Annotated in this window: 50 protein-coding genes (2 of these 50 only partly in view); 32 read left to right on the top strand and 18 right to left on the bottom strand. The window is 64.2% G+C overall.

Translation table 11 applies throughout. The annotated features are described in order from the left end of the window. The 5 genes from pyrG to ispD form a co-directional block, all read left to right on the top strand. Positions 1–1,428: the 3' portion of a CTP synthase gene (pyrG, locus tag LU688_RS21955; RefSeq protein WP_023630712.1), read on the top strand. Its footprint begins 201 nt before the window's first position; only the last 1,428 of its 1,629 coding nucleotides appear in the window; its start codon lies beyond the left edge, outside the window; the stop codon is at positions 1,426–1,428. A 3-nt stretch (positions 1,429–1,431) separates the two neighbouring features. Then, positions 1,432–2,277: a 3-deoxy-8-phosphooctulonate synthase gene (gene kdsA, locus LU688_RS21950; protein WP_094012421.1), complete on the top strand. Its 846-nt coding sequence runs from the start codon at positions 1,432–1,434 to the stop codon at positions 2,275–2,277. Between the two features lie 152 nt (positions 2,278–2,429). After that, a complete protein-coding gene (gene eno / locus LU688_RS21945; protein ID WP_023630710.1) occupies positions 2,430–3,719 on the top strand; it encodes a phosphopyruvate hydratase in 1,290 nt (429 codons plus the stop codon). A 157-nt stretch (positions 3,720–3,876) separates the two neighbouring features. Beyond that, positions 3,877–4,158, top strand: coding sequence for a cell division protein FtsB (ftsB, locus tag LU688_RS21940; RefSeq protein WP_232888000.1), 282 nt, complete (start codon positions 3,877–3,879; stop codon positions 4,156–4,158). Continuing rightward, positions 4,155–4,862, top strand: a complete 708-nt coding sequence (ispD, locus tag LU688_RS21935; RefSeq protein ID WP_094012419.1) for a 2-C-methyl-D-erythritol 4-phosphate cytidylyltransferase — start codon at positions 4,155–4,157, stop codon at positions 4,860–4,862. The genes ftsB and ispD overlap by 4 nt, the downstream gene beginning before the upstream one ends. A 20-nt stretch (positions 4,863–4,882) precedes the next feature. On the opposite strand, the gene LU688_RS21930 is transcribed toward ispD, so the two are convergent. Continuing rightward, positions 4,883–5,779 (bottom strand): LysR substrate-binding domain-containing protein, encoded by an 897-nt coding sequence (locus LU688_RS21930; RefSeq protein ID WP_038706683.1) that lies wholly within the window; start codon positions 5,777–5,779, stop codon positions 4,883–4,885. Between the two features lie 108 nt (positions 5,780–5,887). On the opposite strand from LU688_RS21930, the gene LU688_RS21925 reads away from it, so the two are divergent. The 8 genes from LU688_RS21925 to rpoS all read left to right on the top strand — a co-directional run bounded on the left by LU688_RS21925 (position 5,888) and on the right by rpoS (position 13,029). After that, complete coding sequence (locus tag LU688_RS21925; protein ID WP_031315222.1) at positions 5,888–7,000, top strand: S-(hydroxymethyl)glutathione dehydrogenase/class III alcohol dehydrogenase; 1,113 nt, start codon at positions 5,888–5,890, stop codon at positions 6,998–7,000. A gap of 10 nt (positions 7,001–7,010) precedes the next feature. Continuing rightward, positions 7,011–7,859: an S-formylglutathione hydrolase gene (fghA, locus tag LU688_RS21920; RefSeq protein ID WP_094012418.1), complete on the top strand. Its 849-nt coding sequence runs from the start codon at positions 7,011–7,013 to the stop codon at positions 7,857–7,859. Between the two features lie 76 nt (positions 7,860–7,935). Continuing rightward, a complete protein-coding gene (gene ispF, locus LU688_RS21915; RefSeq protein WP_023630834.1) occupies positions 7,936–8,409 on the top strand; it encodes a 2-C-methyl-D-erythritol 2,4-cyclodiphosphate synthase in 474 nt (157 codons plus the stop codon). Next, a complete protein-coding gene (gene truD, locus LU688_RS21910; RefSeq protein WP_094012417.1) occupies positions 8,406–9,464 on the top strand; it encodes a tRNA pseudouridine(13) synthase TruD in 1,059 nt (352 codons plus the stop codon). Before ispF ends, truD begins: the two co-directional genes overlap by 4 nt. Continuing rightward, complete coding sequence (surE, locus tag LU688_RS21905) at positions 9,452–10,201, top strand: 5'/3'-nucleotidase SurE (protein ID WP_038706681.1); 750 nt, start codon at positions 9,452–9,454, stop codon at positions 10,199–10,201. Before truD ends, surE begins: the two co-directional genes overlap by 13 nt. 38 nt (positions 10,202–10,239) lie before the next feature. Continuing rightward, positions 10,240–10,878, top strand: coding sequence for a protein-L-isoaspartate(D-aspartate) O-methyltransferase (locus LU688_RS21900; protein WP_177182947.1), 639 nt, complete (start codon positions 10,240–10,242; stop codon positions 10,876–10,878). A gap of 183 nt (positions 10,879–11,061) precedes the next feature. Beyond that, entirely contained in the window at positions 11,062–11,916 is an 855-nt protein-coding gene (locus tag LU688_RS21895) for a peptidoglycan DD-metalloendopeptidase family protein (RefSeq protein WP_038706680.1), read from the top strand. 105 nt (positions 11,917–12,021) lie between these two features. Continuing rightward, positions 12,022–13,029, top strand: coding sequence for an RNA polymerase sigma factor RpoS (gene rpoS / locus LU688_RS21890; protein WP_011535249.1), 1,008 nt, complete (start codon positions 12,022–12,024; stop codon positions 13,027–13,029). A 128-nt stretch (positions 13,030–13,157) separates the two neighbouring features. Here rpoS and lptF read toward each other — a convergent pair whose 3' ends face one another. The 3 genes from lptF to LU688_RS21875 all read right to left on the bottom strand — a co-directional run bounded on the left by lptF (position 13,158) and on the right by LU688_RS21875 (position 15,008). After that, positions 13,158–13,946: a lipotoxin F family OmpA-related lipoprotein LptF gene (lptF, locus tag LU688_RS21885; protein ID WP_023630102.1), complete on the bottom strand. Its 789-nt coding sequence runs from the start codon at positions 13,944–13,946 to the stop codon at positions 13,158–13,160. A 48-nt stretch (positions 13,947–13,994) separates the two neighbouring features. After that, positions 13,995–14,408, bottom strand: coding sequence for a DUF4398 domain-containing protein (locus LU688_RS21880; RefSeq protein ID WP_023630101.1), 414 nt, complete (start codon positions 14,406–14,408; stop codon positions 13,995–13,997). Between the two features lie 255 nt (positions 14,409–14,663). Further along, complete coding sequence (locus LU688_RS21875) at positions 14,664–15,008, bottom strand: hypothetical protein (protein WP_023630100.1); 345 nt, start codon at positions 15,006–15,008, stop codon at positions 14,664–14,666. Between the two features lie 143 nt (positions 15,009–15,151). Here LU688_RS21875 and ppc point away from each other — a divergent pair, with 143 nt between their 5' ends. The 7 genes from ppc (at position 15,152) to LU688_RS21840 (ending at position 22,297) form a co-directional block, all read left to right on the top strand. Continuing rightward, on the top strand, positions 15,152–17,779 hold the full coding sequence (ppc, locus tag LU688_RS21870; RefSeq protein WP_094012415.1) for a phosphoenolpyruvate carboxylase: 2,628 nt from the start codon (positions 15,152–15,154) through the stop codon (positions 17,777–17,779). A gap of 258 nt (positions 17,780–18,037) precedes the next feature. Further along, complete coding sequence (gene adk / locus LU688_RS21865) at positions 18,038–18,688, top strand: adenylate kinase (protein WP_023632584.1); 651 nt, start codon at positions 18,038–18,040, stop codon at positions 18,686–18,688. Between the two features lie 88 nt (positions 18,689–18,776). After that, on the top strand, positions 18,777–19,451 hold the full coding sequence (gene tsaB / locus LU688_RS21860; protein ID WP_094012414.1) for a tRNA (adenosine(37)-N6)-threonylcarbamoyltransferase complex dimerization subunit type 1 TsaB: 675 nt from the start codon (positions 18,777–18,779) through the stop codon (positions 19,449–19,451). 132 nt (positions 19,452–19,583) lie between these two features. Further along, positions 19,584–19,874, top strand: coding sequence for a hypothetical protein (locus LU688_RS21855; protein WP_038707592.1), 291 nt, complete (start codon positions 19,584–19,586; stop codon positions 19,872–19,874). Between the two features lie 3 nt (positions 19,875–19,877). Beyond that, the gene (locus LU688_RS21850) at positions 19,878–20,747 is read left to right on the top strand and encodes a DUF72 domain-containing protein (RefSeq protein ID WP_094012413.1); all 870 of its coding nucleotides are present in this window, start codon (positions 19,878–19,880) and stop codon (positions 20,745–20,747) included. A gap of 23 nt (positions 20,748–20,770) precedes the next feature. Beyond that, positions 20,771–21,601: an isocitrate lyase/PEP mutase family protein gene (locus LU688_RS21845; RefSeq protein ID WP_094012412.1), complete on the top strand. Its 831-nt coding sequence runs from the start codon at positions 20,771–20,773 to the stop codon at positions 21,599–21,601. A gap of 6 nt (positions 21,602–21,607) precedes the next feature. Continuing rightward, entirely contained in the window at positions 21,608–22,297 is a 690-nt protein-coding gene (locus LU688_RS21840) for an extensin-like domain-containing protein (RefSeq protein WP_094012411.1), read from the top strand. 3 nt (positions 22,298–22,300) lie between these two features. Here the strand turns inward: LU688_RS21840 and LU688_RS21835 are convergent, their stop codons facing one another. After that, positions 22,301–22,921 (bottom strand): energy transducer TonB, encoded by a 621-nt coding sequence (locus tag LU688_RS21835; protein WP_094012410.1) that lies wholly within the window; start codon positions 22,919–22,921, stop codon positions 22,301–22,303. A gap of 96 nt (positions 22,922–23,017) precedes the next feature. Here LU688_RS21835 and LU688_RS21830 point away from each other — a divergent pair, with 96 nt between their 5' ends. The 8 genes from LU688_RS21830 to LU688_RS21795 all read left to right on the top strand — a co-directional run bounded on the left by LU688_RS21830 (position 23,018) and on the right by LU688_RS21795 (position 30,618). Then, positions 23,018–23,800: a class I SAM-dependent methyltransferase gene (locus LU688_RS21830; protein WP_094012409.1), complete on the top strand. Its 783-nt coding sequence runs from the start codon at positions 23,018–23,020 to the stop codon at positions 23,798–23,800. Positions 23,801–23,937: 137 nt separating this feature from the next. Then, positions 23,938–25,033 (top strand): peptide chain release factor 2 gene (gene prfB, locus LU688_RS21825; RefSeq protein ID WP_104444985.1). Its coding sequence is split into 2 segments (ribosomal slippage): positions 23,938–24,009 and positions 24,011–25,033, totalling 1,095 coding nucleotides; the frame shifts between segments, so codons are not numbered across the junction. Positions 25,034–25,125: 92 nt separating this feature from the next. Then, positions 25,126–26,628, top strand: a complete 1,503-nt coding sequence (gene lysS / locus LU688_RS21820) for a lysine--tRNA ligase (protein WP_023630948.1) — start codon at positions 25,126–25,128, stop codon at positions 26,626–26,628. Between the two features lie 130 nt (positions 26,629–26,758). Beyond that, positions 26,759–27,463 carry a TetR/AcrR family transcriptional regulator gene (locus LU688_RS21815; RefSeq protein WP_046854423.1) on the top strand — a complete coding sequence of 235 codons (705 nt, stop codon included), beginning with the start codon at positions 26,759–26,761 and terminating at the stop codon, positions 27,461–27,463. Positions 27,464–27,492: 29 nt separating this feature from the next. After that, positions 27,493–28,041 carry a LolA-like protein gene (locus LU688_RS21810; protein ID WP_094012408.1) on the top strand — a complete coding sequence of 183 codons (549 nt, stop codon included), beginning with the start codon at positions 27,493–27,495 and terminating at the stop codon, positions 28,039–28,041. Between the two features lie 78 nt (positions 28,042–28,119). Continuing rightward, positions 28,120–29,397: a flavohemoglobin expression-modulating QEGLA motif protein gene (locus tag LU688_RS21805; protein WP_023632436.1), complete on the top strand. Its 1,278-nt coding sequence runs from the start codon at positions 28,120–28,122 to the stop codon at positions 29,395–29,397. After that, entirely contained in the window at positions 29,369–30,292 is a 924-nt protein-coding gene (locus LU688_RS21800; protein ID WP_023632435.1) for an alpha/beta hydrolase, read from the top strand. The genes LU688_RS21805 and LU688_RS21800 overlap by 29 nt, the downstream gene beginning before the upstream one ends. After that, entirely contained in the window at positions 30,289–30,618 is a 330-nt protein-coding gene (locus LU688_RS21795) for a PA3694 family proteiin (protein ID WP_094012407.1), read from the top strand. The genes LU688_RS21800 and LU688_RS21795 overlap by 4 nt, the downstream gene beginning before the upstream one ends. Before the next feature lie 49 nt (positions 30,619–30,667). Here LU688_RS21795 and LU688_RS21790 read toward each other — a convergent pair whose 3' ends face one another. The 3 genes from LU688_RS21790 to LU688_RS21780 form a co-directional block, all read right to left on the bottom strand. Then, positions 30,668–31,429, bottom strand: a complete 762-nt coding sequence (locus LU688_RS21790; RefSeq protein WP_094012406.1) for a siderophore-interacting protein — start codon at positions 31,427–31,429, stop codon at positions 30,668–30,670. Further along, positions 31,426–31,959: a PadR family transcriptional regulator gene (locus LU688_RS21785; protein ID WP_038706671.1), complete on the bottom strand. Its 534-nt coding sequence runs from the start codon at positions 31,957–31,959 to the stop codon at positions 31,426–31,428. Before LU688_RS21785 ends, LU688_RS21790 begins: the two co-directional genes overlap by 4 nt. Before the next feature lie 103 nt (positions 31,960–32,062). Beyond that, on the bottom strand, positions 32,063–35,182 hold the full coding sequence (locus LU688_RS21780; protein WP_110605200.1) for a biosynthetic peptidoglycan transglycosylase: 3,120 nt from the start codon (positions 35,180–35,182) through the stop codon (positions 32,063–32,065). A 425-nt stretch (positions 35,183–35,607) separates the two neighbouring features. Here LU688_RS21780 and LU688_RS21775 point away from each other — a divergent pair, with 425 nt between their 5' ends. Then, complete coding sequence (locus LU688_RS21775) at positions 35,608–37,026, top strand: amino acid permease (protein ID WP_046854430.1); 1,419 nt, start codon at positions 35,608–35,610, stop codon at positions 37,024–37,026. Between the two features lie 94 nt (positions 37,027–37,120). Here LU688_RS21775 and LU688_RS21770 read toward each other — a convergent pair whose 3' ends face one another. Next, positions 37,121–38,740 carry an FMN-binding glutamate synthase family protein gene (locus tag LU688_RS21770; protein ID WP_094012404.1) on the bottom strand — a complete coding sequence of 540 codons (1,620 nt, stop codon included), beginning with the start codon at positions 38,738–38,740 and terminating at the stop codon, positions 37,121–37,123. A gap of 181 nt (positions 38,741–38,921) precedes the next feature. Here LU688_RS21770 and LU688_RS21765 point away from each other — a divergent pair, with 181 nt between their 5' ends. Continuing rightward, positions 38,922–39,179 (top strand): type B 50S ribosomal protein L31, encoded by a 258-nt coding sequence (locus tag LU688_RS21765; protein ID WP_046854432.1) that lies wholly within the window; start codon positions 38,922–38,924, stop codon positions 39,177–39,179. Between the two features lie 31 nt (positions 39,180–39,210). Here LU688_RS21765 and LU688_RS21760 read toward each other — a convergent pair whose 3' ends face one another. Further along, positions 39,211–43,494: a DEAD/DEAH box helicase gene (locus tag LU688_RS21760; protein ID WP_094012403.1), complete on the bottom strand. Its 4,284-nt coding sequence runs from the start codon at positions 43,492–43,494 to the stop codon at positions 39,211–39,213. Positions 43,495–43,675: 181 nt separating this feature from the next. On the opposite strand from LU688_RS21760, the gene LU688_RS21755 reads away from it, so the two are divergent. After that, positions 43,676–44,089 (top strand): NUDIX hydrolase, encoded by a 414-nt coding sequence (locus LU688_RS21755; protein WP_094012426.1) that lies wholly within the window; start codon positions 43,676–43,678, stop codon positions 44,087–44,089. On the opposite strand, the gene metR is transcribed toward LU688_RS21755, so the two are convergent. Further along, positions 44,073–44,990: a transcriptional regulator MetR gene (gene metR / locus LU688_RS21750; protein ID WP_094012402.1), complete on the bottom strand. Its 918-nt coding sequence runs from the start codon at positions 44,988–44,990 to the stop codon at positions 44,073–44,075. The genes LU688_RS21755 and metR overlap by 17 nt on opposite strands. 116 nt (positions 44,991–45,106) lie before the next feature. After that, on the bottom strand, positions 45,107–50,506 hold the full coding sequence (locus LU688_RS21745; RefSeq protein WP_232888001.1) for a coiled-coil domain-containing protein: 5,400 nt from the start codon (positions 50,504–50,506) through the stop codon (positions 45,107–45,109). Positions 50,507–50,703: 197 nt separating this feature from the next. Between LU688_RS21745 and LU688_RS21740 the strand changes: the two genes are divergently transcribed. Next, entirely contained in the window at positions 50,704–51,693 is a 990-nt protein-coding gene (locus LU688_RS21740) for an alpha/beta fold hydrolase (protein ID WP_023629615.1), read from the top strand. A 75-nt stretch (positions 51,694–51,768) separates the two neighbouring features. Here LU688_RS21740 and LU688_RS21735 read toward each other — a convergent pair whose 3' ends face one another. The 6 genes from LU688_RS21735 to LU688_RS21710 form a co-directional block, all read right to left on the bottom strand. Then, positions 51,769–52,104: a GlpM family protein gene (locus LU688_RS21735; RefSeq protein WP_023629616.1), complete on the bottom strand. Its 336-nt coding sequence runs from the start codon at positions 52,102–52,104 to the stop codon at positions 51,769–51,771. A 27-nt stretch (positions 52,105–52,131) separates the two neighbouring features. Further along, positions 52,132–53,460: a two-component response regulator AauR gene (gene aauR / locus LU688_RS21730; protein WP_023629617.1), complete on the bottom strand. Its 1,329-nt coding sequence runs from the start codon at positions 53,458–53,460 to the stop codon at positions 52,132–52,134. Next, the gene (gene aauS, locus LU688_RS21725; RefSeq protein ID WP_094012400.1) at positions 53,457–55,361 is read right to left on the bottom strand and encodes a two-component sensor histidine kinase AauS; all 1,905 of its coding nucleotides are present in this window, start codon (positions 55,359–55,361) and stop codon (positions 53,457–53,459) included. The genes aauR and aauS overlap by 4 nt, the downstream gene beginning before the upstream one ends. Positions 55,362–55,429: 68 nt before the next feature. Beyond that, a complete protein-coding gene (locus LU688_RS21720; RefSeq protein ID WP_038706667.1) occupies positions 55,430–56,164 on the bottom strand; it encodes an amino acid ABC transporter ATP-binding protein in 735 nt (244 codons plus the stop codon). Beyond that, entirely contained in the window at positions 56,161–56,832 is a 672-nt protein-coding gene (locus tag LU688_RS21715; protein WP_023629013.1) for an amino acid ABC transporter permease, read from the bottom strand. Before LU688_RS21715 ends, LU688_RS21720 begins: the two co-directional genes overlap by 4 nt. Continuing rightward, positions 56,833–56,875 carry the end of an amino acid ABC transporter permease gene (locus tag LU688_RS21710; RefSeq protein WP_023629014.1) on the bottom strand. Its footprint extends 704 nt past the window's final position, so only the last 43 of its 747 coding nucleotides appear in the window; its start codon lies off the right edge, out of view; it ends in the stop codon at positions 56,833–56,835.

Here is a 56,875-nt window from a genome sequence, read left to right as displayed (position 1 = left end):
ACCGACCTCGACCTGGGCCACTACGAGCGGTTCATCCGCACCACGATGACCCAGAACAACAACTTCACCACCGGCCGTATCTACGAGCACGTGCTGCGCAAGGAGCGTCGTGGTGATTACCTGGGCGCGACCATCCAGGTCATCCCGCACATCACCGACGAAATCAAGCGCCGCATCATCAAGGGCGCCGGCGATGCCGACGTCGCGCTGGTCGAGATCGGCGGCACCGTGGGTGACATCGAGTCGCAGCCATTCCTCGAGGCCATCCGCCAGCTGCGCGTCGAAGTGGGCTCCAAGCGCGCCATGCTGATGCACCTGACCCTGGTGCCGTACATCGCCACCGCCGGGGAAACCAAGACCAAGCCGACCCAGCACTCGGTCAAGGAACTGCGCTCCATCGGCCTGCAGCCTGACGTGCTGATCTGCCGCTCCGACCACCCGGTCGACGCCTCGTCGCGCCGCAAGATCGCGCTGTTCACCAACGTCGAAGAGCGTGCGGTGATTTCGCTGGAAGACGTCGACACCATCTACAAGATCCCAGGCGTTCTGCATGCCCAGGGCCTGGACGACTTCGTCGTCGAGCGCTTCGGCCTGCAGTGCAACAGCGCCGACCTGTCCGAGTGGGACAAGGTCGTCGACGCCAAGCTCAACCCTGAGCAGGAAGTGACCATCGCCATGGTCGGCAAGTACATGGAGCTGCTGGACGCGTACAAGTCGCTGATCGAAGCGATGAGCCACGCCGGCATCACCAACCGCACCAAGGTCAACCTGCGCTACATCGACTCCGAAGACATCGAGAACCAGGGCACCAGCCTGCTCGAAGGCGCCGATGCCATCCTGGTCCCGGGCGGTTTCGGCCTGCGCGGCGTCGAAGGCAAGATCACCGCGGTGCAGTACGCCCGTGAGAACAAGGTCCCGTACCTGGGCATCTGCCTCGGCATGCAGGTCGCCGTGATCGAATTCGCCCGTAACGTGATGGGCTGGAAAGACGCCAACTCCACCGAGTTCGACCGCAACAGCGGCCACCCGGTTGTTGGCCTGATCACCGAGTGGGCCGATGCCACCGGCGCGGTCGAGACCCGTACCGAAGCGTCCGACCTGGGCGGCACCATGCGCCTGGGCGCTCAGGACTGCCAGCTGGCAGCCGGCTCCAAGGTGCACGACTGCTACGGTAAGGACATCATTACCGAGCGCCATCGTCACCGCTACGAAGTCAACAACGTGCTGCTGCCGCAGTTGGTTGAAGCTGGCCTGCAGGTATCCGGCCGCTCCGAAGATGGCGCGCTGGTCGAGGTGGTCGAGTCGAAGGATCACCCATGGTTTGTCGCCTGCCAGTTCCACCCGGAGTTCACCTCCACCCCGCGTGACGGTCACCCGCTGTTCAGCGGCTTCGTCAAGGCGGCCCTGGCACAGAAGAACAAGGCCTGATCCATGACTCAGAAGATCATTCGCGTCGGTAACATCGAGATCGCCAACGACAAGCCGTTCGTCCTGTTCGGCGGCATGAACGTCCTGGAGTCCCGTGACCTGGCCATGAAGGTCTGCGAGGAGTATGTACGAGTTACCGAGAAGCTCGGCATCCCGTACGTGTTCAAGGCCAGCTTCGACAAGGCCAACCGTTCGTCGGTCAGCTCGTACCGGGGCCCGGGCATGGAAGAGGGCCTGAAGATCTTCGAGGAGATCAAGCAGACCTTCAACGTGCCGGTGATCACCGACGTGCACGAACCTTACCAGTGCGAACCGGTGGCCAAGGTGTGCGACATCATCCAGCTGCCGGCCTTCCTGTCGCGCCAGACCGACCTGGTCGTGGCGATGGCCAAGACCGGCGCTGTGATCAACATCAAGAAGGCGCAGTTCCTGGCGCCCCACGAGATGAAGCACATCCTCGCCAAGTGCGTCGAGGCCGGCAACGACCAGCTGATCCTCTGCGAGCGTGGTTCGAGCTTCGGCTACAACAACCTCGTTGTGGACATGCTCGGCTTCGGCATCATGAAGCAGTTCGAGTACCCGGTGTTCTTCGACGTGACCCACTCGTTGCAGACCCCGGGCGGTCGCGCCGATTCCGCCGGTGGCCGCCGCGCCCAGGTTACTGACCTGGCCAAGGCCGGCATGAGCCAGGGCCTGGCCGGCCTGTTCCTCGAGGCACATCCGGACCCGGACAACGCCAAGTGCGATGGCCCGTGCGCCCTGCGCCTGGACAAGCTGGAACCGTTCCTCAGCCAGCTCAAGCAGCTGGATGACCTGGTGAAAAGTTTTCCGACGGTAGAAACCGCGTAAAGCTCATTTCTCGGGTAAAGTACCGCCCGTTCCACCCCTGACCTTTCGGTCAGGGGCTCCCTTCGCCAGGCCTGCCCGTGCCATGTCGCCTGGTGAACGGCAAGAATTCCCAAAGCTGCGTTGTTTTCGTCAATTCTGGAGTGCTTACAACAATGGCAAAGATCGTCGACATCAAAGGTCGTGAAGTTCTCGATTCCCGTGGCAACCCCACCGTGGAAGCCGATGTACTGCTCGACAACGGCATCATCGGCAGCGCCTGCGCGCCGTCGGGTGCTTCCACTGGCTCGCGCGAAGCGCTGGAGCTGCGTGATGGCGACAAGAGCCGTTACCTGGGCAAAGGCGTGCTGAAGGCTGTCGCCAACATCAACGGCCCGATCCGCGACCTGCTGCTGGGCAAGGACCCATCGGACCAGAAAGCCCTGGACCGCGCGATGATCGAGCTGGACGGCACCGAGAACAAGGCCAAGCTGGGCGCCAACGCCATCCTCGCCGTGTCCCTGGCTGCCGCCAAGGCCGCCGCCCAGGACCAGGACCTGCCGCTGTACGCGCACATCGCCAACCTCAACGGCACCCCGGGCCAGTACTCCATGCCGGTACCGATGATGAACATCATCAACGGCGGCGAGCACGCCGACAACAACGTCGATATCCAGGAGTTCATGGTCCAGCCGGTTGGCGCCAAGACCTTCTCCGACGGCCTGCGCATGGGCACCGAGATCTTCCACCACCTCAAGGCCGTACTGAAGGCCCGTGGCCTGAACACCGCCGTCGGTGACGAAGGTGGCTTCGCGCCGAACCTGGCTTCCAACGAAGACGCCCTGGCCGCCATCGCCGAAGCTGTCGAGAAAGCCGGCTACAAGCTGGGCACCGACGTGACCCTAGCCCTGGACTGCGCCGCTTCCGAGTTCTATGAAGACGGCAAGTACAGCCTGTCCGGCGAAGGCAAGTCGTTCGACGCCGAAGGTTTCGCCGAGTACCTGAAGGGCCTGACCGAGCGTTTCCCGATCATCTCGATCGAAGACGGCCTGGACGAGTCCGACTGGGCTGGCTGGAAGATCCTGACCGACAAGATTGGCGAGAAGGTTCAGCTGGTTGGTGACGACCTGTTCGTGACCAACACCAAGATCCTGAAAGAGGGTATCGAGAAGGGCATCGGTAACTCGATCCTGATCAAGTTCAACCAGATCGGCTCGCTGACCGAAACCCTCGAAGCCATCCAGATGGCCAAGGCCGCTGGCTACACCGCGGTGATCTCGCACCGTTCCGGTGAAACCGAGGATTCGACCATCGCCGACCTGGCCGTGGGTACTGCCGCTGGCCAGATCAAGACCGGCTCGCTGTGCCGCTCCGACCGCGTCAGCAAGTACAACCAACTGCTGCGTATCGAAGAGCAACTGGGCGCCAAAGCCGTGTATCGCGGTCGTGCCGAGTTTCGCGGCTAAGCAAGAGATGGTAAAAAGGCAGCAGCCGGGGCCCGCTGAACGTTCGTACTGATCGTTTGGCTGTCTCAACGGGTTTCTGTCGACGAAGCCTGGCCTCGGCCAGGCTTCGTGCTATCGGAAGCTCGCTGCGGCGGCCTTTTTTACCCTGGATATCTTCATGCGCAGTCCCTATTGGTTGTTCCTCGTCCTGTTCCTGCTGCTCGGCGGCCTGCAATATCGCCTTTGGGTAGGTAATGGCAGCCTCGCGCAAGTGACCGAACTCAAGCAACAGATCGCCGACCAGCATGCGGAAAACGAGCGCCTGCTGGAGCGCAATCGTGTGCTCGATGCCGAGGTCCTGGAGTTGAAGAAAGGTATGGAGACCGTGGAAGAACGGGCTCGTCATGAACTGGGGATGGTCAAGGAGGGTGAAACCCTCTACCAGCTGCCACAGAAATGACAAACGAACTGCCGGCCTTCTGGGCCGTGATTCCCGCCGCGGGCATTGGTGCCCGCATGGCTGCCGACCGGCCCAAGCAATACCTGCAACTGGGCGGGCAGACCATTCTCGAGCATAGCCTCGACTGTTTCCTCGACCATCCCATGCTCAAGGGGGTGGTGGTCAGTATTGCCGAACACGACCCTTACTGGCCCGGCCTGCGCTGTGCCAGCGATCCGCGTATCCAGCGTGCCCCAGGTGGTGACGAGCGCGCTGACTCGGTGCTCAATGCGCTATTGCTGCTGCACGCCCAGGGCGCGTCGGATGACGACTGGGTGCTGGTGCACGATGCCGCGCGGCCGAATCTGGCGCGCAGCGATCTGGACAAGTTGCTGTCAGCCCTGGCTGAAGATCCCGTCGGTGGATTGCTCGCCGTACCCGCTCGGGACACGCTCAAGCGTGCCGACGGCGAGGGCAGGGTGGCGGCGACGGTCGACCGCAGCACCGTCTGGCAAGCCTACACACCGCAGATGTTCCGCCTCGGCATGTTGCATCGGGCGCTGGCCGAGTGCCTGGTGTCCGATGTAGCAGTCACCGATGAGTCGTCCGCCATCGAGTGGGCCGGGTATGCGCCGCGCCTGGTCGAAGGGCGCAGCGACAATATAAAGGTGACCCGGCCAGAGGACCTGGAGTGGCTGCGCCAGCGATGGGCTGGGCGTTGCTGAAATAGGCGCTCCCACGCTGTTTAGAGAGTCCTATACTCCGGCAACTGCGCCAATCCTTCCTTGAGATAGTCCACCAACCGCCGCACCTTTGGTGACAGATGCCGCTGCTGCGGATACAACGCCCACACCGCTGTATTCGGCGGTTGGTGCCCCTCCAGCAGTGATACCAGCGCCCCGCTGTGCAAGTGTTCGAGCACGTAGTAGTCCGGCAACTGGCACAAGCCCATCCCCTGCAGCGCCGCATCCAGCACCGCCTGGCCGCTGTTGCAGCGCCAGTTGCCCTGCACCCGCTGGCTGATCTCGCGACCCTCCTGTTGCAGCGCCCACAGGTCGGAGCTGCCGACCAGGCAATTGTGCCGCGCCAACTCCGACACGCTGTGCGGCCGCCCATAGCGCTCCAGGTACGCCGGTGATGCGCACAGGAACATGCGCCGCGGCGCCAGGCGCGTGGCCACCAGCCGGGAATCCTGCAGGCGGCCCAGGCGGATTGCCAGGTCCATGCCTTCGTGCAACAGGTCTAAGGTGCGGTTGCTCAGTTCCACTTCCACCCGTAGCTGCGGATACAGCGCCATGAACCGCGTCACCAACGGCACGATGAAACGCTCGCCATAGGCCACCGCGCAGGTCATGCGTAGCAGGCCCTTGGGTTCGCTGGCCAGGTCGCCCATGGCGCGCAGCGCTTCCTCGCGGCCATCCTGCAGGCGCTGGCAGTGCTGGAGGAATGTCTGGCCGGCTTCGCTGAGGGTCACTCGCCGCGTGCTGCGGTACAACAGGCGAGTCTGTAGGCGCTCCTCCAGGCGGGCGATCTGCCGGCTGATGTGCGAAGACGACACTCCGAGGCGTTCGGCGGCGGCGGTGAACTGGCCCATTTCTGCCACCGCGACGAATTCGTCGATGCCTTCCCAGCGACTGCTCATGGATTATCCCTGCATGGCAATAATGTTTTGTGAATGCCTGGATTATTCACAAAAAGTCAGTGAATTACACTGACAGCCTGCAATCGACATCTTCTCTGGAGACCCTTGATGATCAAGTCCCGTGCCGCCGTCGCCTTCGAGGCCAAGAAACCCCTGGAAATCGTCGAAGTCGACGTAGCCATGCCCAAGGCCGGTGAAGTGCTGCTGCGCGTCGTCGCCTCCGGTGTCTGCCACACTGACGCCTACACCCTGTCCGGCGCCGACCCGGAAGGCATCTTCCCTTCGATCCTTGGCCATGAGGGCGGGGCGATCGTCGAGGCGATTGGCGAGGGCGTGACCTCGGTGGCGGTGGGCGACCATGTCATCCCGCTGTATACCCCGGAATGTGGCCAGTGCAAGTTCTGCCGCTCGGGCAAGACCAACCTGTGCCAGGCCATCCGCGCCACCCAGGGCAAGGGCCTGATGCCCGACGGCACCACCCGTTTCAGCTACAAGGGCCAGCAGCTGTTCCACTACATGGGCACCTCGACCTTTTCCGAGTACACCGTGCTGCCGGAAATTTCCGTGGCCAAGATCCAGAAAGAGGCTCCGCTGGAGAAGGTCTGCCTGCTCGGCTGCGGCGTGACTACCGGTATTGGCGCGGTGCTCAATACCGCCAAGGTCAAGCCGGGTGACACCGTTGCCATCTTCGGCCTCGGCGGCATCGGTCTGTCGGCAGTGATCGGCGCGGTCAAGGCCAAGGCTTCGCGCATCATCGCCATCGACATCAACCCGGCCAAGTTCGAGATCGCCCGCCAGCTGGGCGCCACCGACTGCATCAACCCGAAAGACTACGATCGCCCGATCCAGGAAGTGATCGTCGACCTCACCGACGGTGGCGTGGACTTCTCCTTCGAGTGCATCGGCAATGTGCAACTGATGCGCGCGGCGCTGGAATGCTGCCACAAGGGCTGGGGCGAGTCGGTGATCATCGGCGTGGCCGGTGCCGGCCAGGAAATCGCCACCCGTCCGTTCCAGCTGGTCACCGGTCGCGTCTGGCGCGGTTCGGCCTTCGGCGGTGTGCGTGGCCGCAGCGAGCTGCCGAGCTACGTGGAAATGTCCGAGAAAGGCGAGATCCCGCTGGACACCTTCATTACCCATACCATGGGCCTGGAGGACATCAACAAAGCTTTCGACCTGATGCACGAAGGCAAGAGCATCCGCAGCGTGATCCACTTCTGAGGCCCTCGCCATGACGCTGGAAAACATCTCTTGCCAGAAAAGCTACGGCGGCTGGCACAAGCGTTACCGGCACAGTTCCAAGGTGCTTGGCTGCGACATGGTGTTCGCGGTGTACCTGCCGCCCCAGGCCGAGCAGGGCGAAAAGCTGCCTGTTCTGTACTGGCTCAGCGGCCTGACCTGCACCGACGAGAACTTCATGCAGAAGGCCGGCGCCCAGCGCCTGGCCGCGGAGCTTGGGCTGATCATCGTTGCTCCGGACACCAGCCCGCGTGGCGAGCAGGTGCCGGGCGATCCGGATGGTGCCTGGGACTTCGGCCTCGGCGCGGGGTTCTACCTCAATGCCATCCAGCAGCCCTGGGCCCGCAACTACCAGATGCACGACTATGTGGTGCACGAGTTGCCGGCATTGATCGAGGAACATTTCCCGGCGTCCGACCTGCGCAGTATCAGTGGCCACTCGATGGGCGGGCATGGCGCGCTGGTCTGCGCCTTGCGCAACCCGGGGCGCTACCGCTCGGTGTCGGCGTTCTCACCGATCAGCAATCCAATGGATTGCCCGTGGGGCGAGAAGGCCTTCAGCCGCTACCTGGGCGAAGACCGGGCACAGTGGCGCGAGTGGGATGCCAGTGTGCTGCTGGCCGAGGCGGACGAGTGCCCGCCGTTGCTGGTGGACCAGGGGGATCGCGATGACTTCCTTGAAAAGCAGCTCAAGCCAGAGGCGCTGGAGCAGGCGGCGCGCAAGGGCGGCCATGGGCTGACCCTGCGCCTGCAGCCAGGCTACGACCATAGCTACTACTTCATCGCCAGCTTCATCGATGAACACCTGCGCCATCATGCGGTGGCACTGGGCAGGGTCTGAGCCGCAGGGCCGTGAAGCAGCCCCATTACCGCAAAAGCAGGTAGAATCACGCCCTGACTCAATCAGGGCGTTTTCTATGCGTATTGGCCACGGCTACGATGTCCATCGTTTCTGCGACGGTGATTTCATTACCTTGGGCGGGGTGCGTATCCCCCACAAGTTCGGCCTGCTGGCCCACTCCGACGGCGACGTGCTGTTGCACGCCCTGAGCGATGCCTTGCTGGGCGCCGCGGCGCTGGGCGACATCGGCAAGCATTTCCCCGACACCGACCCGCAGTTCAAGGGCGCCGACAGCCGGGTGCTGCTGCGCCACGTGGTCGCTGTCGTGCGCGACAAGGGCTGGAAGGTCGGCAACATCGACGCCACCATCGTCGCCCAGGCACCGAAGATGGCCCCGCACATCGAGACCATGCGCCAGCAGATCGCCGCAGACCTGCAGGTCGAGCTCGACCAGGTCAACGTCAAGGCCACTACTGAAGAAAAGCTGGGCTTCACCGGTCGCGAGGAGGGCATCGCCGTGCATGCGGTCGCCCTGCTGCTATCAGCATGACCGAACTGGAACTGCTGGGCCCTCGGGCCTCGGGCGATGTCTTGGGCACCGCGGTGCTCAAGGCGGTGGCTGAAGACTTCCAGGTTGATGAAGTCCTGGATATCCCGCTGTCCGGCCACGGCGAACACCTGTGGCTGTGGGTCGAGAAGCGCGACCTCAACACCGAGGAGGCGGCTCGCCGCCTGGCCCGCGCCGCCGGCGTGCCGGTGCGCGCCATCAGCTATGCCGGCCTCAAGGACCGCCAGGCCCTGACCCGCCAGTGGTTCAGCCTGCATCTGCCGGGCAAGGCCGACCCAGACCTGTCCCGTGCCGAGGACGACACCCTGCGCGTGCTCAAGCAGGTGCGCCACCAGCGCAAGCTGCAGCGTGGTGCGCATTCGGCCAATGGCTTCACCTTGCGCCTGACCGCGCTGCAGGCCGACCACCAGGCCCTCGATGCCCGCCTGGAGCAGCTCAAGCAGCAGGGCGTGCCCAACTACTTCGGTAGCCAGCGCTTCGGCCATGGCGGTGGCAATGTACACGACGCCCAGGACTGGGCCGCTCGCCAGGCGCTGCCCGAGCAGCGCAACTTGCGTTCGCGGCTGCTGTCGGCCGGGCGCAGCTACCTGTTCAACCAGGTGCTTGCCGCCCGTGTCGCCGACGGCAGCTGGCAGCGCGCCCAGGTCGGCGACCTGCTGGCCTTCACCGACAAGCGCAGCTTCTTCGTGGCCGGCGAGGCCGAGTGCAACGACCCGCGCCTGGCCATTCTCGACCTGCACCCGACCGGCCCGCTGTGGGGCGCCGGTGCGGCACCGAGCCAGGGCGCGACCCTGGATCTTGAGTCCACGGTGGCCGGACGACATCCGGCGCTGTGCGATTGGCTGGCGCGAGCGGGCATGGATCACGAACGGCGCATCCTGCGGCTCCCTATTGGGCGGCTGACGTGGCATTATCCCGAGCCTGATATCCTGCAACTGGAATTCGTCCTTCCGGCCGGATGCTTCGCCACCGTGGTGGTGCGCGAACTCGTCGATCTGGTGCCGGCAGGGCAGACGGACAGCCCATGCGTATTCTGATTTCGAATGACGACGGTGTTACCGCACCCGGCCTCGCCGCGCTGCATGAAGCGTTGGTGGACCATGCCGAGTGCGTGGTGATTGCCCCGGATCAAGACAAGAGCGGTGCCGGCAGTTCGCTGACACTGGACCGGCCGCTGCACCCGCAGACCTTGGCCAACGGCTTCATCAGCCTCAACGGCACGCCCACCGACTGCGTGCACCTGGGGCTCAACGGCCTGCTGCCGGAAACCCCCGACATGGTGGTGTCCGGCATCAACCTGGGCGCCAACCTGGGGGATGACGTGCTCTATTCGGGCACGGTGGCTGCGGCGTTGGAGGGGCGCTTCCTCGGCGGCACCTCGCTGGCCTTCTCGCTGCTGTCGCGCCTGCCCGACAACCTGCCGACCGCCGCCTACATTGCCCGGCGCCTGGTCGAGGCGCAGTCGCGCCTGGCGTTGCCGCCGCGCACCGTGCTCAACGTCAACATCCCCAACCTGCCGCTGGAGCATATCCGTGGCATCCAGCTCACCCGCCTGGGGCACCGCGCGCGGGCCGCAGCGCCGACCAAGGTGGTCAATCCGCGGGGCAAGGAAGGCTACTGGATCGCCGTGGCCGGCGATGCCGAAGACGGCGGCCCGGGCACCGACTTCCATGCCGTGATGCAGGGCTACGTATCGATAACGCCACTGCAGCTGGACCGCACCTTCAACGATGCCTTCGAGCGCCTCGACGGTTGGCTGGAGGGCCTGCTCTGATGCGCGAACAGGACGATCTGCAGCGCCGCGGCATCGGCATGACCTCCCAGCGTACTCGGGAGCGGCTGATCCAGCGGCTCTATGAGGAAGGCGTGTCGAACGCCAAGGTGCTCGAAGCCATTCGTCGTACCCCGCGCCACCTGTTCGTCGATGAAGCCCTAGCCCATCGCGCCTATGAAGACACGGCGCTGCCGATCGGCCACAACCAGACGATTTCCCAGCCGTTCATGGTCGCGCACATGAGCGAGCTGTTGCTCGAGGCGGGCCCCTTGGACAAGGTGCTGGAGATCGGCACCGGTTCAGGCTACCAGACCGCGATCCTCGCCCAACTGGTCGAGCGGGTGTTCTCGGTGGAGCGCATCAAGGTGCTGCAGGACCGGGCCAAGGAGCGTCTGGTCGAACTCAACCTGCGCAATGTGGTGTTCCGCTGGGGCGACGGCTGCGAAGGGTGGCCGGCGCTGGCGCCGTACAACGGCATCATCGTCACCGCAGTCGCGCCTGAAGTGCCGCAGGCACTGCTCGATCAGTTGGCGCCGGGTGGGCGCATGGTGATCCCGGTCGGGGCGGCGGGGGAGACCCAGCAACTGATGCTGATCGTGCGCGAAGAGCATGGCTTCTCGCGCCGGGTACTTGGGGCCGTGCGCTTCGTGCCGTTGCTCAATGGCCCACTGGCCTGAACGGGGCCACGGAATATTTGCGCCGACGACGAATTCTTGCGTCTGGGCCCTGTCTATCTGGCGTGGCGCTTTTCGGACACCGAGCAGGCCAACAGCGAGTCACCCCAAGCAGGATGGCTCGGTTATAATTGAAACAATATTGCATTTTGTATCGTCATTTTTGACAGCATGAGGGGAGCGCGGGTGGGTCACACAGGCATGCGGCAGCGCAAGGATCGGTCGGTATTGAAGCTTCTGGTGATCGCGCTGGCCATGGGGACCCTGCTGGCTGGCTGTTCCAGCACCAGCTCGAACGGCGCCCGCGTGGTCGACCGCAACAACGCCGCGCCCAAGCGCCCGACCGTTACCTCTGGCCAGTACATCGTCAAACCCGGCGACACGCTGTTCTCCATCGCCTTCCGCTACGGTTGGGACTACAAGGAGCTGGCGGCGCGCAACAATATTCCCGCCCCCTACACCATCCGCCCGGGCCAGCCGATCCGTTTCAGCAGCGGCGCGGGGGGCAGCACGACGGTCGTCGGCAGCACTTCGTCGTCGAGCCGGACCACCGTGATCCGCCGGCCGGTCGCCACCACGGCACCGGCGACCAGCAATGGCAAAAGTGCCACAACTGCCCCTTCCACCACCTCGCAAACGGTTGCCCAGGTGCCCGCCGCAGAGCGCGCCGTCGGCGGTTGGACGTGGCCGGCGAACGGCGTGCTGATTGGAAAATTCGCTTCAAACGGTAGTTTGAATAAAGGCATTGATATCGCCGGTGATTTGGGACAGCCTGTTTTTGCTGCGTCTGATGGAGCGGTGGTCTACGCCGGCAGTGGCTTGAGGGGCTATGGCGAGCTCATCATCATCAAACACAGCGATACCTACGTCAGTGCCTACGGTCATAACCGCAGGCTTTTGGTTCGGGAGGGGCAGCAGGTCAAGGCAGGGCAGACGATCGCAGAAATGGGGTCCACGGGCACTGATCGGGTGAAGCTGCATTTCGAGATTCGCCGCCAGGGCAAACCCGTCGATCCACTCCAGTTCCTGCCACGCCGTTGATCATTGTCCCAGCCTGTTCCTTGGATGTAGAGGGGACAGGCTCCAGCGCTGCCATGGAAGGGTGACGCTCGAGTCTGAGTTCGAACTCAGCAAAGGACTATAACAATGGCTCTCAGTAAAGAAGTGCCGGAGTTTGACATCGACGATGACCTGCTTCTGATGGAGACGGGCATCGTTTTGGAAACGGATGTGGTGTCAGACGAACCTGCTGTACCTTCGGTTCGGACCAAGTCGAAACAGGGCGCATCGCTCAAGCAGCACAAGTACATCGACTACAGTCGGGCACTTGATGCGACCCAACTGTATCTCAACGAAATCGGCTTCTCGCCCCTGCTTTCGCCAGAGGAAGAAGTGCATTTCGCGCGTCTGTCGCAAAAAGGCGACCCGGCCGGCCGCAAGCGCATGATCGAAAGCAACCTGCGCCTGGTGGTCAAGATCGCCCGCCGTTACGTCAATCGCGGCCTGTCGTTGCTCGACCTGATCGAGGAAGGCAACCTGGGGCTGATTCGTGCGGTAGAGAAGTTCGACCCCGAGCGCGGCTTCCGCTTCTCGACCTACGCGACCTGGTGGATCCGCCAGACCATCGAGCGGGCGATCATGAACCAGACCCGCACCATTCGCCTGCCCATCCACGTGGTAAAGGAGCTCAACGTCTACCTGCGCGCTGCCCGCGAGTTGACGCAGAAACTCGACCACGAGCCGTCGCCGGAAGAAATCGCCAGCCTGCTCGAGAAACCGGTGGCCGAGGTCAAGCGCATGCTTGGCCTGAACGAGCGGGTGTCTTCGGTGGATGTCTCGTTGGGGCCGGACTCCGACAAGACACTGCTCGACACACTGACCGATGATCGTCCAACCGACCCATGCGAACTGCTGCAGGATGATGATCTGTCGCAGAGCATAGACCAGTGGCTGGGTGAGTTGACCGACAAGCAACGTGAGGTGGTGGTACGACGCTTCGGCCTGCGTGGGCATGAAAGCAGTACCTTGGAGGATGTCGGGTTGGAGATCGGCCTGACCCGCGAGCGGGTACGGCAGATTCAAGTCGAAGGCCTGAAGCGCCTGCGTGAGATCCTTGAGAAGAATGGCCTGTCTAGCGAGTCGCTGTTCCAGTAGCCGGTGACAGGTGCCAGGTAAACGCCCCGACCCGTTCGGGGCGTTTTCGTTAGCGGCTTGCAAGAGTGGTTGCAACGAAAAGCCCCGCCATCAAGGCGGGGCTTTTCATTCAACGCAACGTGCAACCGTTACTGGATCTGGCTGACCGAGCGTGGTGCCACCGGCTGGTTGTCGTTGGAGATGGTTACTTCCACACGACGGTTTTGCGCGCGGCCGGAGTTGCTGCTGTTGTCAGCAACCGGATACTCCTTGCCGTAACCCTGGGCAACGATGCGCGCAGGATCCACACCGGCACGCACCAGGGCCATGCGCACTGCGGAGGCGCGACGTTCGGACAGGGTCTGGTTGTAGTTGGCAGAACCAACGCTGTCGGTGTAGCCCTCGACGATCACCTTGCGTTCAGGGTTCTCCTGAAGGAACTGCGCCAGCTTGGTGACGTTCGGGTAGGCGCTGCTCTTGAGCTCCGCCTTGTTGAAGTCGAACAGCACGTCGCCGAAGGTCACCAGGGTGCCACGGTCGGTCTGCTTGGCGTTGAGGCTGTCCTGCAGTTTCTTGATCTGCGCATCGCGGGCGTCGAGCTTGGCCTGGGCGCGTTGTGCCGCGGCGTTTTTCAGTTCACCCTCTGCGGTGCGCAGGGCAATGGTCTGCTTGGCCACTTCAACGCGTTGATTGGTGAGGTAGGCGAGCTGGTCGACCTTCTTCTCATCCTCGCGATCCATGTAGGCCTTGTCGGCCTTGTTCAGCCAGTCCTGAGCGTCCTTGGTCTCGAGCGCGGCCACTTTGCTCGACTGCGGATCGCTCTGCAGGGCGGAGAAATTGGTGCGGGCCGACTCGAGGTTGGCGTTCGGGTCGTGGGAGCAGGCGGCGAGGCCGACGCTGAGGGCCAGCAGGGCGGGAATCATGACGTAATTGCGCATAGTGTTCATCCTTTGATCTTTAACGAAGGCAGTGGAAGCTGAGCAGGCTTATTCAGCGCTGCGCAGGCCTTCCTCACGTACGTCCTGGACACCCTGGCGAGCATCCTGCACGGCCTTCTGGGCCTTGGCTGCCTGGGCTTTGCGCTCGGCAAGGCGAGCGTCCCATTCGGCTTGCTCGGCCAGCAGCTTGGCCTCGTCATACTTCTTGTCGTGCATGGCGATTTCGGCTTTCTTGAACTTGTCCTGGGCAGCCTTCATCTCCACTGCTGCGAACTCGGTGCCACCGGCACTGACCGCCGAGTTGACCGCCGATTGGGTCACGGCGTATTGCTCGGTAGGCGGCTTGCCCGCGCAGCCGGCCAGCACCAGGCTGCTGCCCAGGGCCAGCGCGGCCAGCTTGAGCCCGCGCAGATGAGTGGAGGAAGGTTGTGCGATGCGGGTCTTCATGGTGGTCAACTCCATTGGGTCACTCCTGTTAAACGACGATGCCACGCCGTGACAATCGCTGTTCCCCTGTTGCCAGTGTCGGGCGCAAAGGCCCGTTTTTACAGGGTTTTGCCGTGATGGCTATTGGCTGTGACCGGAGTGTTTTTTGAATAGTTCAGAAAAATTTGCACGCTAAAGGTATTTTTTTCTGACTAATCAGTCAGCGGTTTTCGCCTGGAACTTCCGCTGTAAATGACGGTATGCCGGGCAGTGCCCGGCACCCGAAGTGGCTCAGTGCGAGGGGTCTTTATGCACACGGCCAAGGGCTTGCAGATGGCGCCTGGAGAGAGCCAGAAAGCGCGGAGTAGGGCCGATGTCCTCGTACAGCGGGTCACCTTCCTCGTCGGTGGCAATCACTTGCTGGCCCTTGACGTAGGGGAAGCTGGCCTCCAGCTCTTCCAGTGCCGCCGCCACCAACTCGCCCAAGAGCTCCTCGGGGCTACGCTTGGGATACATGTCGATCAGCGCGGCCAGACGCGCTTCTGCTTCCATGTCCAGGTGCAGGACATGGCCGGTGGGGCTCAGGCGGCCGGCGGCGTTTTGTTCCCAGTGCTGGGCGAGTTGGCGAATTTTCATGATGACCTCTGTCAAAGCCTGGAGTGGCATTGCTTCGAATGATCTGTGTTCACTTTAGTTGCTTTGGCAGCATGCGCCTTGCCAGGAATGGTCGCGAGTGGGCACTCTTGGGCGCATGCGGTTTCCTGGAGTGGAGAAGGCTGATGAGTGATATCGATCTGCGCTTGCGCGAGGATGTGCACCTTTTAGGAGAACTGCTTGGCGAGACTATCCGCCAGCAGCATGGCGAGGCATTCCTGCAGAAGATCGAGGATATCCGCCACAGCGCCAAGGCCGACCGCCGTGGAGCGGGCGAGCAACTGAGCTCGACCCTGGGCGACCTGGCCGAGCAAGACCTGCTGCCGGTGGCGCGGGCGTTCAACCAGTTCCTCAACCTGGCCAACATCGCCGAGCAGTACCAGCTGATCCGCCGCCGTGACGCTGGCCAACCCGAACCGTTCGAGGCGCGGGTGCTCCCCGAGTTGCTGGCGCGCCTGAAGGCCGCTGGCCATGGCAACGATGAGCTGGCCAGGCAACTGGGCAAGTTGAACATCGAACTGGTGCTCACCGCGCACCCCACCGAGGTGGCGCGCCGCACCTTGATCCAGAAGTACGACGCCATTGCCGCGCAGCTGGCCGCGCAGGATCACCGCGATCTGATCCCGGCCGAGCGCCAGCAGGTGCGCGAACGCCTGCGCCGGCTGATCGCCGAATCCTGGCACACCGAGGAAATCCGCAGGACCCGGCCCACACCGGTGGACGAGGCCAAGTGGGGCTTCGCCGTGATCGAGCACTCATTGTGGCAGGCTGTGCCCAGCCACCTGCGCAAGGTCGATGCGGCTCTGTTCGAGGCGACTGGCCTGCACCTGCCGCTGGAGGCGGCGCCGATTCGCTTCGCCTCGTGGATGGGCGGTGATCGTGACGGCAATCCCAATGTCACGGCGGCGGTAACCCGCGAAGTGCTCTTGCTGGCGCGCTGGATGGCCGCCGACCTGTTCCTGCGCGATATCGACTACCTGGCCGCCGAGCTGTCCATGCAGCAGGCCAGCGCCGCGCTCAAGGAAAAGGTCGGGGACAGCGCCGAACCATACCGGGCGCTGCTCAAGCAGTTGCGCGACCGCCTGCGTGCCACCCGCGCCTGGGCCCACGCCTCGTTGGCCGCGACGCAGCCGGCCAGCGCGGCGGTGCTGGTGGACAATCGCGACCTCATCGCGCCGCTGGAGCTGTGCTACCAGTCGCTGCATGAGTGTGGCATGGGCGTGATCGCCGACGGCCCGTTGCTCGACTGCCTGCGCCGGGCGGTGACTTTCGGTCTGTTCCTGGTGCGCCTGGACGTACGTCAGGACGCTGCCCGCCATCGCGACGCGCTGTCGGAAATCACCGACTACCTCGGCCTGGGCCGCTACGCCGAGTGGGACGAAGAGCGACGCATCACCTTCCTCCAGACCGAACTGAAGAACCGCCGCCCCCTGCTGCCGGCGCATTTCCAGCCCCAGACCGATACCGCCGAAGTACTCGCCACCTGCCGCGAAATCGCTGCGGCCCCGGCGGCGTCGCTGGGGTCGTACGTGATTTCCATGGCCGGCGCGGCGTCCGATGTACTGGCGGTGCAGCTGTTGCTCAAGGAGGCCGGGCTGACCCGGCCGATGCGCGTGGTACCCCTGTTCGAGACCCTGGCCGACCTTGACAACGCAGGCCCGGTCATGGAGCGCCTGCTCGGGCTCCCCGGCTATCGTGCCGGCCTGCACGGCCCGCAGGAGGTGATGATCGGCTATTCCGACTCGGCCAAGGATGCCGGCACCACGGCGGCGGCATGGGCCCAGTACCGCGCCCAGGAAAACCTGGTACGTATCTGCCGTGAGCACCAGGTAGAGTTGCTGCTGTTCCATGGTCGCGGTGGCACGGTCGGGCGTGGCGGCGGCCCAGCCCACGCGGCGATCCTGTCGCAGCCGCCGGGGTCGGTGGGTGGCCGTTTCCGCACCACCGAACAGGGCGAGATGATCCGCTTCAAGTTCGGTCTGCCGGGCATCGCCGAACAGAACCTCAATCTCTACCTGGCCGCGGTGCTGGAGGCGACCCTGTTGCCACCGCCGCCGCCTGAGCCGGCCTGGCGCGTACTGATGGACCAGCTGGCCGCCGACGGGGTCAAGGCCTACCGGGCCGTGGTGCGCGAAAATCCGGACTTCGTCGAGTACTTCCGTCAGTCCACCCCCGAGCAGGAGCTTGGCCGCCTGCCGCTGGGCAGTCGCCCGGCCAAGCGCCGCGCCGGCGGCATCGAAAGCCTGAGGGCGATCCCTTGGATCTTCGGCTGGACCCAGACACGGCTGATGCTGCCGGCCTGGCTCGGCTGGGAGACCGCGCTGAGCAATGCCCTGGCACGCGGGCAGGGGGCGCTGCTGGCGCAGATGCGCGAACAATGGCCGTTCTTCCGTACCCGCATCGACATGCTGGAGATGGTCCTGGCCAAGGCCGATGCGCAGATCGCCGAGGCCTACGACGAACGTCTGGTGCAACCCGAACTGCTGCCGTTGGGCGCGCACCTGCGCGACCTATTGTCGCAGTCGTGCCAGGTGGTACTGGGTCTGACCGGGCAGTCGGTGCTACTGGCGCACAGCCCGGAAACCTTGGAATTCATCCGCCTGCGCAACACCTACCTGGACCCGCTGCACCGCCTGCAGGCCGAGTTGCTGGCACGCTCGCGCAGCCGCGAAGCCGCTCTGGACAGCCCGTTGGAGCAGGCCTTGCTGGTGACCGTGGCCGGGATCGCGGCTGGGTTGCGCAACACCGGTTGAGTTCAGCCCAGTCCGGGCGTGGTGAGGGCCGCGCTGGATCGTGATCGGTCCTCGCGCGGCCGGTTGCGCCTGGCGCAACCTGTCCTCTGGCAGGCTACAAGTGGCGCGTTCCTGCCACTTTGGGACGCTTGTCGGGGGGGCGGGTGCTGTGTATCTTGAGCAGCCTTTTGACCGATTTTGCGGTCTCGACCGATTTTTCCGGAATTGGCCTTGTGCGCCGAATCCGTTGATTTGCATAAAAAATATGAGGAGCACAAGATGCGCGTAATTCTGCTGGGAGCTCCCGGGGCCGGTAAAGGTACTCAGGCAAAGTTCATCACCGAGAAGTTCGGTATTCCCCAGATCTCCACCGGTGACATGCTGCGTGCCGCCGTCAAGGCCGGTACCCCACTGGGCCTGGAGCTGAAAAAGGTCATGGATGCCGGCCAGCTGGTCTCCGACGAGCTGATCATCAGCCTGGTCAAGGAGCGCATCGCGCAGGCTGACTGCGCCAACGGCTGCCTGTTCGACGGCTTCCCGCGCACCATCCCGCAGGCTGAAGCCATGGTCGCCGCTGGCGTCGACATCGACGCAGTGGTCGAAATCGCCGTGGACGACGAAGAAATCGTCGGCCGCATGGCTGGCCGCCGCGTGCACCTGGCATCCGGCCGCACCTACCACATCCAGTACAATCCGCCGAAGGTGGAAGGCAAGGACGACGTCACCGGCGAAGACCTGATCCAGCGCGATGACGACAAGGAAGAAACCGTGCGTCACCGCCTGTCGGTCTACCACAGCCAGACCAAGCCGCTGGTGGACTTCTACCAGAAGCTGTCGGCCGCCAACGCCGGCAAACCGAAGTACAGCCACATCGAGGGCGTCGGTTCGGTCGAATCGATCACTGCCAAGGTGCTGGCAGCCCTGAGCTGATCCATCACCGTGTGTCACGACGGCCCGCTTGCGGGCCGTTGTCGTTTATACTGCCGCTCTTTTCCCTGTTGCCTGGATACCTTGCTCGATGACCACCTTGCTGGCCCTGGATACCGCTACCGAAGCCTGTTCCGTCGCCCTGCTGCATGACGGCAAGGTGACCAGCCATTACGAGGTGATCCCGCGCATGCACGCGCAGAAGCTGCTTCCGATGATCAAGCAGTTGCTGGCCGAATCGGGCGTGGCGCTGAGCGCGCTGGATGCCATCGCCTTCGGCCGTGGCCCGGGCGCCTTCACCGGCGTGCGTATCGCCATCGGCGTGGTCCAGGGCCTGGCTTTCGCCTTGGAGCGCCCAGTGCTGCCGACATCCAACCTGGCGGCCTTGGCTCAGGGCGCCTTGCGTGAGCGTGGCGTGCAGCAGGTGGCCGCGGCCATCGATGCGCGCATGGACGAGGTGTACTGGGGTTGCTACCGCGCCGAACAGGGCGAGATGCGTCTGGTCGGCCACGAGGCGGTACTGCCACCGGAGGGTGTGGCCCTGCCACAAGGCGCGGGCGAGGCATGGTTCGGTGCCGGTACCGGCTGGGGCTACGCCGAGCGCCTGGCCGTGCAGGTATCTGCCATCGATGCGGGTGCGTTGCCCAGCGCCCTGGATATCCTCTCCCTGGCCGGCTTCGCCTGGGCACGGGGCGAGGCGGTGGTCGCCGAGCAGGCGCAACCGGTCTACTTGCGCGATAATGTGGCTACGCCCAAGGCGCGTTGAAGGCATTTCGTCGGCTATCGCCGTTCACGATAAAACCTTTTGCGCGAACTGTGGTCCAGTTATCAGTTCGGGCATTAGCGAAGGATTCCTGATGCTGCTAAATTGCCATCATTGATCCTGAGTGCCTTTGTCATGCGTATCGACGGCTTCTCCTCACAGAGCTACCCCATCAAGCGTGCGCCACGCAAGGCGCCGGCGCGTGACGAAGCCATCGATGAAGCCGATGCCGAGATCATCGAGGACATCGACGCGCAGATCAGCCGCGCCAGCCGTCGCGGCGAGAACCTGCCGGCCCGCCAGCAGGACCTGATCTTCCCCCGCGCCCGCAACCGCCGTACCTCCACCGCCCTGGCCAGCTACCTGACCACCGCCGGCTTCACCGACTGGGAGATGGAAGTGCTGGGGCTGGACCTGTACATTTGATGGATGACGCCATCATCTCTGCCTTATTTCCTCGGTTGCCCGTCCTGGGCTGAAAACGCCTGGCGCGATTACCTCTATCCCGCCGACGCCCGTAGCGGCGAGTTCCTCGGGCTCTACAGCCAGGTATTCAACGCCGTTGAAGGCAATACCACCTTCTATGCCCGTCCCGCGCCGGCGACCGTCGAGCGTTGGGCGCAGATCATGCCGTCGGGGTTTCGCTTCACCGCCAAGTTTCCCGGCGATGTGAGCCATGCCGGCGACCTGCGTGAACAACTCGATGCGGCCGTCGACTTCACTCGGCTGATGGCTCCCCTGGGTGAGCGCGTGGCGCCGTATTGGCTGCAGTTGCCGGCAATGTTCGGCCCGTCGCGGCTGGGCGAGCTGGCGCATTTCCTTGATGAGATCGGTGTGGCGGTAGCGGTTGAGGTGCGCAACGACGCCTTCTTCGCCCGGGGCGAGGAGGAGCGTCAGCTCAATCGCCTGCTGCATGAACGTGGAGTCGAGCGTATCTGCCTGGATCCGCGTGCGTTGTTCAGTTGCACCTCGCGCGAGCCCGCGGTGCTCCATGCCCAGGCTAAGAAGCCCAAGGTGCCGCCGCGGCCAGCGGCCTTCAGCCAGTCTCCGCAGGTGCGCTTCATCGGCCATCCGCAGCTCGAGGCCAACGAGACCTTCCTCACCCCATGGATCGACAAGGTCGCTGCATGGATTGAAGAGGGCCGCAGCCCCTACGTGTTCCTGCATACCTCCGACAATCGCCTGGCGGCGGCGCTGGCCCAGCGTTTTCACCAGCGGCTGATGGCTCGCCTGCCGGGCCTTGCAGCGCTGCCTGAATTGCCCCGCGCCCCTGAGGTCGAACAACTGGGGTTACTTTGATCTGACTGCCGGGAGGTTGAACCATGGATGTGCAAACCCTGCGAGCCGAAGCTTTCAAGGCGCTCCACGAGCGAGATGGCGCGTTCGTCATCCCCAACCCGTGGGACGCCGGCTCCGCCAGGCTGTTGGCCAGCCTGGGATACGAAGCGCTGGCCACGACCAGCGCGGGGCTGGCGTTCAGCCTGGGGCGGCCGGATGCCGAGGGCGCGCTGACGCTCGAGGAAACCCTGGGCAACGCCCAGGCGATCGTCGATGCCACGCCATTGCCGGTGGCGGCGGACCTGGAAAACGGCTTCGGCGAATTGCCCGAAGACTGCGCACAGAGCATTCTGCGCGCCGCCGAGGTGGGGTTGGTGGGCGGTTCGATCGAAGATGCCAGCGGTCGCGCCGAAGTGCCGATCTACGACTTCGACCTGTCCGTGGCGCGTGTACGCGCCGCCGTGCAGGCTGCCCGCGGCCTGCCGTTCCCCTTCACCCTTTGCGCGCGCGCCGAGAACCTGCTGCACGGGCGTCTCGACCTGGATGACACCATTCGCAGGCTGCAAGCCTATGCCGAGGCCGGCGCCGATGTGCTGTATGCCCCGGGGCTGCGCAGCGTCGATGAGATCCGTGCGGTGGTGCAGGCCGTGGCGCCAAGGCCGGTGAACGTGCTGATGGGCATGGCGGGCGTACCCTTGAGCGTGAACCAGTTGCAAGACCTGGGCGTCAAGCGCATCAGTGTCGGCTCATCGCTGGCGCGTGCCGCCCTGGGCGCTTTGCAGCGGGCCGCGCTGGAGATCCATGAGCAGGGCACTTTCAGTTATGGCGAGCAGGCTTTGCCATTCGCTCAGCTCAATGACCTTTTCCGTCGCTGAGGCTGCATGGGCAAAACGTTGACCGTACTGGCCAGCCTGCTGCTGGCCGTGCTTGTTGCCTGGTGGCTCGGTTTGCGCCCGGCGGATGCCTGGAACCCATGGGCGGTGCTGGATGTGCGGCAGCCGCCGAACCTGCTGACACCCTACAAGCTGTCGCGCCTGCGCGCCGACCCCGAGCTGTGCCGCCAGGCCTTGCAGACTTCATCATTGCGCTATCGGCCGCAAAGCGACAGCCCGGCGGCGGCCAACTGCCCGTTGCGCAACGTCTGGCGCATCGAAGGCGGGCAGGCGCGGCTCAGCAGCAGCTTCCTCGCCAGCTGCCCGCTGGCCGTGGCCTATGCGCTGTTCGAAGTGCATGGGTTGCAACCGGCTGCGCAGCGGGTGTTCGGCCAGCCAGTGACCCAGGTCGATCACCTGGGCAGCTTTGCCTGCCGCAACGTCTACCACCGCAAGCAAGGTCGGCTCAGCCAGCATGCCAGCGCCAATGCCCTGGATATCAGTGGTTTTCGCCTGCAGGACGGCCAGCGCATCGTGCTGGCGCGGGACTGGCAGGGAGATGGGCGCAAGGCGGACTTCCTGCGCCAGGTGCAGGAGGCGGCGTGCGCAAGTTTCAGCACGGTGCTGGGGCCGGAGTACAACGCCGCCCATCACAATCACTTCCATGCGGACATGGGTTTCTGGCAGATCTGCCGCTGAGGTTCAGGCGTGCAGGCGCACGTTGTTCAGCACAACCGGGCGCGCCCAGTGGATATCGAATTCCAGGTCGTTCTGCTGTTTGGCCAGCGTGCTGTCGTCGAAGGGCTCGGGCGCAGGGTCGAGCAGGCCGGTCTCGAACTCGGCGATGGGCAGGAACAGCGGGCGTGGCGTTGGGCCAGGGCCGGGCTCGGCGATGGGGTGGCCCTGGCTCATGACCACTGGACGCACCCAGCTGTTGTCGATGTCGAGCTGGCGTTGCTGCTCGATCAACTCGACGGTGTCGAAGGGCTCGGGGGCAGGTGGCAGCAGTTTGGCCTCGAGTTCCGCCTTGGGCAGGAACAGCGGCTCGGGTGGTGCCACCTCGGTGTCGTGAACCGGCAGGGCGCGCTGGGCATCGATCAGGGCCAGGGCGCGGGCGCCGCCGATCGGTTCGCCGCTCTCCTGGTCGCACTGCATCAGCGCCTGGCTGAAACCGTCGACTTCGCCTTTTTGTTGCTCTGCCATGGCGCGGGCAAAGAAATCCTGCCACAGGTGGCTGACGCCACCCAGTGCCTGGGTATTCTGTCGACCGTAGTTGCCGACGGGCGACAAGTAGGTCAAGCCAATGGGAAGAGTGTCTGTCATGGCAGTCGCGGGCGTTGTGCTCTGGCAGAATAGCGGGATATTGCCTGTATCGGCTCTGGCCGGGGTTACATTAATTTTTTTCGAGTGCGCGAATCGATGTTAGAGCAACAACAGGCGGCGGGTATCAGGGTCGAGGCGTTGGCCGCGCAATTCCAGGCGCAGGCCGAAGCATGGGCGCAGCGACTGGGCTTGCCGCTGGTTGACGAGGCGGCGGAGTTTGCCGTGCAGTTGGGCGCCGAGGGCCTGCAGATCCAGCAACTGGGGCCGCAGGCGCCCGGGCCTGTGCGGGTGGATTTCGTCGAGGGGCAGGCGGCGCATCGACGGCTGTACGGCGGTGGCAACGGGCAGATGATCGCCAAGGCGGTCGGTATCGCCCAAGGCGTGCGGCCGCGGGTGCTCGATGCCACGGCGGGGCTGGGCAAGGACGCGTTCGTGCTGGCCAGCCTGGGCTGCGAGATGACCCTGATCGAGCGCCAGCCATTGATTGCCGCGCTGCTGGAGGACGGTTTGGCGCGGGCGCGGGGGGATGCCGAAATCGGCCCGATCGTCGCGCGCATGCAACTGCTGACAGGCAATGCCATCGAGCGCATGCGTGCGTGGGAGAGGGAGGCGCCGCAGGTGATCTACCTCGATCCGATGTTCCCGCATCGCGACAAGAGCGCGCTGGTGAAGAAGGAGATGCGGGTGTTCAGGCCGCTGGTCGGCGATGACCTCGATGCACCTGCCCTGCTCGAGGCCGCCCTGGCGCTGGCCACCCACCGGGTGGTGGTCAAGCGGCCGCGCAAGGCGCCGATCATCGAGGGAGGCAAGCCGAGTCACAGTCTCGAGGGGAAATCGAGCCGGTACGATATCTATCCCAAGAAGGCGCTGAAGGGGTGAATGTCGGTCGTTGACTCAATCTGTGGGTTGTGGCGACCCCTGCGCCCGGCGATACCGCCCGGCGGGTCTGCCGCGGTGGCGCAGACTCGGTTATACTCGCGGGCTTTTCACCGAATTCGCACGAGAGCTGCCCGCCCATGGAAATCCAACCGATCCTGAACACCATCAAGGACCTCACCGAGCGTTCCCAGTCTATTCGGGGGTATCTTTGACTACGATCACAAACATGATCGTCTGGTCGAAGTAAACCGCGAGCTGGAAGACGCCGCAGTCTGGAACAAGCCCGAGTATGCCCAGGCCTTGGGCCGTGAGCGCGCGATGCTGGCACAGGTGGTCGAGACCCTCGATAAACTGGCCAACGGTCTGTCCGACTGCAAGGACCTGCTCGACATGGCTGTCGAAGAGGGCGATGAAGGCGCTGTCGGCGATGTCGAGACCGAGCTGCAAGGGCTCGAGGAATCCCTCGCCCAGCTCGAGTTCCGTCGCATGTTCAGCGGCGAGATGGACATGAACAACGCCTATCTGGATATCCAGGCCGGCTCCGGCGGCACCGAGGCCCAGGACTGGGCCAACATTCTGCTGCGCATGTACCTGCGCTGGGCCGACAAGCGCGGCTTCGACGCCACCATCATCGAACTGTCCGAAGGTGAAGTCGCCGGCATCAAGGGCGCCACCGTGCACATCAAGGGCGAGTACGCCTTCGGCTGGCTGCGCACCGAGATCGGCGTGCACCGCCTGGTGCGCAAGAGCCCGTTCGACTCCGGCGCCCGTCGCCACACCTCGTTCTCGGCGGTGTTCGTCTCGCCCGAGATCGACGACAAGGTCGAGATCGAGATCAACCCGTCCGACCTGCGCATCGACACCTACCGCTCCTCCGGCGCCGGTGGCCAGCACGTCAACACCACCGACTCGGCGGTGCGTATCACCCACGTGCCGACCAACACCGTGGTGGCTTGCCAGAACGAACGTTCCCAGCACGCCAACAAGGACACCGCCATGAAAATGCTGCGGGCCAAGTTGTACGAGCTGGAGATGCAGAAGCGCAATGCCGCCTCGCAGGCGCTGGAAGACAGCAAGTCGGACATCGGCTGGGGTCACCAGATCCGTTCCTACGTGCTCGACGACTCGCGCATCAAGGACCTGCGTACCGGCGTCGAGCGCAGCGACTGCCAGAAGGTCCTGGACGGCGACCTCGACCAGTACCTGGAAGCGAGCCTCAAGCAGGGGCTGTAAGCATCACCGCCGTGGCGGGCCCGTGGGAGCGGGCTTGCCCCGCGATCCCTCACCCGCGAGGGCAACGAACACCTGATGGAAAGAATGACGACATGAGCGACCTCAAGACCGAAGCGCAAGACCTGCAACAGGAAGAAAACACCCTGATCGCGCTGCGCAAGGAAAAACTTGCCGCCGAGCGCGCCAAGGGCAACGCCTTCCCCAACGACTTCCGTCGCGACAGCTACTGCAACGACCTGCAGAAACAGTACGCGGACAAGACCAAGGAAGAGCTGGAAGCCGCCGCCATTCCGGTCAAGGTTGCTGGTCGCATCATGCTCAACCGTGGCTCGTTCATGGTCATCCAGGACATGACCGGCCGCATCCAGGTCTACGTCAACCGCAAGACCCTGCCGGAAGAGACCCTGGCCGCGGTCAAGACCTGGGACCTGGGCGACATCATCAGCGCCGAAGGTACCCTGGCCCGTTCCGGCAAGGGCGACCTGTACGTCGAAATGACCAACGTGCGCCTGCTGACCAAGTCGCTGCGCCCGCTGCCGGACAAGCACCACGGCCTGACCGACACCGAGCAGCGCTACCGCCAGCGCTACGTCGATCTGATGGTCAACGAGGAAACCCGCCACACCTTCCGTGTGCGTTCGCAGGTGATCTCGCACATCCGCAAGTTCCTCATCGAGCGCGACTTCCTCGAAGTGGAAACCCCGATGCTGCAGACCATCCCCGGCGGCGCCGCGGCCAAGCCGTTCGAAACCCACCACAACGCGCTGGACATGGCCATGTTCCTGCGCATCGCCCCGGAGCTGTACCTCAAGCGCCTGGTGGTCGGTGGTTTCGAGAAAGTGTTCGAGATCAACCGCAACTTCCGTAACGAAGGCGTTTCGACTCGTCACAACCCAGAATTCACCATGCTCGAGTTCTACCAGGCCTACGCCGACTACCGCGACAACATGGACCTCACCGAGGAACTGTTCCGCGAGCTGGCGCAGCTGGTGCTGGGCAGCACCGACGTGCCGTACGGCGACAAGGTGTTCCACTTCGGCGAGCCGTTCGTGCGCCTGTCGGTGTTCGACTCGATCCTCAAGTACAACCCGGAACTCACCGCCGCCGACCTGCAGGACGTCGACCGTGCCCGCGAGATCGCCAAGAAGGCTGGCGCCAAGGTGCTCGGCCACGAGGGCTTGGGCAAGCTGCAGGTGATGATTTTCGAAGAGCTGGTCGAGCACAAGCTGGAGCAGCCGCACTTCATCACCGAGTACCCGTTCGAAGTCTCGCCGCTGGCCCGTCGCAACGACGACAACCCGGCCGTGACCGACCGCTTCGAGCTGTTCATCGGTGGCCGCGAGATCGCCAACGCCTACTCCGAGCTCAACGATGCCGAAGACCAGGCCGAGCGCTTCCTGGCCCAGGTGGCCGAAAAGGACGCCGGTGACGACGAAGCCATGCACTACGACGCCGATTTCGTCCGCGCACTGGAGTACGGCATGCCGCCGACCGCCGGTGAAGGCATCGGCATCGACCGCCTGGTGATGCTGCTGACCAACTCGCCGTCGATCCGCGACGTGATCCTGTTCCCGCACATGCGTCCACAGGCCTGAGTGATCTGAACAAGCCGCCTTTCGAGGCGGCTTTTTCTTGCCTGAAACTTTATGTTGTTTCTACGGGCCTCGCGATGAGGCCGGTACAGGCAACCCACTGTTCGTGAGGTAAACCCGAGTGACCCCCGCCATGCCCCACCAGGGCGCCGCCGGCATCGCCACCGCCGTCGCCGAAAGCGTGCAGTACCAAGGCCGCAAGACCGCCCGACAGGGCAGCGAGCAACGCCGCCAGCAGATCCTCGACGCCGCCATGCGCATCGTCGTGCGCGATGGCGTGCGCGGTGTGCGCCACCGCGCCGTGGCCGCCGAGGCCGGCGTGCCGCTGTCGGCCACCACCTACTACTTCAAGGATATACAGGACCTGCTGGCCGACACCTTCGCCCAGTACGTCGAGCGCAGCGCGGCCTACATGGCCAAGCTCTGGACCAACACCGAAGGCGTGCTGCGCCAGTTGCTGGCCCAGGGCGACGGCAGCCACGAGGCACGGGCGCACCTGGCCGATGAAGTGGCGCGCATGCTGGCCGACTACGTGCTGCGCCAACTGAACAACCGCCGCGACTTCCTCATGGCCGAACAGGCCTTCCGCCAGGAGGCGCTGCTGTGCCCGCGCCTGGCCGAGCTGGTGCAGGCTCACGAGCAGATCCTGCTGCATGGCGCGCGCCAGATACTGCAGGTGGTCGGCTCGCGCCAGCCGGAACAGGATGCCCAGATGTTGACGGCGATTATCGAGCAGATGGAATATCAGGGCCTGCTCAAGGATGCGAATGCGCAGGCCGATGAGCAGATGCTCGCTATCCTTGTCCGATACCTGCAGATGGTGCTGGCCTCGGCCTGAGTGGCGAACGATTTTTCAAGGAGAACCTGATGAAAGCCTGGCGTGTGGTGTTGTTGACCTTATCATTCCTCCTGCTGGGCGGTTGTCTGGTGACCTTCGACGAACCGCTGCCGGCCAACCAGCCAGCGCCTAAGGCCCTACTCGGGCAGTGGAGCAGCAAGGACGCCTGGGGCCAGCCGCTCAAGCTGAGTATCAGCCGTGCCGGTGGCAACACCTACAAGGCAGTGGCCCGTGCCCAGGGCAAGGCGCCCGAGGAATACGTCTTCACCGTGGCCCGGCACGGCAACCGCTGGTACCTGTCGGCGGGCGTGCCCAAGCGGCTGGGTGGCAACTTCCTGATCGGCGGCTTCGAGGTAATCGACGGCAAGCAACTGGTGGTCTACAACCTCGATGTCGAGCAGGTCCAGCAGGCCGTGGACGAGAAGGAGCTGAGCGGACGCAGCACCCAGGTGCCCGAGGACAATGGCCCCGGCGTGGTGATCGACAGCCCGACGGAGCGTGTGCTGGCCTACCTGGACGACCCGGCCAACTCCGACCTGTTCGTCGAAGTGGCACGCTTCCAGCGTTCCGCCAAATAGCACTGAGCATACCGGCCTCCTCGCGGGGCAAGCCTACTTCCACGCAACGTTGCGACAGGCTTCAACAAGGAGTCCCCGGTGGACGAATACCAGCAAACCATCCGCAGCCTGTCCGATCGCATTGTCGCCACGCAGACCCCGATCCGCGTGCTTGACGCAGTGAAATGGGACGACGGCATCCGCCAGGGCTTCCTCAAGGCCAAGGGCAAGGAGCCGCCTGCGGTGGATCGCGCCTATTACCAGAACCGGCCGTTGTCGTTCGATTCCAGCGCGGTGAAGGCCGAGTTCCAGAGCATCGAGCGCGACATCACCCGGCAGCTGGGCCAGTTCAACCCGGTCGGCCAGATCATGCGGCGCATGTGCAAGGAGTACCGCATGGTGGTGCGTATGCTCGAGGCGCGAGGCACGGAGGATTTCGGCCTGATCTCCCAGGAGCTCTATGGCGCCGCCTCCGATGCCTTCCACGCCGGTGACCCGACCCTGGCCGACCTGGGCCTGATGCTCTCGGACTACCTGAACAACATCGACGGCCGCGGCGACCTGAAGGACGAGCCGAAGAATCTCACCGCCAAGGAAGCGGTGGAGATTCTCCAGCGGCGTTTGAACAAGGTGTTCGGTGAAGCCGAGGAAACAATCCGCGTGTTCGAGTCTGACGGTATCGTCGCCGACGCGGCGGCCGGTGCCGACTACATCAAGGTGCGCGCCGACGCCATGTTCAACAGCCGCGACGTGCGGGCCCTGGAGGTACACGAAGGGTTGGTGCATGTCGGCACCACCCTCAATGGCCTGAACCAGCCGATCTGCACCTTCCTGGCCAAGGGGCCGCCCTCGTCGACGGTGACCCAGGAGGGCCTGGCGATCCTCATGGAAGTGATCGCCTTCGCTTCCTACCCCAGCCGCCTGCGCAAGCTCACCAACCGCACCCGGGCCATCCACATGGTCGAGGAGGGCGCGGACTTCCTGCAGGTCTTCGAGTTCTTCCGTGGCCAGGGCTTCGAGATGGGCCAGAGCTACAGCAACGCCAGCCGCGTCTTCCGTGGCTCGGTGCCCAACGGCCTGCCATTCACCAAGGACTTGTCCTACCTCAAGGGCTTCATCATGGTTTACAACTACATTCAGTTGGCCGTGAAGAAGGGCAAGCTCGAACAGATCCCGTTGTTGTTCTGCGGCAAGACCACCCTGGAAGACATGCGCACCCTGCGCCAACTGGTCGAAGAGGGGTTGGTGGAGCCGCCCAAATACCTGCCGGAACAGTTCCGCGACCTCAACGCGCTGTCGGCGTGGATGTGCTTCTCCAACTTCCTCAACCACCTGAGCCTGGACCGTATTGAAGCCGACTACGCGAACATTCTCTGACGCCTGCCGTCACCTCGCCTTCGGCCTCGGTTTGCTGCTGCTGGGGGGCTGCAGCAGCCTGCTGTTCTACCCCGAGCCGGGCCAGCCGTTCACTCCGGCACAGGCGCATTTGCAGTATCAGGACGTGAGCCTCGCCGCCGCCGACGGCACGCGCCTGCACGCCTGGTGGATCCCGGTGCCGCAGGGGGTCGAGGTCAAGGGCACCGTGCTGCACCTGCATGGCAACGGCGGTAACCTGGCCTGGCATCTAGGTGGCAGCTACTGGCTCCCGAAAGAGGGCTACCAGGTGTTGATGCTTGACTATCGCGGGTATGGGTTGTCCCAGGGCAAACCGACGTTGCCCGAGGTGTATGGCGACATCGGCGCGGCCCTGGACTGGCTGCACGCCGCTCCCCAGGTGCAAGACAAGCCGCTGGTGCTGCTGGGCCAGAGCCTCGGCGGGGCGATGGCCATTCACTATCTGGCACAGCATCCCGAGCAGCGTCGGCGTTTCAGCGCCTTGGTATTCGACGGTGTGCCGGCCAGCTACCGGGCCGTGGGGCGTTATGCCCTGAGTACCTCGTGGATGACCTGGCCGCTGCAGGTGCCGCTGTCGTGGCTGGTGCCCGATGGCGACAGCGCGATCCACTCGATCGAGCGTCTGGACAGCCCGCCGAAGCTGTTCTTCCACAGCATCGACGACAACCTGGTGCCGCTGGACAACGGCCTGCGCCTCTACCGACATGCACCACCGCCGCGGGTGCTGCAACTGACTCGTGGCGATCATGTGCAGACCTTCGCCGACCCGACCTGGCGCCAGGTGATGCTGCGCTTCCTGGACGATCCCACGCACTTCAACGGCCTGCGTCGGCTGGCCGAAGTACCCAACTATCCTGACGAGAAGAACAAGCAATGAGTGAAGAACGCAACGCCATCCCACTGATCCTGACCGGTGTCGGCAGCATCATCGTGACGGTGGGAGCCCTCTGGTACTACGGTTACCTGCATTTCGCCAAGCCGGAGGACGCCCTGTTGCTGCAGGACTTCACCATGCTCAAGACCATTCCCGGCGAGGACTACAAGCTCTCGCTGACCCCGGCGCCGCAGGTGGCGCAATGTATCGACGGCGTGCTGGTGCTGTTCGATACCGAGCAGAAAGGGCTGACCGGCGTACTGGTGGACAACCGCAAGCGCGCGGTGCGTTGCGCCGGGCAGGAGACGCCGCAGCAGGAGCTGCAGTGACAGGCACCCCAGGCAAGGGGCTCGTCCGCTGCCACCGGCCCGGCCGGCGTCATTCGTCGTCGGCAGTGCCGTCGGCCCGCCAGTAGGCGGCAGCCTTGAGGGCGTCTTCCTGCACGCCCTTTTCCAGCAGCAGCGCCTTGGCCTGCCGGGTCAGTGCCTTCTCCAGCGCCACCCAGCCATACAGCCGGCCTTGAGGCAGCGCCAGGTGCTTGACCCGCTCCAGCAGGTCTTCTGCATGCCGGCGCACCCAGATCACCTCCACTTGCGCCTTGCTGGCCAGTGCCTGGCGCTCTTGCTCGTCCTCGATCTGGATCACCGCGAGTACCTGGCGCCCCGCCGGCAATTCTTCAAGGCGCCGGGCGATGGCCGGGATTGCGGTTTCGTCACCGATCAGCAGGTAGCTGTCGAAGATGTCCGGCACCACCATCGAGGCGCGTGGGCCGGCGATGTCCAGGGTCTGGCCGGGCGCCGCCTGGGCGGCCCAGGTGGAGGCGGGGCCGTCGCCATGCAGGACGAAGTCGATATCCAGTTCAAGGTTCTCCAGGTCGATACGCCGTGGCGTGTACTCGCGCATGGTTGGTCGGGCGCCGCCGTCGCGGCCGAGGTTGCGGGCGTCGATGGCCTGCTGTTCTTCGGGCGTGCAGGCGAACAGCAGCTTGATGTGGTCGTCGCTGCCGACGCTGGCGAAGCCCACCAGCTCCGCGCCACCCAGGGTGATGCGGCGCATGCGCGGGGTCAGGTCGGTGACCCGCAGCACGTTGAGGCGGCGTTGGCGGATCTCGTGGTTGACGCGGTGGATGGTGTTGCTCATGGGGTGTTCTCCGTAACAGGGATGGCCGGCCCGGAGGCGATGGCCTTGGCGGTTTCGTTGAGCAGGTTGCGCACCCGCTCGATCTCTTCGGCGCTCCAGCGGCCGCTGTGCATGTGCAAGGCATGGCGCAGGTTGCCGACGGCTTCGTGGATTTCCGCGGGGCGGTCATGACCGCGCAAGGCACGCTTGCTCACCTCGATGCGCATGCGCACGCCATCGAGGGCAACGGCCTGTTCCGCCAGGGCGCTGCGACCGGCATCGGTGATGGCGTAAAGGCGCTTGCTGCCCTGGATGGCGCCAGTGACCAGCTCGGCTTCCTCGAGGTAGCTGAGGGTCGGGTAGATCACCCCGGGGCTGGGGCTGTAGCTGCCGTCGAATAGGCTCTCGATCTGGCGGATCAGGTCGTAGCCGTGGCCCGGTTGCTCGGCCAGCATCGACAGCATCAGCAGTTTCAGGTCGCCCGGGGCGAATACCCGTGGGCCACGTTCGCCGCGGCCGGGGCGGCGTTCGAAGGGATCGTGGTCACGCATGGAGAGGGCTCCGTCTGTTTAGATATATCGCAAGATATTACTCAAGATATATCTAAAGACAAGCCTTCAAATGCAGATGATTATCATCTGTTTTCTTGATGATTCACGACTGGCCCGCCACCTGCGGCGCCTTGCAGGCGGTTGGGTTGCCTGGTTCCAGGTAGGGCATGAGGATCGGCGCCATGCCCTTGAGCACCTGCACCGGCAGTGCCGAGGTAAAGGTGAAGGCCTCGGCCGTGCGCCCCGGAACGAACGCGGTGAGGGTGCCGAAGTGGTTGTCGCCGAGGAAGAACACGAAGGTGGCGGTGCGGTTCAGCGAGCGCGAGCCGATCAGCCGGCCGCCGGCGCCGAAGCTTTCGATACGGTTGTCGCCGGTGCCGGTCTTGCCGCCCATCACCAGCGGCGTGCCGTCGTGCAACTTGAAGCTGCCGGAGATGCGCCGCGCGGTACCGGCATCGACCACCTGCGACATGGCGCCCTTGAGCGCCCGGGCGACCTCGACGGGCAATATCCGCTGACCGCGGTCCGGATCGCTGATCAGTTGCGTCTCGTACGGGGTGTTCTGGGCGAAGTGCAAGGTGTCGATGCGCAGGGTCGGCAGGCGCACGCCATCGTTCTGGATGATCCCGACCAGTTCGGAGAGGGCGGCCGGCCGGTCGCCGGAGCTGCCGATGGCGGTCGCCAGCGACGGTACCAGGTGGTCGAACGGATAACCCACGCGCTTCCAGCGCTGGTGGATGTCGGTGAACGCCTCGATTTCGACCATGGTGCGGATGCGGCTGTCGCGGGCGCCCTGGTGGCGGCTCTTGAACAGCCAGCTATAGACCTCCTGGCGTTCGAAGCGGCTGGCGTTGAGGGCGTCCTTGAGCGATGCGCCAGGGTTTTTCAGCAGGTAGCCGAGCAGCCACAGGTCCAAGGGGTGGACCTTGGCGATGTAGCCCTGGTCGGGCAGGTCGTACTTGCCCGGGCCATAGGCCTCGTACATCTCCACCAGACGGCCATCGGTGAGCTTGGCCATGGCCTTCTTGTCGTCCTTGCTGTGGGCGCGGACGAAGGCGTTGAAGGTTTCCTGGCCGGCTTCGGGGAACAGGTAGCGGTGCACCGCGGCCAGGCGCTGCGGGGTCACGCGCATGCTGTCGAGGAAGGTGTCCAGGCGCTGCTGCGAGGTCTTGCGCTGGTATTTCTTCCAGAAGCGCATGGTGTAGTTGGAGCCTTCGCGGTCGGCGAAACGCGCCAGGTATTCCTGGCGGCGCGGGTCGCTGTCGTCCCTGAGCAGCGGCTCGCGATTGAACGGCTGCTGGTAGGTGACGTAGCGCACGATGTCGCGCATCAGGCGGATGAACGGCAGGTTGATCGACTCGCGCAGGGCATCCTTGAGGGTCGGGTTGCGGTTGTTGTCTTCCTTGCGGAAGTTGTTGAACACGTGCATGCCGCCGCCGGTGAAGAAGGCTTCGCCGGTGTTGGCCGAGTACTTGCGCTCGAGGGCTGCATCGAGCATGGCGTCCAGGCTCTGGTTCTTGCCGTTCTGCATCAGCCATTCGAGTGACCACTGGCTGATGCGGTCGAGCTCGGCCACCGGGACTTTCTTCAGTTCGGCGGCGGGTTTGCCGGCGTATTTGTCGTGCAGCTCGGCAACGATTTCCAGGTAGGTGGTAAGCACCCGCAGCTTGGCGGTGGAGCCCAGTTCAAGCTTGCTGCCTTCGTTGATGTCGAAGGGCTGGTTGGTGCTGTCGGTCTGCACCCGTACCCGCGAGCCGTCGGCGGTGCGTTCGAACAGGGTGAAGCTGTAGCTGACCTGGTCGGTGGTCTTGCTGGTCAGCAGGCGTTCGCCGATCAGGCCGAGCTGTGCGGCGAACGCCGGGTCGGCGAGGTTCTTCAGATACTGGCTGACCTGCACTTGCAGGTCGGCCTGCAGGGTGCTTGTGGCTGACAGGTCGAGGCGGTCGAGGTCGTACAGCGGCCGGTTGAGCATGGCTGCCAGGCGGTTACGGGCCAGGCTGATGCCTTTGTTGGTGATGATCGGCACGATGGTCGGCTGGGCCACCCAGTCGCGGTACACCGCCTTGCTGGCAAGGGCAGCGTCGGCCAGTGGACGGTCGATGACTGCGTTGGCGGCGAGTACCCGTATATGCGAATCGGTCAGTTCCGCCAGTTCGATGCGGCCCTTGGACAGGTAATGCGAGGGGCGGCGCTGGGCGATCATCAGCGACAGCACCTGGCGCAGGGCCAGTCCGCGCTCGGCCATGCTCTTGTCGTCGGTGGCGGTGGAGGTGAGGGCCTGGTTGACCTGATCGAAGTCGGCGCCGTACCACACCCGCAAGCCTTCCGCCATGCCGTGCACCTCACCGTGGCCAGGGACGGCCGACAGCGGCACGCTGTTGAGGTAGTCGCGCACGATGCGTTCGCGGGCCTCGGTGGTGTCGGGGCCGCCCTGGTAGGCGCGTACGCTGGCGGAGATCATCTGGCGGATCTTCTCGGCGCCGGAGACGGTCAGCCCGTCCGGCGAGTGGCGATACTTCTCAAGCTGGGTGGCCAGGGTGCTGCCACCGGCAGATTGGCCGGGCAGGGCCAGGTATTTGGCAATCTGGCTGTAGGCCGCCTTGGCGAAGCGGGGCCAATCCACCGCCGGGTTGTTCTGCGGGTCCTTCGGGTCGAGCAGGTCGCGGTTCTCGATGAACAGCAGGCTGTTGACCATCACCGGCGGGATCGCGGCGAAATTCGGATACAGGTGCTGCGGGTAGTTGTACTGGTAGAGCATGTCGCCGCGGCAGTCGGTGATCGACAGGCCAGCCTGGATCTTCTCCACGTAGGGCACGAACAGGCCGTGTTCGACGTAGTTCATCAGCGCCGGGGAGAAGCGCACTTGCTGGTTGATCAGGTAGTCGCGCTTGAGCAGTCGTGGCAGGAACTCGCCCAGGGCGCTGTAGCCCAGGCGTTTGTCGAACGGGCCGTCGCCCGGGTAGACGATGGCATCGCTCGGGCCGGGCTCCAGGGCATAGGTCAGGGTGCCGGCCAGGCGGCTGAATTCACGGGACTGCAGGCGCGAGGTCTGGAATTCGTCGTAGGCGGCCAAACCTACCGCCACCAGTGCCACCAGCAGGATAAGCAGGATCAGGCGCCACCACAGGCGGCGCTGACGTGGAGTCTTGGACAAGGGGGCTTCAGCCTGAGTTTCTTTGGGTGCTTCCGTTCTGGTTGGTTCCGATTGCCACAGTGCGCCCATAGTCTTGAGTCCGGCCAGGTGTTTTCGCGTTGCTTGCCTGAAGCTTAGACGGTGGCCGAGTTTGGTGAAAAATTTGTAAGTAGCTTCGGGGAATCACGTATGAACATGCGCCTTTGGTGCGACTTCCATTCTTCGGCAATGTTGCTAAGGTAGCTGCCCCATTCCTGTGCATGGGCGGAGCGAGGCCAGGATGCCCCTCCGGTGAAGGGGATTTGGCCGAGAATTCTCGCCAAATTTCCTGCTGTATATAGTGAAAAGCCCTACAAGCTGCTTCCTATACTGCTCGCCCCCTTCGACCCGTCGGTGCTGTGTGCCCGGTGGACAGGCCCGCCCACAAGGCGGCCTGGCGAGACGACGCCCCGCCTATCGGCGCGGCCGGTGCTGCACGAAGGTCAAATCCAATAACAAAATGAGGTTGTATTGCTATGCCAGTCGGCAACCACCCTGCCCAGGGCGAGTCCGCCCAGGGCGGCCCGCTCAAGCGCGAGCTGGGCGAACGGCACATCCGTCTGATGGCCCTCGGCGCCTGTATCGGCGTCGGTCTGTTCCTCGGTTCTGCCAAGGCCATCGAAATGGCCGGCCCTGCCATCATGCTTTCCTACATCATCGGTGGCCTGGCCATCCTGGTGATCATGCGCGCCCTCGGCGAAATGGCCGTGCACAATCCGGTCGCCGGGTCGTTCAGCCGCTACGCCCAAGACTATCTCGGTCCGCTGGCGGGCTTCCTGACCGGCTGGAACTACTGGTTCCTGTGGCTGGTGACCTGCGTCGCCGAAATCACCGCGGTGGCCATCTACATGGGCATCTGGTTCCCCGACGTGCCGCGCTGGATCTGGGCGTTGATGGCCCTGGGCAGCATGGGCGCGATCAACCTGATCGCGGTCAAGGCATTCGGTGAGTTCGAGTTCTGGTTCGCCCTGATCAAGATCGTCACCATCATCGCCATGGTGCTGGGCGGCATCGGCATCATCGCCTTCGGTTTCGGCAACGACGGTGTGGCCATGGGCGTCTCCAACCTGTGGAGCAACGGCGGTTTCATGCCCAACGGCGTGACCGGCGTGCTGATGTCGCTGCAGATGGTGATGTTCGCCTACCTGGGCGTGGAGATGATCGGCCTGACCGCCGGCGAAGCGCGCAACCCGCAGAAGACCATCCCCCAGGCCATCGGCTCGGTGTTCTGGCGCATCCTGCTGTTCTACGTGGGCGCGCTGTTCGTGATCCTGTCGATCTACCCGTGGAATGAGATCGGCAGCCAGGGCAGCCCGTTCGTGATGACCTTTGAGCGCCTCGGCATCAAGACTGCCGCCGGCATCATCAACTTCGTGGTGATCACCGCCGCGCTGTCGTCGTGCAACGGCGGCATCTTCAGCACCGGGCGCATGCTCTACAGCCTGGCGCAGAACGGCCAGGCCCCGGCCACCTTCGCCCGCACCTCGAAGAGCGGCGTGCCGCGCAACGCCTTGCTGCTGTCGATCGGCGCGCTGCTGCTGGGCGTGCTGGCCAACTACCTGGTGCCGGAGAAAGTGTTCGTCTGGGTAACCTCGATCGCCACCTTCGGCGCGATCTGGACCTGGGTGATGATCCTGCTTGCGCAACTGAAGTTCCGCGCCGGGCTCACCACCGCCGAGCGCAACGCGCTGAAGTACCGCATGTGGCTGTGGCCGCTGAGCTCGTACCTGGCGCTGGCGTTCCTGGTGCTGGTGGTGGGCCTGATGGCGTACTTCCCGGACACCCGCGTGGCCCTGTACATCGGCCCGGCATTCCTGGTGCTGTTGACGGCGCTGTACTACACCTTCCGCCTGGCGCCCAAAGAGGCGCAGGGTACGGTGAGTACCGCCTCCTGATGAACAAAGCCCCGGCCAGTGCCGGGGCTTTGTTTTCGTGTGGCGACCATCGTGGCCTGGCCTGGGAGCGGGCTTGACCTGCGATGAAGTCTGATCAGGCCGCTACCTCGCTGTGCGGCTCGAAGCTGTCCGCCCGCGCCAGCTGCCACATCCGCGAATAGAACTGCCCGTTCACCTCGCCAGTGAGTAACTCCCCCGGCTTGAGGAACACATGCATCTGCGAGAACAGCTTGATCTCGGTAGCCGAGATACGCCGCACCAGGTGCTTGGCCTCCAGTTGCGCTGGGTGCTCCAGCCCTGCGGCGGCGAGCATTTCGGCCAGGGCGCGCAGGGTGTTTTGATGGAAGTTGTACACCCGCTGGGCCTTGTCTGGCACCACCAGTGCGCGCTGGCGCAGGGCGTCCTGGGTGGCCACGCCGGTCGGGCACTTGTTGGTGTGGCAACTCTGCGACTGGATGCAGCCGATGGCGAACATGAAGCCGCGTGCCGAGTTGGCCCAGTCGGCGCCGATGGCCAGCACGCTGGCGATGTCGAAGGCGCTGACGATCTTGCCGCTGGCGCCGAGCTTGATCTTGTCGCGCAGGTTCAGGCCGACAAGGGTGTTATGCACGAACAGCAGGCCTTCGCGCAGCGGCACGCCGATATGGTCGGTGAACTCCACCGGGGCGGCGCCGGTGCCGCCTTCCTTGCCGTCGACGACGATGAAGTCCGGGAGGATGCCGGTTTCCAGCATGGCCTTGGCAATGCCCATGAACTCCCACGGGTGGCCGAGGCAGAACTTGAAGCCCACTGGCTTGCCGCCGGACAGCTCACGCAACTGGGCGATGAACTGCATCATTTCGATCGGCGTGGAGAAGGCGCTGTGACGCGACGGCGAGATGCAGTCCTCGCCCATCAGGATGCCGCGGGTCTCGGCGATCTCCCTGGTCACCTTGTGCTTGGGCAGGATGCCGCCGTGGCCGGGCTTGGCGCCCTGGCTCATCTTGATCTCGATCATCCGTACCTGCGGGCTCTGCGCCTGGGCGGCGAAGCGCTCGGGGTCGAAGCGGCCATCCGCGGTGCGGCAGCCGAAGTAGCCACTGCCCAGCTCCCACACCAGGTCGCCGCCGTGCTCGCGGTGGTAGGGGCTGATGCTGCCTTCGCCGGTGTCGTGGTGGAAGTTGCCCAGCTTGGCGCCCTGGTTGAGGGCGCGGATGGCGTTGGCGCTGAGCGAGCCGAAGCTCATGGCCGAGATGTTGAAGATCGACGCGGAGTACGGCTGGGTACATTGCGGGCCGCCGACCACGACACGAAAGGCGGCCGGGTCGGCCAGCGGCGCGGGGCGCATGGAATGGCCGATGAATTCGAAGCCCGACTCGTACACATCGATCAGGGTGCCGAAGGGTTTGTCCGAGGCCTCGTTCTTGGCACGGGCATACACCAGCGAGCGCTGGGCGCGGGAGAAGGGCAGCGCATCGCTGTCGGACTCCAGCAGGTACTGGCGGATCTCCGGGCGGATGCCCTCGACCAGGTAGCGGATATTGCCGAGGATCGGATAGTTACGGCGCACCGCGTGGCGCTGCTGCAGCAGGTCGAACACGCCGATCAGGCTCAGGACGCCGGTGGTCAGGGCGAACGGCCACAGCCAGTCGTGGGCGAGGAACGGCAGGCTGGCGAGGGTGAACAGCACGCAGGCGGCGAAGAAGGCGTAACGGCTGAGAAGTGACAGGCTCATACGGGGTCCTTGCGGATGGCTCGGTCAGGCTCAGGGGCCTGGGCAAAGGCCGACCATAGCCCGGTTGGGCGGCGTTTTGCCAGCGCACCGGGCGGCAGAAAAATGAAAACTCGTGTATCGAAAATCATTCGCATTGTGATACGTTATAAAGTATCACTATTGCTTTCCAGGAGATTGCGTCATGAAAGCTGGCATTCACCCCGACTATCGCCCGGTGCTGTTCCACGATACGGCTGCCGATGTGTACTTCCTGATCGGTTCCACGGTGGATACCGATCGCACCCAGGTGCACAGCGATGGCCAGACCTACCCCTACGTCGCGCTGGATGTCTCCAGCGCCTCGCATCCGGTGTACACCGGGCAGCAGCGCAAGACCACGGTGGAAGGGCGGGTGGCCGGGTTCAACAAGCGCTTCGCCGGGTTCCAGGCCAAGGGCTGAACCTGCGGTAGCGGCGGTACACCGCCGCTCTCTAGGTTGCTGTACCGCGCAACAGAAGCTGGCGCCAGTGCTCCTGTTCGCTGGCCGCTGCCTCGACCGCAAACAGGTACTTCCCTGCCACGCGACTGGCGACTGGCACCCCGTCGCGGTACAGCAGCCGATTGCCCGCCACTGCCGGCACTTTCGTTCCCGGCAGCAGTGTGCCAACCAGGTTCAGGGGGTCGCAGCCGCTGACTAACACCAGTTCCCCGCCTGGCGCGCGGTTGCGCACCTGGCGCAGCAACCCTACCGCTTCGGGCAGGGCGAACTGCTCGCCCGCCAGCCCGGCAATGAAGCGCCCCCCGCGGATCTCGCCTCGCGCCTCGAGACGCTGATAGCAGCGCAGCAGTGCGCGCCACGGGGGCAGCACATCGCTCTCGCGCTCCAGCAAGCGCCAGCACACCACGCCATAGCGGCGCAGCAGGCTGCGGGCCACGTGTTCCAGGCGCTGGTCGCTGTCGACCGTGGCGGCCGAGCGGCGCAGCAAGGCCCAGCGCCCGGCATGGACCATACTGCTCGACAGTGCTGGGTGCCCGCGCCGGCTGGTGCGCGGCCTGCGCCTGGCCGCTGGGCTGATGAGGCTGCGCAGGCCGCTGAAACCGTCGGCGCTCGCCAGGCCTGAGCCCACCAGTTCCTGCAGCGCCGATTCCAGTTCGCTGGGCAGCAGGTGGGCTTCATGGGCCAGTTCGTCGAAGAACAGCGCGCCTTGCTCCTGCAAGGTCTGCAGGACCCGATGCGCGCGGGCACCCAGTTGTTCGAGGTCGGGCGCGGGGGTGAGGCTGCGCCACAGCCCCAGTTGCTCGCGGGGCAGCAGCACCAGGGGCGTGCTGGCCAGGGTGCTGGCCGCCAGCGTCGCCGCCAGCCGACTCCAGGCCCACTGGCCGCTGCGGCAGGCCTCATCGAGCCAATGGGGGCTGTAGTCCTTGATTCGCGCTGGCAGCAGGTCGCTCTCCCAGGCCCCGGCGGCGGCGGGAAAACCTTGCAGCTGGGCGAGCACCTCGGATACCGCCTGCGGCCCACGCAGCCGGGTTTCGCCGCTCATGTGCTGCCAGTCGAACAGGAAGCGCAGGTAGTCCTGCAGGCTGACCGGTTCGATCTCCTGGCGCAGGCGTTTGACCGTGTAGCGATGAATACGCGCCAGCAGGTGCCGTTCGCACCACTGCAGGCGCGGCTGGCCGGGGCTGAAATGACCACGCATCACATGGCCCTGGCCCTCCAGGCGGGCCAGGGCCTGTTCGCAGTCGCCGGCCTTCAGCGCCAGAGGTGTCGCGATCTGCTCCAGCGTCATCGGGCCAAAGCCATCTAGGCGGCAGCGCAGCAGTTCCGTGAGGGCGGTATCGCTATCGACGGGGGCGTCATAGCCCGGCAATAGCGGCATGTCCGGTTCCAGGCGAGCATCCGGGTATAGCGTCAACAGCGCCTGCTGGCGCTCACGGGCCAGCCACAGACGGTGTTCGCCCGTATCCAGGCGACAGGCCCGGCCCGCCTTGGCCAATTGCTGCAACAGGTCGCGCCAGGCGCCATTGGCATCTACTTCGTGCTCGGCCACAGCCCCCAGGCTCATCAGCGTCTCATGCATTTCATCGGGGTTGCGAGCCTGGGGCCAGGCTTCGGCCTGCACCGCGGCAATGGCGTCGGCGTCGAGCGCGCCCAGGTCGTCGGCGCTATGCACGTCGCTCCAGCGTCGGTTGAGCACGGCCTGGGTGCGCCGCTCTTCCAGCGGCGCGTCGTCGAGGAAGGTGTAGGGGCGGGCATTGAGGATCGCCGAGGCCAGCGGCGAGGGGGCCGGCAAATCGCGACTGAGCAAGCCTACTTCACCGTGCTCCATGCGCCGCAGCAGCGCCAGCCAGCCTTCGCTGTCCATGGCCTCGTGCAGACAGTCGTCGAGGGTCTGCTCGACCAATGGATGATCGGGGATTTGCCGCTCGCCGACGATGTTCTCCAGGCAGGCGAGCTGGTCGGGAAATACCGACGCCACCAGGTCCTCGCTTTTCATGCGCTGGATCTGCGGCGCCACCTTGCGCCCGCCCACGTAACGCGGCAGGGCCATGGCCACCGCGGCATTCCAGCGCCAGCGCACGCCGAACAGCGGGGCGTCGAGCAAAGCCTGGATCAGGATCGCTTCGGCACTGCCGCTGTTCAGGTAGCGCCACACCTCGTCCAGGTCGAAACTGTGGCTGGTGGACAGTGACAGCACGATGGCGTCCTCGCTGGCCGCCGCCTGCAGTTCGAAGTTGAAGGTGCGGCAGAAGCGCTTGCGCAGGGCCAGGCCCCAGGCGCGGTTGATACGGCTGCCAAAGGGCGAGTGGATGATCAGCTGGGTGCCGCCGGACTCGTCGAAAAAGCGCTCCATCACCAGCGTCTGCTGCGAGGGCAGGGCGCCGAGTACCTGCCAGGTACGGCCGAGGTAATCCAGCAGCTGGCTGGCGCAGGCTTCGTCCAGTTCATAAGTCGCCTGGAGCCAGGCCTGCACCTGTTGAGCGTCGCCGTCCTGCAATTGCTGGTCGAGACGCTGCTGCAGCCGGGCTACCGCAGCAGACAGCTCGTCACTGCGCCCAGGCGCCTCGCCGAGCCAGAACGGAATGGTCGGTGGCAGGCCGTGCGCGTCCTCGACCCGCACCCGCCCGGGCTCGACGCGCAGGATGCGGTACGACGCGTTGCCCAGCTGGAAGATGTCACCGGCAATGCTCTCGACGGCGAAATCCTCGTTGACGCTGCCGATGTTCAGCGCCTGGGGTTCGAGCAGCACGGCGTAGTCGGCCGTCTCGGGGATGGTGCCACCGCTGGTGAGCGCGGTGAGTTGGCTGCCGCGACGCCCGCGCAGGGTGCCGTTCACCGCATCGCGGTGCAGGTAGGCGCCGCGCACCCCCTGGCGGCCGTTGTAGCCCTCGGCGAGCATGCGCAGCAAGGCCTGGTAATGGCGCTCGTCCAGCTCGGCATAAGGCGTCGCCTGGCGCAGCAGGTCGAACAGGGCGCGTTCGGACCACGGCAGGTTGCTGACCTCGGCGACGATTTGCTGGGCCAGCACGTCAAGCGGCGCGTGAGGGATGTGCAAGGTATCCAGCTCGCCCTGGCGCACGCAGTCGAGCAACGCCACGCATTCGATCAGGTCATCCCGCGAGGTGGGGAACAGGCGGCCCTTGGGGGTGCCATTGACCTGGTGGCCGGAGCGTCCGACCCGCTGTAGGAACGCGGCAATCGAGCCGGGCGAGGCGATCTGGCAGACCAGGTCGACATCGCCGATATCGATGCCCAGCTCCAGCGACGCGGTGGCCACCAGCACCTGCAGTTCGCCAGCCTTGAGCCGCTGCTCGGCGACCAGGCGATGTTCCTTTGCCAGACTGCCGTGATGGGCGGCGACCGCGTCGTTGCCCAGGCGCTCGCCCAGGTGACGCGTCAGGCGCTCGGCCAGGCGTCGGGTGTTGACGAATACCAGCGTGGTGCGATGCTCGCGGGCGAGCACCACGAGCCGCTCGTAGACCAGGCTCCAGACATCGGTGGCCATGACCGCGCCCAGTGGCACAGGCGGTACTTCCAGAGCCAGGTCGCGTTGGCGGACATGGCCGATATCGACGATGGCACAGGGCTGTCCGTGGCCAACCAGAAACTGCGCCACGCGCTCCACCGGCCGTTGGGTCGCGGACAGGCCGATACGCCTCAAAGGTCGGCCAGCGAAGGCCTGCAGGCGTTCCAGGGTCAGCGCCAGGTGGCAGCCACGCTTGTTGCCGGCCAGGGCATGGATCTCGTCGACGATCACCGTGTGCACACTGGCCAGCCCCTGGCGACCGGAGGCCGAGCCCATCAGTACATACAATGATTCTGGCGTGGTCACCAGGATGTGCGGCGCCAGCTTGCGCATGGCGGCGCGCTCCTTCTGGGGCGTGTCGCCGGTGCGCACGGCGGTGGTGATGCGCGGGGCCTTGAGACCCAGTTGGGCGAGCTGGTGGCCGATGCCCTCGAGCGGCGCATCGAGGTTGAGGCGAATGTCATTGGACAGCGCCTTGAGCGGCGACACATAGACCACCTGGGTTTGCGCAGGTAGCTCGCCGTCCTGTTCCAGCCCTTGGCGGAACAACTCGTCGAGCACCGCGAGGAAGGCGCTGAGGGTCTTGCCCGAGCCGGTCGGCGCGGCCAGCAGCATCGACTGGCCGGCATGGATCAGCGGCCAGGCGCCGGCCTGGGCTTCGGTGACCGTGGCAAAGCTTTGGCGGAACCAGGTGGCGACGGCGGGGTGGAACAGGTCGAGCACCGGGTGCAGGGGGGCGGGCAGGTTCATGGGTTGGTTATGGCGGGTAAGCAGGGCAATGGCAAGGGGCCGTTCGTCTGCCTGTTCTGGCTCAATCGCGGGGCAAGCCCACTCCCACGACAGCCCTGCCAGGTACTCATGGGAGCGGGCTTGCCCCGCGATTGAGCCTTGTCAGGTATTCTGCGCAACTGGAGTAAACCGAGTGTCCACCATGCCCAATACCATCCGAATCGCCGCCGCCCTGCTCATTGACTCCCAGGGGCGAACCCTGCTGGTACGCAAGCGCGATACCCTGACCTTCATGCAGCCGGGTGGCAAGATCGACCCGGGCGAGTCTCCGGCGCAGGCGCTGGTGCGTGAGCTGCACGAGGAACTGGGGCTGCGCGTCGATCCCGCCCAGGCCGTCCACCTGGGCCGCTTCAGTGCCCCGGCCGCCAACGAGCCGGGCTTTGAAGTCCAGGCCGAAATGTTCCGTGTCGAGTGCCGCGAGGCGGTGGTCCCGGCGGCGGAAATCGAAGAGGTGATCTGGCTGGCCGTCGATCAAGCGAACACGCTGAACCTGGCGCCGCTGACTCGCGACCTGATCCTGCCGCTGTGGCGCGAAGGCTTCAACGCACCGCGCTGACTCCGTCGAGCGTGGCGAACGAGGTGTCCTTGGCGGTCAGCAGGAAGTCGCGCATGTACGGGGCGTCGAGCATGTCGGTGCGCACTGCCGCGTAAAGGGTGGCGAACAACCCTTTGTCGCCCAGTCGCTTGCCCTTCACATAGCCGCGCGAGCTGTACTCGTGCAGGGCCCAGTGCGGCATGCCGCACACGCCACGGCCGCTGGCCACCAGTTGCATCATCATCACCGTCAGCTCCGAGGTGCGCACCGCGGCCGGCTCGATGTCGGCCGGCTCCAGGAAGCGGGTGAAGATGTCCAGGCGGTCGCGTTCCACCGGGTAGGTGATCAGGGTCTGGTCGAGCAGGTCCTCGGGCACGATATAGGGCTTGCCGGCCAACGGGTGCTGGTTGGCAACGGCGAGCATGGCCTCGTAGGTGAACAACGGCACGTACGTGATGCCGGCCAGGTCCACCGGGTCGGAGGTCACCACCAGGTCGAGATCGCCGCGGGCCAGGGCCGGCAGTGGCGCGAAAGCAAAACCCGATGCCAGGTCCAGTTCCACCTCCGGCCAGGCATCGCGGAACTGGTCGATGGTTGGCATCAGCCACTGGAAGCAGCTGTGGCATTCGATGGCCATGTGCAGGCGCCCAGCGGTGCCGCCGGCAAGGCGGGCGATATCACGCTCGGCTCCACGTAGCAGGGGCAGGGTGGCGTCGGCCAGTTGCAGCAGGCGCAGGCCGGCGCTGGTGAAGCGGATCGGCTTGGTCTTGCGCGTGAACAGTGGCAAGCCGAGGCGTTCTTCCAGTTCCTTGAACTGGTGCGACAGCGCCGACTGCGTAAGGTGCAACCGCTCAGCGGCTTCCACCAGACTGTCGGCTTCACGCAAGGCGTGAAGGGTTTTCAAGTGGCGTATTTCCAGCACGGTGAAACTCCAACGATATTCTGGCGCAGGCTGATCAGGAATGTTGAGTTTCTCTCATGTTGATGGTGTCTGTCGATGCATGGCGCGAGGGGCTTGGCCGAGCCCCTCGCGGCCGATCAGAACAATGTCGCGAAGTGCTTGCGGGCAATGGCTCGCGTCAGTTCACCACGCCAGATCTGCTCGACGTGGCTGTCTTGCCATTCCCGCCCCAGGCGCCTTTGAGGGACGGTCTTCAAGTGCGCCTTGACGTACTCGTCGAAGGTGGGATTGGCCTTGTTGAAATGGAAGTGGGCATACCATAGTGGGCGTGGCGAGGCGCCACGGGTATCGAGTACCACAAATTCCTGCAGGAAGTCCCTGCGGCCATCGCTGGTCCGTCGCAGCTCCACCAGCCCGCCCTCCTTCTCGATGCGCACCAGGCCTGCTTCGTGCAAATAATCAAGGTGTGCACTATTGGGTTGGCCCGTACCGATGATGAAGTCGACGCGAAGTGTCTTGCCATACCGCCTTGCCTCCAGTGCCATGTCGCGCAACTGCCGTACCAGGTCGTCGTCATGCGCCTGTTCGGCAATTCGCAGTGCGAGGCTTTCCAGATCGGTGGCCTTGAACTGCATGAGATCATCGAGACTCGCGCCGTCCATGCCTTGATGCGCGTACTGCTGTACCTTGGCTCGATACGCTTGCAGTTCGCCCAATTGCCGTCTGGCCTCGTTACTCAGCTCTTTCAGGGATACGCTACCCCCCGGGCTGGGAGCGGTGTCAGGGTTGGTCAGGGTGAATTTTCCCGAGCGGTCCTGATGATAGATTTCGGTCCGCCCGTTGACCCCGGTGATGCGGTAGACGTTGAGGCTATGCTGGTCGGGTTCACCGACCAGCAGGCGGTTGTCGATGGTCTCGAATACGCGCGGCTGGCTGGTGCCCTTTTTGCTAGCCAGCGGGGCGGGCTTGGTTTTATTGAGCAGCAGCCTCCTGAAATGTGCTTCATAGGCCGTCAGTGACGACTCCAGGCGCTGCGCGGCAGCGTGGTCGATGTACGTTGTGTAGCTGCCGAGCCAGTATTTCAACTGATGACGAAAGCGTTCGGAATGCTGTATCGACGCCGTCATGATGGTTATACGTTGCGTGGCCGAGGCTTGTGTTGCGCCGAGTTGATGCAGGGCATACAGGGCACGATCCAATGTTGTTCGCGGTTCCTTCATCAAGAACTGCAGGCGGATGCCGGCGCCGCTCATCGCGTGGCTAGGTTTGACCAGCAGCGCTGTCAGTTGGCTGACAGTCATGTAGTTCAGGACCGGCTCGCTGAAAGCGCTCAAGGTGCTGTCGACGATTGTCAACAAGTCCCGATGTTCACCAGCTTGATGCACCTGATCGCGCCAGGTGCGTAGCTGGGCGACTTGCTCGCGGATGTCATCCACCGCCGCCAGCGCATGTTGTCGGGCTTGGTTCATGCGGATCCTCAGCTCGGACAGCTGTTCGAAGGCGACCTGGAGCTGTCTGTCATCGAGGCCTGGTGAAAGCTCGATGGATTTTTGCTGAAGACGTTGTTTGAGACTCTCTATCTCATCCATCACGTGACTGAGTTGAGTATGGGCTTCGTCGCTAAGGCGTTGACGACCATTGCAAATGAGTATGGCCAGATCCTTCGCCTGATCTTGAGCTCGTTTGCGAATTCGTCCGGCGGCAACCTGCTGGAATGCCTGGCAGTCACGGTGAATGCGCTCGGCGTCGGCGAGGGTCTTTTCGAGCGAAGCTTTCAGTGACGCGTCGAGTTTTCCCTGTTGTTCCAAAGCGCGCTTCATGTGTTGATTGAGCTCGTTGGCACGGGGCTGCAGTAGCTGCATGTCGCGGGTAATGCTGTCGCGCAAGCGGTTGTGCTGGCGATAGGCGTGGTCTCGCCACCAGCGTGGCAAGCGTTCGCGTATCGCTGCTGGCCAGAGTGGCTCCAGCGTATCGGCTACGCGGCCAAGGGCTTGTCCGCCGCCGCCGCCTGCCCCCTGGCGGTGCACGCCATAGAGGGCGAAATGAGTGTCCCACTGACCGTTCTGGTCTTGAGCGATTGCGCGTTTCCATCGGTGGCGGGTGTTGCCATCTAGTTGCCAGGTGCGGGCGGTCGCGTCCCAGCTCACTTTGTAGGTTTGCTTGCCAACGAGGATGAAGTGTCCTTCGGTATGCCGATAGATGCCTTTGTATTTGCCATGTGTGGCCGTTTTCAGCCCCGCGAGCGATAGAGGCTGCTCATATTCGAGCCCAGTGAAGCGGTCCAGGCTGCGCTGGGGGGATGAATCCTGATACCGGCGGGTGATCAGTTCGCCCTGCCCATGGATGCGACGTATCCCTGTCGCTCGACGCAGAGACGTGCTGCTGATGCCAGTACCGCCTCCGAGTGCATCCATTGCTACATCAATCAACGAGACGATGAAGTCGTTGAGAGCTTGCAGGATGTCACACGACGAACCCGTGGAAAAAGCCTTCACCACCTCAGTTGCACTGACGAATGTGTCATAGATGCTGATCGGCAGCCCCAGGAATGGTATTGCTCCCAATGCGATCTTGAACCCTATGAGCACGCCGGCGCTCTGTTGGGCCAAATGCTCGAAATACAGGTCCAGATTGGAGCGAGCTGTCGCGCGGTGTTCCATCACCAGGCGCCCTCGGTGGCCATCAAGCAGGTGGGCTGCCAGCGAGGTGGTGGCGGGCCAGGCGGCACCTGCGACAATCATGTGTTCGAAATGACGAACCCGCGCTTCGCGTAGCCTTGAGCGATGGGCGTCTGGGTTACCGCTGAGTGCGCGGCTGACGAGGTAGTCGTCGCGCTCATCGAGTAGCGCCTGTCGCGCCTGCTCGAGCGTGGCGTACTGGCGCAGCCCGTGGGTCGGATGATCGGGAAGATAGAGCACGGTGACCTTTCTGATACGGTCTTCGATAAAGGTGATCCCCGAAAGTGTCGTAGGTTGCTCATCGGTATCCTCGCCACCAACGGCCAGCAAGGCGGGCAACAATTGAATGTCATGACCGTCGGCCTGGAAGGCGGTTCGGCTGTCGGCATCGATTGCCACCGACAGGATCGCGTGGCCGATGTTGTCCAAGTCCCCTCGCTGGTGGTAGAGCAGGTTTTGCAACTTCAACAACAAACGGTGCGGCGCAATCAAGCACTCCCTGCGATAGGCATGGGCATAGTCGGACTCGTCGGGATCGCTGAATGCCGCATGTATTGCCGTTTCGTAGCGCCCGGCGAGGTCCAGGCGGCGTGCCAGACTCTGCAGATAGGCGTGATCGAGGCCTTCTTCCATGGGCTGTCCGAGAGGCTGCCCGTCGGCACGCTTGGGCTTGGCGAATCTCAGCCGTTCCAGCATGGTGCTGTCGAGGTTGTTCAACAGCAGGCTCTCAAGGGTGATCTCCTCGGTTTCCTGGCTTGCCGTCAATACAGGCCGGGTTGGCGTGCCTGGAGTGCCGCCACCCCCGACGGGATGATTGCGCCAGCTCGTCGATAACGGCAGTTGCAGAACAATCTGGCCACCGCTGAAATCATCGAAATCCGCTATCAGGGTTTGCGACACCAAACGCTGGCAGAACGCATTGCGCTCCGGCAGATCGCGCTCTATCAGTGCCTGGCTGTCGCGCATGGCGTTGAGATAGTCTTTGGCGAGGGCTTTGAAAGCGTTGCGGGCCTCATCATTCATCTTGGCGAAGGCGGTCGGCGAACTGCCCAGTTTGCTCGCTAGCTGTTGCTCTGCGCGCAGGACAGAGAGCGCCGCCTCCCGGGCACCCTTGCAGGACACCTGCAGGTGTTGGCCTAAACTCTGTTTGGCCTGCACCAGTCCAGGTGCCGCGGCATCGACTCCCTTCTCATTCTGCAGTGCCTGCCACGCCCGGCGTGCGTGCGCCAGTTGTGCATCGAGCGCATGGGCAAGGCTGTCGCCGACGATGGGTTCCAAGCGCAGTGACAGCTTGGGGTCAAACTGGCTCAGGTAGCGAGCGAGGGCAGCTTGGTCATCGCATTGCAAAAGTCCCCCTGGCCCTCCGATCCAGTAGATGGCGAAGGGGTGACGGGTATCGGGCGTGTCCCGGGGCGTACGCCTGGTGATGACGATGACCTCGTGCAGTAGCTGTTCGCGAGCACTGCTCGAGGGATCTTCGGGCGCTGAGCGAAGCACGAGTGAAGCCGTCAGGGGGCTGTTGTCATGGGGGCTGGCTAGTGCTTCGACCAACGCGAGCACGTCAGGCGTCAGTTCGCCCAGCAACGCTTTCATTCGAGCATGGGCAAGCAGGGCTTGGCCGTGAGCTGTCGACAGAGCGGGCGGAGCGTTGAACGGGCGGGCGTCCGAGTGCCATTTCGCCGATGCCAGGATGGCTTCGATCTGGGTCTGAGCGGCCTTGCGCGCAGCGAGCAGGAGATCATGTTGTCGTTGGCACGCCTCAAGGTCCTGATGGGAAAGCCTTGTCAACTTTTCCATTTGTCGAGCGATCATTTGCGCGCGTGTTGAGCAGGGCACCTCCAGGCCAAAAGGGGCCAGCTCGAACAGTGAGGGGCCAGGGAGATCGTCTTGATCGGCAGGTTCAAGGGCTAGCGGCATGGCGAAAACCGTTGAGCAGCGCCAATGATCATGCAGTCGATCTGCTTGCGCCAATGCTGCGCTGGCGTCGCCAAGCTCGTCACCAGGATCATGTTCGAGTGTTGCCAGCAGCCGGGCTTCCAGGCTCACGAACAGGCTGTTGAACCCTTCGTCGATCGAGTCCAGTGCGTTGTAGTGAATTTGTCCTGAAGACTCACCCAGTCTGGCCTCCAGCGCTGGACGTGAGGTGTGATAACTCAGGGTTTCGTTGCTGCCGGGGGAGTACAGGCTCAGCCCGGCTTCACCTTCGATACTGAAGATCAGCGCGCCAGGCTCGCAGGTGGGAGTTTCGATAAACAACTGGCGATCGTCGATCCGTAGCCACTCGGGGTGGTCCATGACACTTAGCACTGGGCGCAGCACTGTCGCCGAGGGATCACTGGCGAAGGCGATCTCGACGGCGGCTTCGAAGTGCCGTTGGTACTGTATGCGCGCCTGTTCCTTTCGACTCCTCGGTGTTCCTTGAGCGCGTTCCCCCCAATAGTTGATCCAGGATTCACGAACGAGAGCGGAGAGATTCAGGGCGGCCAGACGTTCCAGCAACTCGCTGGGCGACTGCTGTAGCGCGTCAGGTACCCCCGTGATAGAGGCGCGAAGGTCAATCATGGAAGTGGGTTTGTGGTGTTGGGCCCAGGCAGTCAACTCAACGAGACCGATACGTGCGGGCTGCTGCGCCGATCCCAGGACCAGGCCGGCTTGCCCGGGAATGATGCCGAGGGTTTTGTTCAGCCATTCACCAATGACCTGTCGAACACCGGGCGCCTGGCCCAGCAGCGCATTGAAGATTCGTTGCTGGTCTTCGCATGTTTGACGTGCTTGATGGACAACCGGAGAGTCCGGCGGCACGGCATGCATCGGTAGGGACGCGAGGGAAAAGGGGAGGGAGGGGGTCAGCTCGTACATCGAAGGATCCTTCTTGAGAGTTACCGGAGCGGGCAACGTCATTGAAGGAAAGGGACACGTCTGCTGGGTCGTAGTTAATTGTCGTGTCCGGCTATTGGGCAGGATTCATCAAAATGTCACGGTTTTGTGGCAGCGCGCCGGGAGGAGATTCATCACAATCTCGCGCTACTGGGGATCTGCATTCTGGTGTTGCTTTCATGTGGTTACTTTTCTTCTTGCTACTGGTCAGCGTACCGGCGAGCTTCGCCGAAGGCCGCTGTGATGTTCATGCACCTGTGCAACGGGCGGAGCTGGGCGAGCTGAGCCTGGTGTACCAGAGCGTCGGTGCGCCCCGAGACCCCGTTCTGCTGTTGGTGATGGGCCTGGGCGGGCAACTGATCCACTGGCCGGATGACGTGGTCGAAGCCCTGTGCCGTCAAGGCTTTCGAGTGATTCGCTACGACAACCGCGACGTCGGCCTGTCACGCTGGAACCAAATGCCGGCTTCGGCGAACCTGACAATCGAACTGCTGCGCTACAAGCTGGGGCTGCCTGTTTCGGCACCTTACAGCCTGACGGACATGGCCAATGATGGCTTACGTCTCATGGATGCACTCGAGGTCCGCCAGTTTCATGTGCTGGGCGTGAGCATGGGCGGCATGATCGCGCAGCATCTCGCCGCCATGGCGCCGGAGCGGGTGCGTAGCTTGACGCTGGTGATGTCCAGTTCGGGCGCGGTTGGCCTGCCGGCCCCTGCCCCGGCCCTGTTGCAATTGCTGGCGCGACGCAGTGCACCGAATCGTGAGGTGGCTATCGCGCAGCAAGCCGAGTTGCTCGCGGCGTTAGGTAGTCCCCAGGTGCACGATGACCGCGCTGCCCTCATCGAGCAGGCTGCCGTGGCCTATGACCGGGCATTCAATCCGCAGGGGGCCAAACGCCAGATCATGGCGATTCTCGCCGAACCCAGCAGGGTGGAGTTGCTCAACCAACTGCGGCTACCAACATTGGTGGTGCACGGAACGGCCGATCCGCTGTTGCCAGTGATGCATGGGGTACACCTGGCGGCACACATCCAGGGCAGCCAGTTGCGGCTGATTCCGGGGCTGGCGCATCGGTTCCAGGAGCCGTTCAAGGCGCCCCTGCTGGGGGTTGTGCTCCCCTACCTACAGGCGCATCGGCAGGATGTCACGCATATCGCCGGGCTTTAGCGCGGTGGTGCACGATAACGACTGGAGCAAGCCCACTTCCACCACGGCTGGGCGCAGGTTTAGCCCGCAGTTCGTTCAATGCACTCTCACCCATAGGCTCACCAGCAGGGTCGCAGCGACCAGCCAGGCTACCGTGGCCAGGGCCAGCGAGGCCTCCAGGCGCATGCGCTCAACCAGTACGTACAGCGTGGCCAGGTACACGAAGTAGGGGATGATCGACCACATTCCGAACAGGATGGTGGTTTTCAGATCCTCCAGCGACCGTCCCTTGCCAACAATGTAGTGGGCTATCAGGGCAAAGGTAGGAAACAGCGGCACCAGGCCGGCAATGTAGTAGTTGCGGGTTTTCGACAGGATGGCCAGGAGGAGCACCACGCCCGCGCCCAGGGCCGCTTTGAATGCCAAGTCCACGTTAAACTTCCAAGGTAAGGTAGCCGATCAGCCGAGGCCGTACTTCTTCACTTTGTCGAACAGCGTGGTCTTGGCCATCCCCAGTTCCTGGCTGGCTTGGCTGAGATTGCCACCGCTGCGCTGCAGGGCATCGCTGAGCAGGTTGCGTTCGAATGCCTCTACCGCTTCGGCGAAACCTAGCCCTTGGCTGGCCCCGCCGCTGCTCCCCTTCTTGAACGCGGGCAGGCCCAGGGCATGGCGTTCGGCGACGTTGCGCAGCTCGCGCACGTTGCCTTGCCAGTCGTGGGCCAGCAACTGCGACAGGGTCTGGCTGTCGAGGGTGGGGGGCTCGCGGTCAAAGCGCAAGGCTGACTGTTGTAGGAAGTGTTCGAACAGTTGCAGGATGTCTTCGCGTCGCTCGCGCAGTGGTGGCAGCTCGAGGGTGACGACGTTGAGGCGGTAGTACAGGTCGCTGCGGAACTGGCCACTCTGGCCCAGTACGGCGAGGTCGGATTTGGTCGCGGCGATCACCCGGCAGTCCACCGGGATGCTCTGGTTCGAGCCCAGGCGTTCCAGAGTGCGCTCTTGCAGTACCCGCAGCAGCTTGATTTGCAGGTTGATCGGCATGCTCTCGACTTCGTCGAGGAACAGCGTGCCGCCGTTGGCGTGCTCGATCTTGCCGATGCGGCGCTTGCCGGCACCGGTGAAGGCATTGGCTTCGTGGCCGAAGATCTCGCTTTCGAACAGGTTCTCCGGGAGACCGCCGCAGTTCAGCGCCACGAATGGCTGGCCCTGGCGTCGGCTGAAGTCGTGCAGGCAGCGGGCAACCAGCTCCTTGCCGGTACCTGTCTCGCCTTCGATCAGGACGTTGGCCGAAGTGTCGGCGACGTTGGCGATCAGCTCGCGCAGTTGTTCCATGGCCGGTGAGCGGCCGATGATGCGACCTTCCAGGCTGCTCTGCTCGGCCAGTTGGCGACGCAGGGCGAACACCTCGCGCGACAGGCCGCGTTGTTCCAGGGCGCGGCGCACCACATCGACCAGTCGCTCTGGCGAGAATGGTTTTTCCATGAAGTCGTAGGCGCCGTTGCGCATGGCACCGACCGCCATGTCGATGTCGCCGTGTCCGGTGATCAGTACCACCGGCAAGCTGCGGTCGCGTGCCTTGAGACGGTTGAGCAGCTCCAGGCCATCGATGCCCGGCAGGCGGATATCGCTGACGACGATGCCGGCGAAGTCGTCGCCGATTCGCTCGAGGGCCTGCTCGGCGCTGCCGACGCCTTCGCAGGCGATGTCTTCCAGGGCCAGCGCCTGCTGGCAGCCGAGCAGCACGTGCGGGTCGTCTTCGACGATCAGGACGGTGAGAGGTGCTTGTTTCATAGAGGCTCAGCCAATTCGCTAGGGGGCGTGGCCAGGGGCAGGGCAAGGACGAATGCGGTGCCGCCACCGGCGGGATGTTCGACGCTCAGTGTACCCTTGGCGGCAGTGGCCAGGCTCGCCGACAAGGTCAGGCCCAGGCCCAGGCCATGCTCGCCCGGTTTGGTGGTGAAGAAGGGTTCGAACAGGTGCTTGCGCGCCTCGGCGTCTATGCCATGGCCATTGTCTAGCACCCGCAGGCGGTATTTGTCGCCCTGCCTCTCGCCTTCCAGCCACAGTTGTGGCAAGGGCTGTGTGGCCATGGCATCGAGGGCGTTGCCAATCAGGTTGACCAGGATCTGTTCCAGGCGAGTTTGGTCGATGGCCAGCAACGCATCGTCGAACTGGCGGTGCAAATGCAGGTGGCAGGCGCTGATACGGTTGGCCAGCACTTGCAACGTGGCTTCCACGGCCTTTTCCAAAGACGCCTGGCCGCTGTCGTCGCCACGTCGGGCGAACGAGCGCAGGCTGGCGGTGATGCGGCCCATGCGATCGATCAGGTCGTTCATGGTGCGCAGGTTGGCGCTGGCGGTTTCCAGCGCGCCGCGCTCGAGGAAGCGCACGGTATTGCCCGACAGGGTGCGCAACGCCGCCAGCGGTTGATTGAGTTCGTGGGCGATGCTGGTGGACATCTGCCCGATGGCCGCCAGCTTGCCGGCCTGGACCAGTTCGTCCTGGGCGTGGCGCAAGGTCTGTTCGGCGTGGCGGCGTTCGCGGATTTGCCCTTTGAGGCGTTCGTTGCTAGCGCGCAGGTCGGCGGTGCGCTCGGTGATCTTGCGTTCCAGCTGGCTGTTCGCCTCTTCCAGGGCCTCGCGGGCCGCCAGGCGGGTGGCGATCACCTTGCGTCGCTCGTTCCAGGCGATGGCCAGGATCGCCAGCAGGGCAAAGGCCACCCCGACCAGGATGCCCTGCACCATCGACTCGCGGCGCAGGTCCTGCAAGGGGGTAAGCAGGGTGAAGTGCCAGGGCGTGTCGGCCAGGCGTCGGGTCTGTGCCAGGTAGGAGACATTGTGCTGCTTGCCGTGCTCGGTCTCGCTGTTGGCCGGAAAGGTCAGTTTTTCCACGCCGTCGGACAGGGTTTCCCGGGCCAGCGGTTGCAGCTCGTTGAGCGGCCACCAGTAGTACTGCAGGCTGCGCGCCAGGCGTTCCTTGATCTGCGGGTTCAGCGGCCGCACCGACTTCAGACGTCGGGACGGGTCGCTGGAAAGGATGATGATGCCGTTCTCGTCGCTGACGAAGGCTTCCAGGCGGGCGCGCTGCCAGCGCTCCTCCAGGGTATCGAGGCGCACCTTGATCACGGCCACGCCGATGATCTTGCCGTGCTCCTCCAGGCCGTGGGCCAGATAGTAGCCAGCCTCGCCGGTGGTGCTGCCGATACCGTAGAAACGCCCGGGTTCGCCGCGCACGGCGACCTGGAAATAGGCGCGGAATGCCAGGTCCTCGCCGAGGAAGGAGTCGGCGTCGCGCCAGTTGCTGGTGGCCTGGACCCGGCCATTGGTATCGAGGACGAAGATCGCCCGGCTGCGGCTGCGCCGGTTCAGGCCCTCGAGGTATTCGTTGACGACCTGGCGGTCGCCGGCGTCAGGGTCGGTGAGCAGGCGCGAGACGCTGTCTTCCAGCTCGAGCAGGCTGGGCAGGTAGGTGTACTTGCTGATTTCGCTTTCGACGGTGCGCGCATGCAGCTCCAACTGGCGCTCGCCGTTTTCGCTGAGCGTGCGGATGCCGTTGCTTTCGCTGATCAGGAAGCCAGCCATCCCTAGACCGACCATCAATAGGATGACCAGCGGGGGGACGAGCAATTGGCGAATCAGGCGGGATTTCACGGTGGGCTGGGCAGGGCGAAGGAGCGAAGGGTCGCATTTCATCACAGTGGCCTTGTCACGACCAGCTTCCGCTGCCCGGCAAGTGGCCGGGCAGCGTCACTGTGGCCGACTTAGTGTTGCAGGATCTTGCTGAGGAAGTGCTGGGTACGCTCGTGGCGGCCTTCGGGGTTGCCGAAGAAGTCTTCCTTCTGGCAGTCCTCGATGATGTTGCCCTTGTCCATGAAGATCACCCGGTTGGCGACCTTGCGGGCGAAGCCCATCTCGTGGGTCACGCACATCATGGTCATGCCTTCGTGGGCCAGTTCGACCATCACGTCCAGTACTTCGTTGACCATCTCCGGGTCCAGCGCCGAGGTCGGTTCGTCGAACAGCATGACGATCGGGTCCATCGACAGGGCGCGGGCGATCGCCACGCGCTGCTGCTGGCCGCCCGACAGCTGGCCGGGGTGCTTCTTGGCGTGGGCGCCAAGGCCGACGCGGTCGAGCAGGGCCAGGCCCTTCTTGGTGGCTTCGGCCTCGCTACGGCCGAGCACCTTGCGCTGGGCGATGGTCAGGTTCTCGGTGATCGACAGGTGCGGGAACAGCTCGAAGTGCTGGAACACCATGCCCACCCGCGAACGCAATTTCGGCAAGTTGGTCTTCGGGTCGGCGATGGAGGTGCCATCGACCACGATGTCGCCTTTCTGGAACGGCTCCAGGGCGTTGACGCACTTGATCAGCGTCGACTTGCCCGAGCCGGAGGGGCCGCAGACCACCACCACTTCACCTTTCTTGACCTCGGTGCTGCAGTCGGTCAGTACCTGGAAGTCCCCGTACCACTTGTTGACGTTCTTGATGGAAATCATACGGCGATCCTTTTTTGCAGGCGCTTGACCAGCCACGAAGCGGAGAAGCTGATGAGGAAGTAGACGACACCGGCGAAGATCAGGAACTCGTGGGAGCGCCCGATGATGTCGCCGTTGGCGCGGGCCGAGTTGAGGAAGTCGATCAGGCCGACGGTGTAGACGAGCGAGGTGTCCTGGAACAGGATGATGCTCTGTTGCAGCAGCAGCGGAGTCATCTTGCGAAACGCCTGGGGCAGGATGATCAGGCGCATGCACTGGCCGTAGCTCATGCCCAGCGCTTGCGCGGCGCCCATCTGGCCCTTGGAGATCGACTGCACGCCGGCACGCACGATTTCGCAGAAGTACGCCGCCTCGAACATCATGAACGCCACTACGCAGGAGGTGAACGCGCCCACGGGGGTGTCTTCACCGGTAATCCAGCGCAGCACGAAGGGCACCGCCAGGTAGAACCAGGTGATCACCAGCAGCAGGGGGATGGAGCGGAAGTAGTTGACGTAGGCGCCGGCGACGTTGGCCAGCAGCTTGCTCGACGACAGCCGCATCAGGGCCAGGACGGTGCCCAGGGCGATACCGCCAACCACACCCATGACCATCAGTTGCAGGGTCAGCAGCATGCCGTCCCACAGGGCGGGCAGCGCGGGGATGATTTCGCTGAAATCCATTTCCATTTACTTGCCCCCCACGGAAATCAGGCCAGGCACGGCGACTTTC

Source organism: Pseudomonas soli (genome assembly GCF_021283165.2).
In the GTDB taxonomy this organism is placed as follows: domain Bacteria; phylum Pseudomonadota; class Gammaproteobacteria; order Pseudomonadales; family Pseudomonadaceae; genus Aquipseudomonas; species Aquipseudomonas soli.
This window is presented reverse-complemented; position numbering and strand designations above follow the sequence as displayed.

Excerpts from the sequence above, each read along its gene's own strand:
- kdsA (WP_094012421.1), top strand. The coding sequence starts at position 1,432 with ATGACTCAGAAGATCATTCGCGTCGGTAACATCGAGATCGCCAACGAC.
- eno (WP_023630710.1), top strand. The coding sequence starts at position 2,430 with ATGGCAAAGATCGTCGACATCAAAGGTCGTGAAGTTCTCGATTCCCGT.
- ftsB (WP_232888000.1), top strand. The coding sequence starts at position 3,877 with ATGCGCAGTCCCTATTGGTTGTTCCTCGTCCTGTTCCTGCTGCTCGGC.
- ispD (WP_094012419.1), top strand. The coding sequence starts at position 4,155 with ATGACAAACGAACTGCCGGCCTTCTGGGCCGTGATTCCCGCCGCGGGC.
- LU688_RS21930 (WP_038706683.1), bottom strand. The coding sequence starts at position 5,779 with ATGAGCAGTCGCTGGGAAGGCATCGACGAATTCGTCGCGGTGGCAGAA.
- LU688_RS21925 (WP_031315222.1), top strand. The coding sequence starts at position 5,888 with ATGATCAAGTCCCGTGCCGCCGTCGCCTTCGAGGCCAAGAAACCCCTG.
- fghA (WP_094012418.1), top strand. The coding sequence starts at position 7,011 with ATGACGCTGGAAAACATCTCTTGCCAGAAAAGCTACGGCGGCTGGCAC.
- ispF (WP_023630834.1), top strand. The coding sequence starts at position 7,936 with ATGCGTATTGGCCACGGCTACGATGTCCATCGTTTCTGCGACGGTGAT.
- truD (WP_094012417.1), top strand. The coding sequence starts at position 8,406 with ATGACCGAACTGGAACTGCTGGGCCCTCGGGCCTCGGGCGATGTCTTG.
- surE (WP_038706681.1), top strand. The coding sequence starts at position 9,452 with ATGCGTATTCTGATTTCGAATGACGACGGTGTTACCGCACCCGGCCTC.
- LU688_RS21900 (WP_177182947.1), top strand. The coding sequence starts at position 10,240 with ATGACCTCCCAGCGTACTCGGGAGCGGCTGATCCAGCGGCTCTATGAG.
- rpoS (WP_011535249.1), top strand. The coding sequence starts at position 12,022 with ATGGCTCTCAGTAAAGAAGTGCCGGAGTTTGACATCGACGATGACCTG.
- lptF (WP_023630102.1), bottom strand. The coding sequence starts at position 13,946 with ATGCGCAATTACGTCATGATTCCCGCCCTGCTGGCCCTCAGCGTCGGC.
- LU688_RS21880 (WP_023630101.1), bottom strand. The coding sequence starts at position 14,408 with ATGGAGTTGACCACCATGAAGACCCGCATCGCACAACCTTCCTCCACT.
- LU688_RS21875 (WP_023630100.1), bottom strand. The coding sequence starts at position 15,008 with ATGAAAATTCGCCAACTCGCCCAGCACTGGGAACAAAACGCCGCCGGC.
- ppc (WP_094012415.1), top strand. The coding sequence starts at position 15,152 with ATGAGTGATATCGATCTGCGCTTGCGCGAGGATGTGCACCTTTTAGGA.
- adk (WP_023632584.1), top strand. The coding sequence starts at position 18,038 with ATGCGCGTAATTCTGCTGGGAGCTCCCGGGGCCGGTAAAGGTACTCAG.
- tsaB (WP_094012414.1), top strand. The coding sequence starts at position 18,777 with ATGACCACCTTGCTGGCCCTGGATACCGCTACCGAAGCCTGTTCCGTC.
- LU688_RS21855 (WP_038707592.1), top strand. The coding sequence starts at position 19,584 with ATGCGTATCGACGGCTTCTCCTCACAGAGCTACCCCATCAAGCGTGCG.
- LU688_RS21850 (WP_094012413.1), top strand. The coding sequence starts at position 19,878 with ATGACGCCATCATCTCTGCCTTATTTCCTCGGTTGCCCGTCCTGGGCT.
- LU688_RS21845 (WP_094012412.1), top strand. The coding sequence starts at position 20,771 with ATGGATGTGCAAACCCTGCGAGCCGAAGCTTTCAAGGCGCTCCACGAG.
- LU688_RS21840 (WP_094012411.1), top strand. The coding sequence starts at position 21,608 with ATGGGCAAAACGTTGACCGTACTGGCCAGCCTGCTGCTGGCCGTGCTT.
- LU688_RS21835 (WP_094012410.1), bottom strand. The coding sequence starts at position 22,921 with ATGACAGACACTCTTCCCATTGGCTTGACCTACTTGTCGCCCGTCGGC.
- LU688_RS21830 (WP_094012409.1), top strand. The coding sequence starts at position 23,018 with ATGTTAGAGCAACAACAGGCGGCGGGTATCAGGGTCGAGGCGTTGGCC.
- lysS (WP_023630948.1), top strand. The coding sequence starts at position 25,126 with ATGAGCGACCTCAAGACCGAAGCGCAAGACCTGCAACAGGAAGAAAAC.
- LU688_RS21815 (WP_046854423.1), top strand. The coding sequence starts at position 26,759 with ATGCCCCACCAGGGCGCCGCCGGCATCGCCACCGCCGTCGCCGAAAGC.
- LU688_RS21810 (WP_094012408.1), top strand. The coding sequence starts at position 27,493 with ATGAAAGCCTGGCGTGTGGTGTTGTTGACCTTATCATTCCTCCTGCTG.
- LU688_RS21795 (WP_094012407.1), top strand. The coding sequence starts at position 30,289 with ATGAGTGAAGAACGCAACGCCATCCCACTGATCCTGACCGGTGTCGGC.
- LU688_RS21790 (WP_094012406.1), bottom strand. The coding sequence starts at position 31,429 with ATGAGCAACACCATCCACCGCGTCAACCACGAGATCCGCCAACGCCGC.
- LU688_RS21785 (WP_038706671.1), bottom strand. The coding sequence starts at position 31,959 with ATGCGTGACCACGATCCCTTCGAACGCCGCCCCGGCCGCGGCGAACGT.
- LU688_RS21780 (WP_110605200.1), bottom strand. The coding sequence starts at position 35,182 with ATGGGCGCACTGTGGCAATCGGAACCAACCAGAACGGAAGCACCCAAA.
- LU688_RS21775 (WP_046854430.1), top strand. The coding sequence starts at position 35,608 with ATGCCAGTCGGCAACCACCCTGCCCAGGGCGAGTCCGCCCAGGGCGGC.
- LU688_RS21770 (WP_094012404.1), bottom strand. The coding sequence starts at position 38,740 with ATGAGCCTGTCACTTCTCAGCCGTTACGCCTTCTTCGCCGCCTGCGTG.
- LU688_RS21765 (WP_046854432.1), top strand. The coding sequence starts at position 38,922 with ATGAAAGCTGGCATTCACCCCGACTATCGCCCGGTGCTGTTCCACGAT.
- LU688_RS21760 (WP_094012403.1), bottom strand. The coding sequence starts at position 43,494 with ATGAACCTGCCCGCCCCCCTGCACCCGGTGCTCGACCTGTTCCACCCC.
- LU688_RS21755 (WP_094012426.1), top strand. The coding sequence starts at position 43,676 with ATGCCCAATACCATCCGAATCGCCGCCGCCCTGCTCATTGACTCCCAG.
- LU688_RS21745 (WP_232888001.1), bottom strand. The coding sequence starts at position 50,506 with ATGTACGAGCTGACCCCCTCCCTCCCCTTTTCCCTCGCGTCCCTACCG.
- LU688_RS21740 (WP_023629615.1), top strand. The coding sequence starts at position 50,704 with ATGTGGTTACTTTTCTTCTTGCTACTGGTCAGCGTACCGGCGAGCTTC.
- aauR (WP_023629617.1), bottom strand. The coding sequence starts at position 53,460 with ATGAAACAAGCACCTCTCACCGTCCTGATCGTCGAAGACGACCCGCAC.
- aauS (WP_094012400.1), bottom strand. The coding sequence starts at position 55,361 with ATGAAATGCGACCCTTCGCTCCTTCGCCCTGCCCAGCCCACCGTGAAA.
- LU688_RS21720 (WP_038706667.1), bottom strand. The coding sequence starts at position 56,164 with ATGATTTCCATCAAGAACGTCAACAAGTGGTACGGGGACTTCCAGGTA.
- LU688_RS21715 (WP_023629013.1), bottom strand. The coding sequence starts at position 56,832 with ATGGAAATGGATTTCAGCGAAATCATCCCCGCGCTGCCCGCCCTGTGG.